Below are 57,465 nucleotides of genomic sequence, written 5' to 3'. Positions count from 1 at the left end.
CGGAGACACCGGAACGAACCTCTATCTGACCGTGGAGTCCGCCTCACAGGCCGTCGACGCCGCCTTCACCGGCCATGAGCCGGCTCTTCCCTCGCTGGCCGAGACCGTGCGCGCGATGGCCCACGGAGCGCTCATCGGGGCCCGCGGGAACTCGGGCACGATCCTGTCGCAGCTGCTGCGGGGCATGGCGCAGGTCATCGGCGGCGACGAGGGCGAGCGGGGCGGGGAGTACGGCGACGGCGACCCGCGAAGTGACGCGGATCACGCCGACGGCCGGACCCTGGAGCGCGCGCTGCGACAGGCCGCCGACGCCGCCTACCAAGCGGTCGCCCACCCGGTCGAGGGCACGGTCCTGACGGTGGCCACCGCGGCGGCCGAGGCGGCCGCCGGTACGGACGGCGACTGCGGGGCCGTGGCCAGGGCCGCGTACGACGGGGCCTGCGCGGCCCTGGAGGCGACACCCGGGCAGCTGGCGGTGCTCGGCCGCGCCGGGGTGGTGGACGCCGGTGGCCGGGGGCTCGTGGCGGTCCTGGGGGCGCTGGTGGGCGCGCTGTCGGGCCGGACCGTCGCCCCCAGGAGCACGGCAGCCGCCCACGCGCGCGTGGAGGCCACCGAGGTGGAGGCCGTCGAGTGTGAGGACCCGCCCGGCGAGGAGAGGGGCGAGGAGGGCGGCCCCGCCTTCGAGGTGATCTACCTCTTGGAGGCGGACGACGCGGCCGTCGCCCGGCTGCGGAACCGGCTCGACCGGCTCGGCGACTCGCTCGTCGTGGTCGGCGGCGACGGCCTGTGGAACGTCCACGTCCATGTCGACGACGCGGGAGCGGCCGTCGAGGCGGGCGTGGAGGCGGGCCGCCCCCACCGCATCCGGATCACCCACTTCGGAGTGGGTGACGCGCACACCACGGCCCAGCCGCCCAGGGAGCGCGCGCAGCGGGCCATCGTCGCCGTCGTACCCGGCGAGGGCCTCGCGAGCCTCTACACCGAAGCCGGGGCGACCACCGTGCCCACGCGCGTGGGGGAGCCGCCCGCCAGCGGCGAACTCGTCGACGCGATCCGCCGGGCCCACGCGCGCGAAGTGGTCCTCCTGCCCAACGACGCGGAGCTGCGGCACACCGCGGCCGCCGCGGCGGCACAGGCGCGCACGGAAGGCGTGCGCGTCGCGCTGATCCCGACCCGCTCCGCGGTCCAGGGCATCGCGGCACTCGCCGTGCACGAGCCGGAGCGCCGCTTCGACGAGGACGTCGTCGCCATGACCTCGGCGGCCGGCGCGACCCGGTACGGCGAACTGGCCGTCGCCGAGCGGCAGTCCTGGACCATGGCGGGCATCTGCCAGGCCGGCGACGTGCTCGGCCTGATCGACGGCGACGTCGCGGTCATCGGCTCCGAAGTGGCCCGCACCGCCGCCTCGGTCCTCGACCGCATGCTGTCGGCGGGCGGCGAGATGGTCACGCTCGTACTCGGCGAATCCGTGCCGGACACCGTCGCGGAGCAACTGGAGAAGCACGTACGCGAGACGTACCTGGCCGTCGACACAGTGGTCTACCGCGGCGGCCGCCAGTCGGCACTGCTGCTGATCGGCGTCGAGTGACCCGGGCCGCACACCGCTGAGCCGCAGTTCGGGGGTACCTGCGCCCCGATGTCAGTGGCGTGGTGTGCAATGGATCTCGTGCCCGCGCTCGAAGAACCCCTGAAGAAAGTGGTCGGTCCCGCCACCGCGAAGGTGATGGCCGAGCACCTCGACCTGCACACGGTCGGCGACCTCCTGCACCACTACCCCCGGCGCTATGCCGAGCGCGGCGAGCTCACCCGGCTCGCCGAGCTTCCGCTGGACGAGCACGTCACGGTGGTCGCCCAGGTCGCGAGCGCACGCATCCTGAAGTTCAACGGCGGCCGGGGCCAGCGCCTCGAGGTCACCATCACCGACGGCAGCGGCCAGGTCCAGCTCGTCTTCTTCGGCCGCGGCATCCATAAACCGCACAAGGACCTGCTCCCCGGCACCCGCGCGATGTTCGCGGGCAAGGTGTCGGTCTTCAACCGCAAGATGCAGCTCGCCCACCCCGCGTACGAACTGCTGCGCGGCGACGGCGACGAGGCGGGCGAGACCGTCGGCTCCTGGGCCGGCGCCCAGCTGCCGATCTATCCCGCCACCGCCAAGCTGGAGTCCTGGAAGATCGCCAAGTCGGTCGACATGGTCCTGCCCAGCGCTCAGGAGGCTGAAGACCCGCTGCCGCCCGCCCTCCGCGACGGCCGGGGTCTCATCCCGCTCCCCGAAGCCCTCCTGAAGATCCACCGCCCGCACTCCAAGGCGGACATCGCCGCCGCCCGCGACCGTCTGAAGTGGGACGAGGCCTTCGTCCTCCAGGTGGCCCTCGCCCGGCGGCGGTACGCGGACGCGCAATTGCCCGCCGTCGCCCGCAGGCCCAAGGCGGGCGGCATCCTCGACGCCTTCGACGCCAAGCTGCCCTTCACGCTCACCGAGGGCCAGGAGAAGGTCTCCAAGGAGATCTTCGACGACCTCGCGACCGAACACCCGATGCACCGCCTGCTCCAGGGAGAGGTCGGCTCCGGGAAGACCATGGTCGCCCTGCGCGCCATGCTCGCCGTGGTGGACGCGGGCGGGCAGGCCGCGATGCTCGCGCCCACCGAAGTCCTCGCCCAGCAGCACCATCGCTCCATCGTGGAGATGATGGGCGAGCTGGCCGAGGGCGGCATGCTGGGCGGATCCGACCAGGCCACCAAGGTCACCCTGCTCACCGGCTCCATGGGAGCTGCGGGCCGCAGGCAGGCCCTGCTCGACCTGGTCACCGGCGAGGCCGGCATCGTCATCGGCACGCACGCCCTGATCGAGGACAAGGTCCAGTTCCACGACCTCGGCCTGGTCGTCGTCGACGAACAGCACCGCTTCGGCGTGGAGCAGCGCGACGCCCTGCGCGGCAAGGGCAAGCAGCCCCCGCACCTCCTGGTCATGACCGCCACGCCCATCCCGCGCACGGTCGCGATGACGGTCTTCGGCGACCTGGAGACGTCCGTCCTCGACCAGCTCCCCGCGGGCCGCTCGCCCATCGCCAGCCATGTCGTCCCCGCCCAGGACAAGCCCCACTTCCTCGCCCGCGCGTGGGAGCGCGTGCGCGAAGAAGTGGAGAACGGCCACCAGGCGTACGTGGTCTGCCCCCGCATCGGCGACGACGCCGACGAGCCCGGTGACGCCAAGAAGGCCAAGAAGAAGGCGGAGGACGAGGCCACCGCCGAGAAGCGGCCCCCGCTCGCCGTCCTCGACGTCGCCGAGCAGCTCGCCCACGGCCCCCTCCAGGGGCTGAAGGTCGAGGTCCTGCACGGCCGCATGCAGCCGGACGACAAGGACGCGGTGATGCGCCGCTTCGCCGCGGGCGAGACCCAGGTCCTGGTCGCGACGACGGTCATCGAAGTCGGGGTGAACGTCCCGAACGCCACCGCCATGGTGATCATGGACGCGGACCGCTTCGGCGTCTCCCAGCTGCACCAGCTCCGCGGCCGCGTCGGCCGCGGCTCGGCCCCCGGCCTCTGCCTCCTGGTCACCGACATGCCCGAGGCCAGCCCCGCCCGCGGCCGCCTCGGCGCCGTCGCCTCCACGCTCGACGGCTTCGAGCTCTCCCGCATCGACCTGGAGCAGCGCCGCGAGGGCGACGTGCTCGGCCAGGCCCAGTCCGGTGTCCGCTCCAGCCTGCGCATGCTCGCCGTCATCGAGGACGAGGAGGTCATCGCCGCAGCCCGCGAGGAGGCGGTCACCGTGGTCGCCGAGGACCCCGAGCTGGAGCGGCTGCCCGCGCTGCGCACCGCCCTGGACGCCCTGCTCGACGCCGAGCGCGAGCAGTACCTCGACAAGGGGTGACGCCGCCGTACGCCATATCGTGGGATGACCACCGTCCAGCCAGAAGGAATCAGATGACCCGCGTGATCGCCGGCACGGCCGGCGGACGCCGCCTGGCCGTCCCGCCGGGCAACGGCACCCGCCCCACGTCCGACCGCGCGCGCGAGGGCCTCTTCTCCACCTGGCAGGCCCTCCAGGGCACGCTCGACGGCGCCCGCGTCCTCGACCTGTACGCGGGCTCCGGTGCCGTCGGCCTGGAGGCGCTGTCCCGCGGCGCCGCGCACACCCTGCTCGTCGAGGCCGACGCCCGGGCGGCCCGCACCATCCGGGAGAACGTGAAGGCGGTGGGCCTGCCCGGCGCCGAGGTGCGGGCGGGCAAAGCCGCCCAGATCGTCGCCGGCGGCGCCCCCACCACCCCGTACGACCTGGTGTTCCTCGACCCTCCGTACGCCGTCACCGATGACGATCTTCGGGAGATCCTCCTCACACTCCGCTCGGAGGGCTGGCTCACGGACGACGCGCTCGTCACCGTTGAACGCAGTACAAGAGGCGGTGTCTTCGGCTGGCCCGAGGGTTTCGAGGCCCTCAGGTCCCGTCGCTACGGCGAAGGGACGTTTTGGTACGGTCGCGCCGCCTCTACGTGCGACGACTCAGTGATCGCGCCATGACCGGACCGGAGAGCGAGGGACTCACGATGCGCCGCGCCGTCTGTCCGGGGTCTTTCGACCCCATCACCAATGGACACCTCGACATCATCGCCCGCGCCTCCAAGCTGTACGACGTGGTGCACGTCGCGGTGATGATCAACCAGTCGAAGAAGGGCCTCTTCGAGATCGAGGAGCGGATCGAACTGATCCGCCAGGTCACCGCCGACTTCGGCAACGTCGAGGTGGAGTCCTTCCACGGCCTCCTCGTCGACTTCTGCAAGCAGCGCGACATCCCCGCCATCGTCAAGGGCCTCCGCGCGGTCAGCGACTTCGACTACGAACTCCAGATGGCCCAGATGAACAACGGCCTCTCGGGAGTCGAGACCCTGTTCGTCCCGACCAACCCCACCTACAGCTTCCTCTCCTCCTCGCTGGTCAAGGAGGTCGCGGCCTGGGGCGGCGACGTGGCGCACCTGCTGCCGCCGATCGTCCACGAGGCCCTGGTCGAACGCCTGGGCAAGAAGTGACCCACCCGCACGAGCGCTGACAGCTCGTCACCCGGTGTCGGGCGGGCGGCCACTGGCCTTACAGTCGTCCCGTCCGTCTCCCAACCAGCTGTAGAGAGTGGCGAGCACACGGTGGACGTGCAGAAGAAGATCGACGAGATCGTCCAGGCGGTCGGCAGCGCCCGGTCCATGCCCATGTCGGCCTCGTGCGTGGTCAACCGCGCCGATCTGCTCTCGATGCTCGAAGAGGTGCGCCAGGCACTGCCGGGCTCCCTCGCCCAGGCCCAGGAGCTCATCGGCGGCCGCGAGCAGCTGGTCGAGCAGGCCCGCCAGGAGGCAGAGCGGATCATCGAGAGCGCCCACGCCGAGCGCGGCTCCCTGATCTCCGACACCGAGGTGGCCCGCCGCTCCCAGGGCGAGGCCGACCGCATCCTCGCCGAGGCCCGCCAGGCCGCCGATGAGGTCCGCGCCGAGGCCGACGACTACGTGGACAGCAAGCTCGCCAACTTCGAGGTCGTCCTCACCAAGACCCTCGGTTCGGTGGGCCGCGGCCGCGAGAAGCTCCTCGGCACCGGACCCGGCCTCGACGAGAACGGCTACGAGGACGAGGACGCCCCCGAGCGCAGCCACGACCCGGAGACGCTGCGCCGCAACGCCGACGCGTACGTCGACGCCAAGCTCGGCGCCTTCGAGGCGGTCCTCGCCAAGACGCTGGAGGCCGTCGGCCGCGGCCGCCAGACCCTGCACGGCCGGGCGCCCGCCGACGAGCTCGGCACCCTGGGCGAGGGCACCGCCACCCAGGGCCACACCACCGACGCGGAGTACCTGGCGGACCTCGCGGGGCCCTCGGCCGCCGCGAAGGCCGTACCGCCGCAGCCCGCCCCGACCCCGCCGGTCCAGGCTCCACCGGTGCAGGCCCCGCCGATCCCGCCCCAGCAGCCCTACGCGCCCCCGCAGCAGCAGCCCGACCCGTACGGCTACCAGCAGCAGGACCAGTACGCGTACCAGCAGCCGTACGGCCAGCAGGATCCGTACGCGTACCAGCAGCACGATCAGCACGGCCAGCACGATCAGTACGGCTATCCGCAGCAGGGCTACGACCAGCAGCCCCGGTACGACGACGCGCCGGCGCAGGCACCCGCCGCGCTCGAAGAGGCCAGCCTCTTCGACACGACCATGATCAGCGCCGAGCAGCTGCGCCAGTACGAACAGGGACGCTAGCGGCCCGGCGGGACCGGATTGGGCCGAGAGCGAAAGGTCAAGTATCCTGGCTCTTCGGTCGCGCATACGTCCGCGACCCAGGCTGCCCACCCGAGCCTCACATGTGCGGCATCAGTGCGGTGGCCCCCTTGAACTCCCCGGATTCGAAAGCAGGAAAAACCCTGAGCACGCGCCTTGACCACCGAAACCCCCTCGTGTTCGACACACACGAGCTGGGTCGGCGTCCTGGTGCCATGCAGCGGGTGACCCGCGAGATCGAGGCGCCCGGTCCGCCGAGCGCCTTCGGTATCGAAGGGGTCATCGGAGTGCCGCAGGGCGCCCCGGTCCAGCTGGAGGTCCGTCTCGAGTCGGTCATGGAAGGGGTGCTTGTCACAGGCACCGCCCGTGCCACGGCCGAGGGGGAGTGCGTAAGGTGTCTGGAGCCGCTCGAGCTGGAGCTCGACGCGGACTTCCAGGAGATGTTCTCGTACCCTGACGCCGACGACCGGGGCCGCAGCGCGGAACCGGCCGACGACGCCGAGGAAGACGAGGACAGGCTCTGTCTCGAGGACGGCATGTTCGACCTCGAGCCTGTGCTGCGTGATGCGGTGGTGCTCGCACTGCCGATGCAGCCGGTGTGCCAGGAAGACTGTCCGGGCCTGTGCTCCCAGTGCGGGGTACGGCTCGCGGACGACCCGGACCACCACCATGACGCCGTCGACATCCGTTGGGCGGCATTGCAGGGACTCGCTGGCACCATCCAGGACGGCGAGAAGGACGAGATGAGCGGCGCCGAAGCGGAAGCGGGCGTCGACGAGAAGCAGGAGAAGTAGCCGTGGCTGTTCCGAAGCGGAAGATGTCGCGCAGCAACACGCGCCACCGCCGGTCGCAGTGGAAGGCTGCGGTCCCCACCCTGGTTTCGTGTGAGCGTTGCCAGGAGCCCAAGCAGCAGCACATCGCGTGCCCGAGCTGCGGCACCTACAACAAGCGCCAGGTCCTCGAGGTCTGAGCGGCTGGTGAGAGGCACCGTGTCTAGCCCCAAGAAGGCGGAAGACGCCAAGAAATTGGCGGAGACAACGGCCTCGTCCCACACGCTTCTGGAAGGGCGGCTCGGGTACAAGCTCGAGTCCGCCCTTCTGGTGCGCGCGCTGACCCACCGTTCGTACGCGTACGAGAACGGCGGCCTGCCGACGAACGAGCGTCTGGAGTTCCTCGGTGACTCCGTGCTCGGCCTCGTCGTCACGGACACGCTGTACCGCACCCACCCCGACCTGCCCGAAGGCCAGCTGGCCAAGTTGCGGGCCGCGGTGGTCAATTCGCGTGCGCTGGCGGAGGTCAGCCGCGGCCTCGAACTCGGCTCCTTCATCCGGCTCGGCCGGGGCGAAGAGGGCACGGGAGGCCGGGACAAGGCATCCATCCTCGCCGACACCCTTGAAGCGGTGATCGGCGCGGTCTATCTGGACCAGGGTCTGGACGCTGCGGGTGAGCTGGTGCACCGGCTCTTCGACCCGCTGATCGAGAAGTCCTCGAACCTGGGCGCGGGCCTGGACTGGAAGACCAGCCTCCAGGAGCTCACCGCGACGGAGAGCCTCGGCGTGCCCGAGTATCTCGTCACGGAGAGCGGCCCCGACCACGAGAAGACCTTCACTGCTGCCGCCCGCGTCGGAGGCGTCTCGTACGGCACCGGCACCGGCCGCAGCAAAAAGGAAGCGGAGCAGCAGGCCGCCGAGTCCGCCTGGCGCGCCATTCGCGCGGCAGCGGACGAGCGTGCCAAGGCGGCTGAGGCCGCGGCGGAAGCGGAGGGGACCGCCGACACCCCCTCGGCTTCGGACGCCGCTCCGGCCTGACACCTTCTTCCCTTGTGTGAGCCCCCGCGGGACCTCGGTCCCGCGGGGGCTCACGCGTAGGTCCCGACGGCGCCGAGGGGGGCGTCCCGGCCGCCGTGGGCCACGCGATACGCTGCCGATTCCCACCCCCGCGCACCCCGTCGAGGAGCCCCGTGCCCGAGCTGCCCGAAGTCGAAGTCGTCCGGCGCGGCCTCGAGCGCTGGGTCAGCGGGCGGGTCGTCTCGGACGTGCAGGTCCTGCATCCGCGTGCGGTCCGGCGGCACGTGGCGGGCGGCACCGACTTCGGCGACCGGCTCGCGGGGCACCGGATCGGGCTCGCGCAGCGGCGCGGCAAGTATCTGTGGCTGCCGCTCGCCGACTCCGCGCAGTCGGTCCTCGCCCACCTGGGCATGAGCGGTCAGCTGCTGGTGCAGCCGCACGACGCCCCCGACGAGAAGCACCTGCGGATCCGCGTCCGCTTCGCCGATGCGCAGGGCACCGAGCTCCGCTTCGTCGACCAGCGCACCTTCGGCGGGCTCTCGCTCCACGACAACACCCCCGACGGCCTCCCGGACGTGATCGCGCACATCGCGCGGGACCCGCTGGACGACGCGTTCGACGACCAGGCCTTCCACGTCGCGCTGCGCCGCCGGCGTACGACGATCAAGCGGGCGCTGCTCGACCAGTCGCTGATCAGCGGCGTCGGCAACATCTACGCGGACGAGGCGCTGTGGCGCGCGAAGCTGCACTACGAACGGCCCACCGGCACCCTCACGCGCCCGCGCACCGCCGAACTCCTGGGTCACGTGCGGGACGTGATGAACGCGGCCCTCGCCGTCGGCGGCACCAGCTTCGACAGCCTCTACGTCAACGTGAACGGCGAATCAGGCTATTTCGACCGGTCCCTGGACGCCTACGGCCGGGAGAACGAGCCGTGCCGCCGCTGCGGCACCCCGATCCGCCGACGCCCCTGGATGAACCGGTCCAGCTACTTCTGCCCGCGCTGTCAGCGGCCGCCGCGCGCCGCGTCGTAGGCCTCCCGGGCCCGCAGCACGTCGTCCTGCCGGCTCTCCACGAAGCGGATCAGGGCCAGCAGGCGCTCGGCGACCTCGCGGCCCAGCGGAGTGAGCCGGTAGTCCACGCGCGGCGGGTTGGTGGGCTGTGCGTCGCGGTGCACGAGACCGTCGCGCTCCAGCGCGTGCAGGGTCTGGGAGAGCATCTTCTCGCTCACGCCGTCGACGCGGCGGCGCAGCTCGTTGAAGCGGAAGGTGCCGTCGTGCAGCGCGCCGAGGGTGAGCGCGCCCCAGCGCCCGGTGACGTGCTCCAGCGTGCCCCGCGACGGACACTGCCGGGAGAACACGTCGTACGCCAGGTCGGTGGATTCCATGCCGACACGATACGCCCGCACAGCGCTTTCGAATAGTTAGCGCTGACTAGCGGGGCGGGCCCAGAAGGGTTGGACTCGGAAGGGTTGGACTCAGAAGGGGTCGGGCTCAGAAGCCGAAGTCCTGCGTCCACCACGGGCCGCCCGGTGCGAAGTGCGCGCCGACGCCCAGGGTCTTGTAGTCGCAGTTGAGGATGTTGGCGCGGTGGCCCTCGCTGTTCATCCAGGCGTCCATCACGGATCGGGCGTCGGCCTGGCCGCGGGCGATGTTCTCGCCGCCCAGGTCCGCTATGCCGGCCTTCTCGGCGCGGTCCCACGGCGTCGCGCCGTCCGGGTCCGTGTGGTCGAAGAAGTCCCGCTCCGCCATGTCCGCGCTGAAGTCGCCGGCCAGCGCCGCGAGCCGGTCGTCGGCCCGCACCGGCCGGCAGCCGACCTTGGCCCGCTCCTGGTTGACCAGCGTGAGCACCGCGGCCTCCGCGGCGCTCTCGCCGGACGACGACTGCGAGCTCGCCGGGGGAGCCTTGGGCTTCTCCTCGGGCGTACGGGACGGGGGCGGCGTCGGCTTCTCGGCGGGAGCAGGCTTCTTGGTGGCCTGCCTCGACGGCTTCTCGGACGGCGTCTTCGAGGGCTTCGGGTCGGCCTTGGAGGGGGTGGGCCTCGGCGTCTCGGAGCGGTGGGTGCCACGGCTCGGCGACGGCTCGGCGCGGTCGGCCTCGGCGCCCGAGCCGCCCTGGGCGTCCACCTCGGTCGGGACGGCCGCCGAACGCACCTCGCCCGGCTCGCCCCCGCCGCCGAGGCGGTAGTTGTCGGTGCCCGGGAGCACGCCCGCGGCGACCGCGACGGCGCCCATCGCGACGGCGGCGGAGACCCCGAGCAGCCCCGTGCGCACCGGGGTGGCGGCGCGGCCCCTGCGGCGGTGCGACACCGTCCCGGGGTGGTCCTCAGGGGTGGCGGCGGCCGGTCCAGCGCCGGAGCGTCGGTGGCGTCCCATCTCCTGGCCTTTCGTTCCTGCGATCAACGTGACTCACTCGTATGAGTGAGGCTCATCGATTCGGGACTGTACGCGATGACGCATGGGGACGAAGTGCTCCCAGAGCAATTGGCCGGTTAGCGTGCACTCATGAACGATGACGTGCGACTCACCGCCTGGGTGCGGGGACGCGTGCAGGCCGTGGGATTCCGCTGGTTCACGCGGGCCAAGGCGCTGGAGATCGGCGGCCTGAGTGGTTTTGCTCTCAATCTGGAGGACGGCCGCGTGCAGGTCGTCGCCGAGGGCCCCCGGATCGGCTGCCAGGAACTGCTCGACTGGCTCCGCGAGGGCGACACACCCGGGCGAGTGGACGGTGTCACCGAGATCTGGGACACACCACGTGGCATATACGAGACCTTCGCCATCCGGTGACCGTGACCCGCGGGAACGCGGTGAGGAGCGAGCGGCACGGCGCCGGGCGTGTGTCCCGGGCAACTGCCTGAGGCAGAAAAAGCCTGGTGGTTGCCAAGAAGGGCTTGCCGTGGCAGGCTCCCCGAGTAAGGATGATCTCCACGCCCCCAGGGCCCCGAAGGAGTAGCAGCGCCGCCCGTTCAGAGGCCGCGCGCCCCCGGGTCGCCCGCCAATACGGGGCGTGATCGTGTTGACCGTCAAACTTTTTGGTGAGACTCTGGAAGCCCCGCGCACCTTAGCTGTTTGGCATGTGAGAACGGCCAGCAAGACCCAGCGAAACAACAAGTGCCAAGCACCGCGGGTGCGAATCCCTCACGACCCACACCGCTTCGGTCGGTCACTCAGTGTGGAGGACCATCCATCATGGCAAAGGCGCTTCTCGGTTACGTCGGCGGCAGCGACCCGCGACTCCTCGCCGAGATGCGACGGCTCCAGCAGCGCGTCCAGGACCTGGAGTCCGAGCTCACTCGGATCCAGGCAGAGAACGACGCGCTGGCGGCTGCCGCTTCTCACGAATCGCTCCTGGAGAGCATCGACGTACCCCAGGCGGAGCCTGCGCTCACCTGATCCCTATCCGATGACGAACATATGGGCCTCGCCTTGTCGTAAAGGCCCGTACTAAGCAAGTGGTCAGGCTGTCGTGTCAGCCGCTTGTCCAGATCTGCAAGGGACGCTTCGGCGTCCCTTCTTTCTTGCCCGGACCCTTGCCCGGACCGGGCCCGGTCCGGCTCTGCTTTGCCCCGGCGTACGCTGCTCTCTTTACCGTCTGATGTGCCCTGCACCTTCATCGGTGAAACTGTCAGCGAAAGGTAGAGTCCGACGGCGTGCATCTCAAGGCCCTGACCCTGCGCGGCTTCAAGTCCTTCGCGTCGGCGACGACGCTGAAGTTCGAACCGGGCATCACCTGTGTCGTCGGACCCAACGGCTCCGGCAAGTCCAACGTCGTGGACGCGCTCAGCTGGGTCATGGGCGAGCAGGGCGCCAAATCCCTGCGCGGCGGCAAGATGGAGGACGTCATCTTCGCCGGCACCACCGGGCGGCCCCCGCTCGGCCGCGCCGAGGTCTCCCTGACCATCGACAACTCCGACGGCGCCCTGCCCATCGAGTACGCCGAGGTCACCATCACGCGGATCATGTTCCGCAACGGCGGCAGCGAGTACCAGATCAACGGCGACACCTGCCGCCTCCTCGACATCCAGGAGCTGCTCTCCGACTCCGGCATCGGCCGCGAGATGCACGTCATCGTCGGGCAGGGGCAGCTCGACGGGGTGCTGCACGCCGACCCGATGGGGCGCCGCGCGTTCATCGAGGAGGCCGCGGGCGTCCTCAAGCACCGCAAGCGCAAGGAGAAGGCCCTGCGCAAGCTCGACGCGATGCAGGCCAACCTCGCGCGCGTGCAGGACCTCACCGACGAGCTGCGGCGCCAGCTCAAACCGCTCGGCCGGCAGGCCGCCGTCGCCCGCAGGGCCGCCGTCATCCAGGCCGACCTGCGCGACGCCCGGCTGCGACTGCTCGCCGACGACCTCGTACGGCTGCGCGAGGCGCTGAACGCCGAGGTCGCCGACGAGGCCGCGCTCAAGGAACGCAAGGACGCCGCCGAGGCCGAGCTGAAGGCCGCCGTGCAGCGCGAGGCCCAGCTGGAGGAAGAGGTGCGGCGCCTCACCCCGCGGCTCCAGCGGGCCCAGCAGACCTGGTACGAGCTGTCCCAGCTGGCCGAGCGCGTGCGCGGCACCGTCTCGCTGGCGGAGGCCCGGGTCAACAGCGCCACCGCCGCGCCCCCCGAGGAGCGGCGCGGCCGCGACCCCGAGGACATGGAGCGCGAGGCCGCCCGGATCCGCGAACAGGAGGCCGAGCTCGAAGCCGCCCTGGAGGCCGCCGAGCACGCCTTGGACGACACGGTCGCCCACCGGGCCGAACTGGAACGGCAGCTGGCGGCCGAGGAGCGCCGCCTCAAGGACGTGGCGCGGGCCATCGCCGACCGGCGCGAGGGCCTCGCACGGCTGACCGGACAGGTCAACGCGGCCCGCTCGCGCGCCGCGTCCGCCCAGGCCGAGATCGACCGGCTCGCCGTGGCGCGGGACGAGGCCGCCGAGCGCGCGGTCGCGGCCCAGGAGGAGTACGAGCAGCTCAAGGCCGAGGTGGACGGGCTCGACGCGGACGACGCGGAGCTCGGCGAGCGGCACGACGCGGCGAAGCGGGAGCTCGCCGAGGCCGAGGCGGCACTCACCGCGGCGCGGGAAGCGGCGACCGGCGCCGAGCGCAGGCGCGCCGCGGTCGCCGCCCGGCACGAGGCGCTCGCGCTCGGCCTGCGCCGCAAGGACGGCACCGGCGCGCTGCTCGCCGCCAAGGACCAGCTCACCGGCCTGCTCGGCCCCGCCGCCACCCTGCTCACCGTCGCCCCCGGCTACGAGGTGCCCGTCGCGGCCGCCCTCGGCGCCGGGGCCGACGCCATCGCCGTGCACGGTCCCGGCACGGCCGCCGACGCCATCCGGCTGCTCCGCAAGCAGGACGCGGGCCGGGCCGCGCTGCTGCTCGGGGGCGCCCCCGAGGACGTACAACCGGAGCGTCCCGGCGGACCGCCGTATGTGGCCGACCTCGTGCGGGGGCCCGACGAGCTGATGCCCGCGGTGCGGCGGCTGCTGCGCGGGATCGTCGCCGTCGGCACGCTGGAGGACGCCGAGGATCTCGTCTACGCGCACCCGGAGCTGACCGCCGTCACCGCCGAAGGGGACCTGCTCGGGGCGCACTTCGCGCAGGGCGGGTCCGCCGGCGCGCCCAGCCTGCTCGAAGTCCAGGCTTCCGTCGACGAGGCCGCCGCCGAGCTGGAGCAACTGGCCGCTCAGTGCGAGGAATTGGCGGAGGCTCAGCGGAGTGCGGGGGAGCGGCGCAAGGAATGTGCCGCGCTCGTCGAGGAGTTGGGGGAGCGGCGCAGGGCCGCCGACCGGGAGAAGTCCTCCGTGGCGCAGCAACTGGGGCGGCTCGCCGGGCAGGCGCGGGGCGCCGCGGGCGAGGCCGAGCGGAGCACCGCGGCCGCGGTCAAGGCCCAGGACGCGCTGGACAAGGCGGTCGAGGAGGCCGAGGAGCTCGCCGAGCGGCTCGCCGTCGCCGAGGAGGCGTCCCCCGCCGGCGCCGAGGAGGAGCCCGACACCTCCGTGCGCGACCGGCTCGCCGCCGACGGTGCCAACGCCCGGCAGACCGAGATGGAGGCCAGGCTCCAGGCCCGTACGCACGAGGAGCGGGTGAAGGCCCTCGCGGGCCGCGCCGACTCCCTGGACCGCGCCGCGCGCGCCGAACGGGAGGCACGCGCGCGTGCCGAGCAGCGCAGGGCGCGGCTGCGCCACGAGGCCGCGGTCGCCGGGGCCGTCGCCTCCGGCGGGCGTCAGCTGCTCGCCCACGTCGAGGTCTCCCTCGTACGCGCGCAGGAGGAGCGGACCGCCGCCGAGCGCGCCAAGGAGGTGCGGGAGCGGGATCTGGTGGCCGAGCGCGCCCGGGGCCGTGATCTCAAGGCCGAACTCGACAAACTCACGGATTACGTTCACCGCGGCGAGGTACTCGGTGCCGAGAAGAGGCTGCGGATCGAGCAGCTGGAGACCAAGGCGCTGGAGGAACTCGGTGTGGAACCGGCGGGACTCGTCGCCGACTACGGCCCCGACCAGCCCGTGCCGCCCTCGCCCCCCGCCGAAGGGGAGGACCTGCCCGACGACCCGCTGCACCCGCGCAACCAGCCGGTGCCGTTCGTCCGCGAGGAGCAGGAGAAGCGGCTCAGGTCAGCCGAACGGGCGTATCAGCAGCTCGGAAAAGTGAATCCGCTGGCCCTTGAGGAGTTCGCGGCGCTGGAGGAGCGCCACAAGTTCCTGAGCGAGCAGCTCGAAGACCTGAAGAAGACACGGACCGACCTCCTCCAGGTGGTGAAGGAGGTCGACGAACGCGTCGAGCAGGTCTTCACGGAGGCCTACTACGACACGGCGCGGGAGTTCGAAGGTGTCTTCTCGCGGCTCTTCCCCGGCGGTGAGGGACGGCTCGTCCTGACCGATCCCGACAACATGCTCACCACGGGCATCGACGTCGAGGCCCGGCCGCCGGGCAAGAAGGTCAAGCGGCTCTCGCTGCTGTCCGGCGGCGAGCGTTCGCTGACGGCCGTGGCGCTGCTCGTCTCGATCTTCAAGGCGCGGCCCAGCCCGTTCTACGTGATGGACGAGGTCGAGGCGGCGCTCGACGACACCAACCTGCAGCGGCTCATCCGCATCATGCAGGAGCTGCAGGAGGCCTCGCAGCTCATCGTGATCACGCACCAGAAGCGCACGATGGAGGTCGCCGACGCGCTGTACGGCGTCTCGATGCAGGGTGACGGCGTCTCCAAGGTCATCAGCCAGCGCCTCCGCTAGCCCTCCCTTCAGGACTTCAAGACTTGAACACAAGCTGCTTCAGAGTGCCCTCAAATTCACAGCAGCCCACCTATTGACTTCGAAACTTGAAGGCATAGTCTCTGCAACGTTGCTTTTACCTTCAGGTGGTGGGCGGCGTGAAGTTGTGCGCCACTTGAAGAGCTCGCCCCCACCCCCGGCAGCGCTGCCGGTGGCCCGAGGAGTACACGTGACCAGCACATCGCAGGCGCCCCAGTCCGGAGCCAGAGAGGCCCACCCGGACCATCTCGGCCATGTCATCTTCATTACGGCGGCGGCCGCGATGGGTGGCTTCCTCTTCGGCTACGACAGTTCGGTGATCAATGGCGCGACCGTCGCCATCCAGCACCGCTTCGACGTCGACGCCAACATGCTCGGCTGGATCATCGCCACCGCGCTGTTGGGCTGTGCCGTGGGTGCCGCGGTCGCCGGACGCATCGCCGACCGCATCGGCCGCATCCGCTGCATGCAGATCGCCGCCGTCCTCTTCGCGGCCAGCGCCGTCGGCTCGGCCCTGCCCTTCGCGGCCTGGGACCTCACGATGTGGCGCCTGATCGGCGGCATCGGCATCGGCATGGCCTCGGTGATCGGCCCGGCGTACATCGCCGAGGTCGCGCCGCCCGCCTACCGCGGCCGGCTCGCCTCGTTCCAGCAGGCGGCCATCGTCATCGGCATCGCCGTCTCCCAGCTGGTCAACTGGGGCATCCTGAACATGGCCGACGGCGACCAGCGCGGCAAGCTGATGGGCCTTGAGGCCTGGCAGTGGATGCTCGGCGTCATGGTCATCCCGGCGCTGCTCTACGGCCTGCTGTCCTTCATCATCCCCGAGTCGCCGCGCTTCCTGGTTTCCGCCGGACGCCACACCGAGGCCAAGAAGGTGCTCGGCGAGGTCGAGGGCCACACCATCGACCTGGACGCCCGCGTCGACGAGATCGAGAAGGGCCTGCACAGGGAGCACAAGCCGTCCTTCAAGGACCTGCTCGGCAAGGTCGGCTTCCTGCCGATCGTGTGGATCGGCATCGGGCTCTCGGTCTTCCAGCAGCTCGTCGGCATCAACGTGATCTTCTACTACTCGAACCAGCTGTGGCAGTCGATCGGCAAGGACCCGTCCAGCTCGTTCCTGTACTCGTTCGAGACGTCGATCGTGAACATCGTCGGCACGGTCATCGCGATGATCTTCGTCGACCGCATCGGCCGCAAGCCCCTCGCGATCATCGGCTCCGCGGGCATGGCGGCGGCGCTCTTCACCATGGCGTGGGCGTTCTCGTACAAGACCGGCTCCGGTGACAACGTCTCGCTGCCGAACGCGCAGGGCCTGACCGCGATCATCGCCGCCAACGCCTTCGTGCTCTTCTTCGCCCTGTCCTGGGGTGTGGTCGTCTGGGTGCTGCTCGGCGAGATCTTCCCGAACCGGATCCGTGCCGCCGCCCTCGGTGTGGCCGCCTCCGCCCAGTGGCTCGCCAACTTCGCGATCACGAAGACCTTCCCGAGCATGTCCGAGTGGTCCCTGACCGGCTCGTACATCATCTACGGCGCCTTCGCCGCGATCTCGATCCCCTTCGTCATGAAGTTCGTCAAGGAGACGAAGGGCAAGGCCCTGGAGGAGATGGGCTAAACCCCCGCTGCCCCCTCCTCTCCAGGAAGCTGCCCCGGTTCAAGGACTCGTGCTCACTTGTCCTTGAGCCGGGGCAGTACGTTTTCGCAGAAGTGGTGCAGGCTGCGCCAGCCCTCGTCGACGGGCATGCCGCCGGAGAGCGGATGCAGGATGAGGCTGTCGGCGCCGCCCTTCGCGTACGCCACGCACTCGTCGGGCGTCAGGATCCGGTAGACGCCCTCGGCGCGCAGCTCCTCCACCGTGGTGGCCGTCGACTTGACCGCCGAGCGGATGTCGCGGGACTGCCAGGAGGCGTAGGTGCGGGCCTCGTGCAGGAAGTGCTCGCCGTGCTTGGCCCAGGCGTCGTCCGGGTCGTCGGCGATGTGCAGGAGATGGGTCTCGGCGGCGGGCATCATCGTCCAGCCCTCGGTGCCGTGCGCCGCGAGCTGTTCGTTGTAGTACGCCTCCAGCTCCGGCAGATGGGCGCTCGGGAAGAACGGCAGGCCGAGCCGGGCCGCCCGCCGGGCCGCCGCCTTCGACGAGCCGCCGACGAGCAGCAGCGGGTGCGGCCGGGTGAAGGGGCGCGGCGTGACGCGCACCGTGCGGCCGCGGAAGGCGAACGGCTCGCCGGTCCACGCCTGGAGCAGGGTCTCCAGCAGCTCGTCCTGGAGCTTGCCGCGGCTCTTCCAGTCGACCCCCGCCTGCTCGTACTCCTCCGGCCGGTAGCCGATGCCCGCCACCGTGACCAGGCGTCCCGCGCTCAGCAGGTCGAGTACGGCGATGTCCTCGGCGAGCCGCAGCGGATCGTGCAGCGGCCCGATGACCGCGGAGACCGTCACCGAGATGCGCCGGGTGGCGCCGAAGACGGCGCCCGCGAACGTGAAGGGCGAGGAGATCCAGTTGTTCTCCGCGCCGTGGTGCTCCTCCGTCTGGACCGTGGAGATGCCGCGGTCGTCGGCGTAGGCGGCCATCTCCAGGGCGGTGCGGTAGCGCTCACTCAGCGAGGCGGGTGTCGCCGCGGGATCGACGAGGTTGAAACGTACGACTGTGGCGGGCATGGAAACGTCCCCCTTCACCGTGCGTGGGCGGCGAAGGGGGACGTTAGCTGACGCGATATCAGATGGATACCCTCGTACGGGGGTTGGATGGGCCCGTCGGGAAGTTGGCGAGGATCAGGCGGAGACCAGCTCGGTGTCGTCGCCGCCCTTGCCGGCCACCGCGTCCCGCTCCACCAGCGGCGACTTCGGCAGGACCGCGTACAGCACGGCCGCGACGATGATCGTGATGAGCCAGCCCAGGCCGTGCCGGCCGAGCCAGGACGTGGCGAGCGGGCCGCTGAACCAGTCGACCTTGGTGAAGAGCAGGCCCACCACCAGGGCGATCGCCCACGCCGTCATGGCCTGCCAGGCGAAGCCGGCCTTGTACCAGTAGGCGCTGGTGCGCTTGGTGTCCATCAGGGCCTCGCCGTCGTACGTCTTGCGGCGCAGCATGTCGATGCCGAAGACGCCGATCCAGGCGGAGAACGCGACCGCGAGGAGGGTGAGGAAGGAGATGAAGGAGCCCATGAAGCTCGTCGCCACGTTCATCAGGATGTAGCCGAAGATCAGGCTGATGATCGCGTTCACACTGACGGCCCAGGCGCGCGGGACCTTGATGCCGAGCGTCATGGCGGTGAAGCCCGCGGAGTACATCGACATCGAGTTGATCAGCAGCATGCCGACCAGGGCCATGATCAGGTACGGCACCGCGATCCACGTCGGGAGCAGCGAGCCGAGGAAGGAGACCGGGTCCTGCGCGGTGGAGAGCTTCGGCGCGGAGACCGCCATGACGGCGCCCATCAGGACCATCGGGACGACGACGATGGCGGCGCCGCCGACCGCGTGGCCGACCAGCGGCTTGTTCGAGGCGTTGCGCGGGATGTAGCGGGTGAAGTCGGGGCCGGTGGGCACCCAGCTGATGCCGCCGGCGGCGATCGTGCCGACGCCCGCGACCATCATCGCCGTGGAGCCCGCGGGCTTGTCGAAGACGGCGGACCAGTCGGTCTCGGCGAGGAGGTAGATGAGCACGAGCACGCTGAACGCGCCGAAGGCGTACGTCGACCAGGTGCTGCAGATGTGCAGGATCTTCCGGCCGAGGCCGCTGATCAGGAACGTGCAGGTGACGAAGGCGACGAGCGTGACCACGGTCAGCCAGGTGCTCGACTTCACACCGAAGCAGATGTCCAGGACCGTGATGATCGCGTACGCGCCGGTGACCGCGTTGATCGTCTCCCAGCCCCAGCGGGCGACCCAGATCAGCGCGCCCGGGAAGAGGTTGCCGCGCTGGCCGAAGACCGCGCGCGAGAGCGTCATGCCCGGCGAGCCGCCGCGCTTGCCGGCGACGGAGATCAGGCCGACCATGCCGTAGCTCAGCAGGGGCGAGACGAGCGCCACGACCAGGACCTGCCAGAAGTTCAGGCCGTTGGACACGATCAGACCGGCGCCCATGGTGAGCAGCAGGACGCTGATGTTGGCCGCGACCCAGGTGGGGAACAGTTCGCGGGTCTTGCCCGTGCGCTCGGCGTCCGGGACGGGCTCAAGGCCGCGCGTCTCGAGGGCGCCTTCGGATTCGGCGGTGGTGCTCATGGGGGTGGGTCCGTGCCTCTCGCTCGGCTCGCATCATCGCGATCCGTCGGTGGGGGTTGATCGCGATGGACTCTACGCGCGTTGATGCAGAGAGCTCCATCGTACTTTAATCCGAGTAGTGCCTTCCCGGGGCATATGTTCTTTGGAGGAAAACACAATCTGGGCCTCTCCGGGGGCCATGGCCGATACTGGACGGGTTATGGAAATCGTCATCCTTGCTGTAGTCATCGCCGTGGTCGTGATCGGCGCGCTCGGCGGGCTCGTGATCGGCAGCCGTAAGAAGAAGCAGCTGCCCCCGCAGGCCCCGCCCTCCGCGCCCACCATCACCGCCCCTCCCGCCGAACCGAAGGTCGGCGACGAGGCCGAGACGCCGCGCGACGAACCGCGCCGCACGATCGAGGAGGTGGAACTCCCGCTCGTCGAGCCGTCGGCCACCGCGCCGGTCGTGGTCGAGGAGCCGGTCGTCGAAGAACCGGCCGCGCCGGAGATCGAGACCCCCGAGCCCACCGCAGGACGTCTGGTCCGGCTCCGCGCCCGGCTCTCCCGCTCGCAGAACGCGCTCGGCAAGGGACTGCTCACGCTGCTGTCCCGTGAGCACCTCGACGAGGACACCTGGGAGGAGATCGAGGACACCCTGCTCACCGCGGACGTCGGTGTCGCGCCCACCCAGGAGCTCGTGGAGCGGCTGCGCGAGCGCGTCCGCGTGCTCGGCACCCGCACCCCGGACGAGCTGCGCACCCTGCTGCGCGAGGAGCTCATCACGCTCCTCGGCACGGGCGCGGGCACGGACTTCGACCGCACCGTGAAGACCGAGTCCGGCCTGGAGACGCCGGGCATCGTGATGGTCGTCGGGGTCAACGGCACCGGCAAGACCACCACCACCGGCAAGCTCGCGCGCGTCCTCGTCGCCGACGGCCGCTCGGTCGTCCTCGGCGCCGCCGACACCTTCCGCGCCGCCGCCGCCGACCAGCTGCAGACCTGGGGCGAGCGCGTCGGCGCCCGCACGGTCCGCGGCCCCGAGGGCGGCGACCCCGCCTCCATCGCCTTCGACGCGGTCAAAGAGGGCATCGCCGAGGGAGCGGACGTCGTCCTCATCGACACCGCGGGCCGGCTGCACACCAAGACCGGCCTCATGGACGAGCTCGGCAAGGTCAAGCGCGTCGTCGAGAAGCACGCCCCGCTCGACGAGGTGCTGCTCGTCCTCGACGCCACGACCGGGCAGAACGGCCTGGTGCAGGCGCGGGTCTTCGCCGAGGTCGTCGACATCACGGGCATCGTCCTCACCAAGCTGGACGGCACGGCCAAGGGCGGCATCGTCGTCGCCGTGCAGCGCGAACTGGGCGTGCCGGTCAAGCTGATCGGCCTCGGCGAGGGCGCGGACGACCTGGCGCCGTTCGAGCCGGAGGCGTTCGTGGACGCCCTCATCGGGGACTGAGGCTCCCGAACTCTCGTACGCAGGTGAAGGGCCCCCTCGCACGGTGCAGATGCGAGGGGGCCCTTCCGTCGTGGGGCGCTACGCGGGAGAGCGGTGTGCCACGTACGCCAGGGTGCCGAGGAGGAGCCGCGCCTCGGGCGGGTTCGTCGCCGTGTCGAGGGCCGGGGAGCGGAGCCAGCGGACCGGGCCGAGGCCGCCGCGGTCGGACGGTGGCGCGGTGATGTGGTCGCCCCGGCCGAGGCCGTGCAGGTCCAGGTCGGCGCCGTCCCAGCCCATGCGGTAGAGCAGCTGGGAAAGTCCGGCCGCGGCGCCGGGGGCGACGAAGAACTGCGCCCGGCCGTCCGGCGTGACCGCCACCGGCCCGAGGGGGAGCCCCATCCGCTCCAGCCGGACCAGGGCGCGCCGCCCCGCGGTCTCCGCCACCTCGATCACGTCGAAGGCGCGGCCCACCGGCAGCAGCACGGCGGCGCCGGGGAACTCCGCCCAGGCGTCCGCCACTTCGTCGAGGGTGGCCCCGGCCGGGACCTCGGGCGCGAAGCCCAGCGGGTGGGCGCCGGGGGCCGGGCAGGAGGTGGCTCCGCACGAACAGGTGCCGTCCACGGCCCGCGCGCCGGGCACCGCGGCCCAGCCCCACAGGCCGGTGTACTCCGCCACCGCGGTGCAGTCCGCCGTGCGGCCGCGCCGCCGTGATCCGGTCCGGGGCCTGTCGGTTCCCCGGATGCCGCCGATCGTGAAGCCCATGCCCCCTCCAACGTGTCGCGCGTGCAGCGGTTACGAGACGGAATCGGTTCGTGACCGGCTGTCCTTGAGGCGGCGCTCGAAGCATTCGCGGTGGTGCGCCGGTCGTTGTGCGCCCCTGTGCACTCCGCTCCGCCCACTTTCCGTCGACCTATGTCAAGTGAATCGCTTGTCGCCGCAAGGGAGTTCATTCGAAGGGGTGGCGAATGGTGGCGTTTCCGCAATCGCCCTCGCCGGACCCGTGATCGTAGGATTACTTTCGGTACATGGCCCTGGGAGTTCGAGCACTCGCGGGTATGCCGGAGGCAAGTCGGTTTCCTGTTCGACGGGTGACATTCTCCGGACGGGCGGCCGCAAGGCGCGGCATTCTGTTAGGGCTTGGCGTGGACAGCGTGCAAGTGGCATGAGGGATGGGGGCGTTCCAGTGAGCGGCAACGGTGGAGGCGGCACGCACGCCACAAGCACCGAGAAGCGCCCCAACGAGATGCTCACGTCCTGGTTCGTGCGCAGCGGCTGGTCGAAGGGCGAGCTGGCCCGCCAAGTGAACCGCAGGGCGCGGCAGTTGGGTGCTCATCATATTTCCACCGACACCTCACGGGTGCGCCGCTGGCTGGACGGCGAGAATCCGCGCGAGCCGATTCCCCGCATCCTTTCCGAACTGTTCTCCGAGCGGTTCGGCTGCGTCGTCGCCGTCGAGGACCTGGGTCTGCGAGCGGCCCACCGCACGCCCGCCTCCTCCGGGGTCGACCTGCCCTGGACCGGTCCGCAGACGGTCGCCCTCATCAGTGAGTTCTCGCGCAGCGACCTGATGCTCGCCCGCCGTGGCTTCCTCGGCACCTCGCTCGCGCTCTCCGCGGGCCCCGCCCTCATCGAGCCCATGCAGCGCTGGCTCGTGCCCTCGCCCTCGTCCCCGCGACAGGACCCCGAGCCCGCCGCGTCGCGCCGCCCGGCGCGGCTCTCCAAGCCGGAGCTGGACCTCCTGGAGTCCACGACGGTGATGTTCCGCCAGTGGGACGCCCAATGCGGGGGAGGGCTCCGGCGCAAGGCCGTCGTCGGACAGCTGCACGAAGTGACGGACCTGCTGCAGGAGCCCCAGCCCGAAGCCACCTCCAAGCGCCTCTTCAAGGTCGCGGGCGAGCTCGCCGAGCTGGCGGGCTGGATGAGCTACGACGTGGGACTCCAGCCCACCGCCCAGAAGTACTTCGTCCTCGCCCTGCACGCCGCCAAAGAAGCGGGCGAGAAGCCCCTCGGGTCGTACATCCTCTCCAGCATGAGCCGCCAGATGATCCACCTCGGCCGCCCGGAGGACGCACTCGAACTCATCCACCTCGCGCAGTACGGCAGCCGGGACTGCGCCGGACCGCGCACCCAGGCCATGCTGTATGCGATGGAGGCCCGGGCCTACGCCAGCATGGGGCAGCCCGGCAAGTGCAAGCGGGCCGTGCGGATGGCCGAGGACACCTTCGCCGACGCCGAGGACTTCACCGAGCCCGAGCCGGACTGGATCCGCTTCTTCTCCGAGGCCGAACTGAACGGGGAGAACGCCCACTCGTACCGCGACCTGGCCTACGTGGCAGGCCGCAGCCCCACCTACGCCTCGCTCGCCGAGCCCGTCATGGACCGCGCGGTGGAGCTCTTCGAGGCGGACCCCGAGCACCAGCGTTCGTATGCGCTGAACCTCATCGGCAAAGCCACCGTCCACCTGCTCCAACGCGAGCCCGAGCAGAGCACCCTCCTCGCCGGACAGGCCCTCGACATCGCCAAGAAGGTCCGCTCCGAGCGGGTCAACACCCGCCTGCGCAAGACCGTCGACACGGCCGTCCGCGACTTCGGAGACGTCGCCGAGGTCGTGCAGCTCACCGAGCGGCTCGCCATCGAGATGCCGGAGACCGCGGAGGCGGTCTGACCCCCGGCACGACCGGCCCCGGCCGCGGCCGGACCATCCCTTACAGCCCGACTCGGCTCCCCCCATGCCAGGTCAGCCGGATGGCCGCCGCGGCCGGTTCTCACGCTCCGCGCAGGGCAGGAAACCGCACCCCGCGCGACCCGCCAGTTCATGGACGCGTAACACGTACGACGTCTTCGTCACTGCGGCGAAACACCGAGGCGCCCCCGCCGAAACCGCGCTGCGCCAATGTCTGGCGCACAACCGGCCCCACAGCGAGGAGACGCCGATGCCCCCAGGCATCACGATCGCCGCAGACGCCCCCGAGCTGTCTGCCGCCAACACCGGATTCATGCTCATCTGCTCCGCCCTGGTGATGCTCATGACGCCGGGACTCGCCTTCTTCTACGGAGGCATGGTCCGCGTCAAGAGCACCCTGAACATGCTGATGATGAGCTTCATCAGCCTGGGGATCGTCACCATCCTCTGGGTGCTGTACGGCTTCTCCGTCGCGTTCGGCACCGACCACGGCAGCCTCTTCGGCTGGGAGAGCGACTACGTCGGGCTCAGCGGCCTCGGCGTCAACCAGCTCTGGGACGGCTACACCATCCCGGTCTACGTCTTCGCCGTCTTCCAGCTGATGTTCGCGATCATCACGCCGGCGCTGATCAGCGGCGCCCTCGCGGACCGCGTCAAGTTCACGGCCTGGGCGCTCTTCGTCGCCCTCTGGGCCACCATCGTGTACTTCCCCGTCGCGCACTGGGTGTGGGGCACCGGCGGCTGGGCCTTCGAGCTCGGCGTCATCGACTTCGCGGGCGGCACGGCCGTGCACATCAACGCCGGAGCCGCGGCGCTCGGCGTGATCCTCGTCATCGGCAAGCGCGTCGGCTTCAAGAAGGACCCGATGCGGCCCCACTCGCTGCCGCTCGTGATGCTCGGCGCGGCCCTGCTGTGGTTCGGTTGGTTCGGCTTCAACGCGGGCTCATGGCTCGGCAACGACGACGGCGTCGGCGCGCTCATGTTCGTCAACACACAGGTCGCCACCGCCGCCGCGATGCTCGCCTGGCTCGTCTACGAGAAGATCCGGCACGGCGCGTTCACCACGCTGGGCGCCGCGTCGGGCGCCGTCGCCGGCCTCGTCGCCATCACCCCCTCCGGCGGCTCCTGCTCGCCGCTCGGCGCCATCGCCATCGGCGCCATCGCCGGTCTGCTCTGCGCCATGGCCGTCGGACTCAAGTTCAAGTTCGGCTACGACGACTCCCTCGACGTCGTCGGCGTCCACCTGGTCGGCGGCGTCGCCGGCTCGGTCCTCGTCGGCTTCTTCGCCACCGGCGGCGGCCAGTCGGAAGCGAAGGGCCTGTTCTACGGAGGCGGCCTCGAACAGCTGTGGAAGCAGCTCGCGGGCGTCGGGGCGGTCTTCGCGTACTCCCTGGTCACCTCCGCCGTGCTCGCCCTCCTCATCGACAAGACGATCGGCATGCGGGTCAGCGAGGACGACGAGGTCGGGGGCATCGACCAGGTCGAACACGCCGAGACCGCGTACGACTTCAGCGGGGCGGGCGGGGGTACGGCTCCGCGTACGCCCGTCCCCGGACCGGTCCCGGGCACGGCGGCAGCGCAGGCTCAGAAGAACAAGAAGGTGGACGCATGAAGCTCATCACCGCGGTCGTCAAGCCGCACCGGCTCGACGAGATCAAGGAAGCGCTGCAGGCCTTCGGTGTGCAGGGCCTGACCGTCACCGAGGCCAGCGGCTACGGACGGCAGCGCGGCCACACCGAGGTCTACCGGGGCGCCGAGTACACGGTCGACCTCGTGCCGAAGATCCGCATCGAGGTGCTCGTGGAGGACGACGACGCCGAAGAGCTCGTGGAGGTCGTCGTGAAGGCCGCCCGCACCGGCAAGATCGGGGACGGCAAGGTCTGGAGCGTGCCGGTCGACACGGCTGTCCGGGTGCGGACCGGGGAGCGGGGGCCCGACGCGCTGTGAGGCGCGGGGCCGGAGAACTGACGGGGCGGGACGGAACGGAACTGTGCGGGACTGAGCGGGACTGAACAGGAGCTGCTGGGTGACGAGTGTGGACGTAGGTACCGAATCGAAACCGGAAGACTCCGGACCCAGCGGCTACGCGGCGGCCCGGCTGCGACTCCTCCATGAGGAGTCGCGGTCCGGGCCGCCGCGCCGTTCCGCCCTCGCCGAGCTGACGGACGACTGGCTGGCCGGGCTCTTCCAGGCCGGGGGCCGCGGCGGGGGCCGTACGGGAGGTCGTGCCGGGGACCGCGGCGGGGACGGGACCGCGGGAGTGCCGCGGGGCGCAGCCCTCGTCGCGGTGGGCGGTTACGGCCGCGGTGAGCTGTCGCCGCGCAGCGACCTCGACCTCCTGCTCCTGCACGACGGGAGCGCGGACCCGGCCGAGGTGGCCGCGCTCGCCGACCGCCTCTGGTACCCCGTCTGGGACCTCGGGCTCGCCCTCGACCACTCCGTGCGCACACCCGCGGAGGCCAGGAAGACCGCCGGCGAGGACCTCAAGGTGCACCTCGGCCTGCTCGACGCGCGGCATGTCGCCGGAGACCTCGGACTGACCGCCGCGCTCCGCACGGCCGTGCTCGCCGACTGGCGCAACCAGGCGCCGAAACGACTGCCCGAGCTGCGCGCACTCTGCGAAGAACGCGCCGAGCGGCAGGGCGAGTTGGGCCACCTGCTCGAACCCGACCTGAAGGAGGCCAGGGGCGGGCTCCGCGACGTGACCGCGCTGCGTGCCGTCGCCGCGTCGTGGCTGGCGGACGCGCCCCGCGAGGGACTCGCCGACGCCCGGCGGCGCCTCCTCGACGTACGCGACGCGCTGCACCTGACGACGGGCCGCGCCACCGACCGGCTCGCCCTCCAGGAACAGGACCAGGTCGCCGCCGAGCTGGGCCTGCTGGACGCGGACACCCTGCTGCGGCAGGTGTACGAGGCCGCGCGCGTCGTCTCGTACGCAGGCGACGTCACCTGGCGCGAGGTGGGGCGCGTCCTGCGGGCGCGGTCCGGGCGGCCCCGGCTGCGGGCGATGCTCGGGGGCCGGGGAGCCGGCCGCGGGGGCGGACGCGGGGACGGCCGGGGGACCGCGGCCGAGCGGTCGCCGCTCGCCGAGGGGGTCGTGGAGCACGACGGAGAGGCCGTGCTCGCGCTCGCCGCCCGGCCCGAACGGGACCCCGTGCTGCCGCTGCGCGCCGCGGCGGCAGCCGCCCAGGCGGGGCTGCCGCTGTCCCTGCACGCCGTGCGGCGACTGGCCGCCACGGCGGGGAACCTGCCCACGCCGTGGCCCGCCGAGGCGCGCGAGCAGCTCGTGACGCTGCTCGGCGCGGGACGGCCGACGGTCCCCGTGTGGGAGGCACTGGAAGCGGAGGGGCTCATCACCCGGCTCCTGCCGGACTGGGAGAGGGTGCGGTGCCGGCCGCAGCGCAACGCCGTCCACACGTGGACGGTCGACCGGCATCTCGTCGAGACGGCGGTGCGCGCGTCCGAGCTCACCCGGCGGGTGGGGCGGCCCGACCTGCTGCTCGTCGCCGCGCTGCTGCACGACATCGGGAAGGGCTGGCCCGGGGACCACTCGGTGGCCGGGGAGATCATCGCCCGGGACGTCGCGGCACGGATCGGCTTCGACCCGGGGGACGTGGCGGTCGTCGCGTGCCTGGTCCGCCACCACCTGCTGCTCGTCGAGACGGCCACGCGGCGCGACCTCGACGATCCGGCGACGGTGCGGGGCGTCGCCGAGGCGGTGGGGTCCGCGGGGACGCTCGAACTGCTGCACGCGCTGACCGAGGCGGACGCGCTGGCCACCGGGCCCGCCGCCTGGTCGGCGTGGCGGGGGGCGTTGGTCGCCGACCTCGTGAAGCGGGTGGGTGCGGTGCTCGCCGGGGACGAGCCCCCGGACCCCGAGGCAGCGGCGCCCACGGCCGAGCAGGAGCGGCTCGCCGTGGAGGCGTTCCGTACGGGCGGTCCTGTGCTGGCCCTGCGGGCGCGGGCGGAGGGGGAGCCGCCGGCCGAGGCGGCTGAGGCGGAGCCGCTGGGGGTGGAGCAGCCGGGAGTGGAGCAGCTGGGAGTAGAACTGATGGTCGCCGTGCCGGAGCAGCCGGGGGTGCTGGCTGCGGTGGCGGGGGTGCTCGCGCTGCACCGGCTCGCGGTGCGGACCGCGGAGCTGCGGGAGGCGGGGCCGCCGGTGGGTGTCGAGGGCGTGGCGGGCGTCGAGGGTTCTGTGCTCCTCCTGAACTGGCGGGTCGCGGCGGAGTACGGGTCCCTGCCGCAGGCCACGCGGCTCCGCGCCGATCTGGTGCGCGCGCTCGACGGGTCCCTGGACATCGCGGGGCGCCTCGCCGAGCGGGACGCCGCGTATCCCCGTCGGCGGGGGACGGTCGCGCCGCCGCCCCGGGTGACGGTCGCCCCGGCGGGTTCGCGCCTCGCGACGGTCATCGAAGTCCGCGCCCAGGACGCCCCCGGCCTCCTCCACCGGATCGGCCGGGCGCTGGAGGAGGCGGGGGTGGTGGTGCGGAGTGCGCATGTGTCGACGCTGGGGGCGAATGCGGTGGACGCGTTCTATGTGACGGGTCCGGAGGGGGCTCCGTTGCCGGGGGAGCGGGCGGCGGGGGTGGCTCGGGGGGTGGAGGAGGCACTGCGCGGGTAGCCCACCTTGGGCGGGCCGTCTCGCTATTGGTACGTCGGCGGGGCGGGTTCTGGCGGGGGCGCCTTGGGCGGGGGTCGCCTTTGCTTCGTCTGTGGGGCGGGCGGGTTCTGGCGTCGTTCGCCTGTGTGCGGGTCGCCTTTGCTTCGTTTGTGGGGCGGGGCCGCGGGGGTATGTGCGTACTCGCCATCCCTGCGCCGCGCCTCAAGTCCAAAGACGCCAGAGTGTGCTCGGTGCTCCGTTCGCACATACCCCCACGTCCCCTCGGGCGCGTGTGCGCCTGCGGCCCGGTGGGGCTTCCCCGCCTTCGCTCCCCTGCGCGGCAGCTGCGGCCCGGCGGGGGTACGCCGCCTTTTGCCCCCCTGCGCGGCAGCTGCGTCCCGGGGCAATCCCCACCCACCCGCCCCAACCCCCGCAGGACACCACGGGGCAAACTCACCCTCCCGCCCCAACCCCCGCAGGACGCCACGGGGCAAACCCACCCACCGGCCCCAACCCCCGCAGGACGCCACGGGGCAAACTCACCCTCCCGCCCCAACCCCCGCAGGACGCCACGGGCCAGACCCACCCACCCGCCGCTACTCCCGCAGGACGCCACGGGGCAGACCCACCCACCCGCCGCTACTCCCGCAGGACGCCACGGGGCAGACCCACCCACCCGCCCCAACCCCCGCAGGACACCACGGGCCAGACCCACCCACTCGCCCCTACTCCCGCTGGGCGTCGCGGGGCAAACGGGTGGGTGGGTGGGAGACATCCGCCGCGGAGCGGCGGGCTCGGTGCTCCTACCCGAGCGGGACGTCGCAGGTCAAGAAAGGGCCCCCGTGCCGCGCGCGGGGACGGAGGCGGGAGGGGCGGGGCGGAGAGGGAAGCCGACGGTGCGAGCCGGGGAAGTCGCGACCGGCGCCCCAGCTACCCGCACTCGCCAGATACTCTGGAAGGCGACCTGTCCCCCTTCCCCCGACCCGAGGATTCGCGACCGCCGTGTTCGATACTCTCTCCGACCGCCTCGCAGCGACATTCAAGAACCTCCGGGGCAAGGGCCGCCTGTCCGAGGCGGACATCGACGCCACGGCGCGCGAGATCCGCATCGCCCTGCTCGAAGCGGACGTGGCCCTGCCCGTCGTCCGCGCGTTCATCAAGCAGGTCAAGGAGCGCGCGGCCGGTGCCGAGGTCTCCCAGGCCCTCAACCCCGCCCAGCAGGTCATCAAGATCGTCAACGAGGAGCTCATCGGCATCCTCGGTGGCGAGACGCGCCGCCTGCGGTTCGCGAAGACCGCCCCGACGGTCATCATGCTCGCGGGTCTGCAGGGTGCCGGTAAGACGACCCTCGCGGGAAAGCTCGGTCTCTGGCTGAAGGGGCAGGGCCACTCGCCGCTCCTCGTCGCGTGTGACCTGCAGCGTCCCAACGCCGTCAACCAGCTGAGCGTGGTCGCCGAGCGCGCGGGCGTCGGTGTGTACGCCCCCCAGCCGGGCAACGGCGTCGGTGACCCCGTGCAGGTCGCCAAGGACTCCATCGAGTTCGCGCGGACGAAGCAGTACGACGTCGTCATCGTCGACACCGCCGGCCGCCTGGGCATCGACCAGGAGCTCATGCAGCAGGCCGCCGACATCCGGGACGCGGTCAGCCCGGACGAGGTCCTCTTCGTCGTCGACGCCATGATCGGTCAGGACGCCGTCAACACGGCGGAGGCCTTCCGTGACGGCGTCGGCTTCGACGGCGTCGTGCTGTCGAAGCTCGACGGTGACGCCCGTGGTGGTGCCGCCCTGTCGATCGCGCAGGTCACAGGACGCCAGATCATGTTCGCGTCGAACGGCGAGAAGCTGGACGACTTCGACGCGTTCCACCCGGACCGCATGGCGTCCCGCATCCTCGGCATGGGCGACATGCTCACGCTGATCGAGAAGGCCGAGCAGACCTTCTCGCAGCAAGAGGCCGAGAAGATGGCCTCGAAGCTGGCCTCCAAGAAGGGCCAGGACTTCACGCTCGACGACTTCCTGGCCCAGATGGAGCAGGTCAGGAAGATGGGCAGCATCAGCAAGCTGCTCGGGATGATGCCCGGCATGGGGCAGATCAAGGACCAGATCAACAATCTGGACGAGCGCGACGTCGACCGCACCGCCGCCATCATCAAGTCGATGACGCCCCTGGAGCGTCAGGAGCCGACGATCATCAACGGCTCGCGGCGGGCCCGTATCGCCAAGGGCTCCGGCGTCGACGTCAGCGCCGTGAAGAACCTCGTCGAGCGGTTCTTCGAGGCCCGCAAGATGATGTCCCGCATGGCCCAGGGCGGCGGCATGCCGGGCATGCCCGGGCTGCCGGGCATGGGCGGCGGCCCCGGCAAGCAGAAGAAGAAGCAGAAGCAGGCCAAGGGCAAGCGGAAGTCGGGCAACCCGATGAAGCGCAAGCAGGAGGAGCAGGAGGCCGCCGCGCGCCGCGAGGCCGCGAACCAGGCGGGTTCCGCCTTCGGGATGCCGGGTGCGCAGCCGGGCAAGGACTTCGAGCTGCCGGACGAGTTCAAGAAGTTCATGGGCTAGCTCGGACGTGTCGTACGCCGCTTGGGGCGCCCCTCTGGTGAGGGGCGCCCCAAGCGTTTTCCAGGCGGCGCTCTCCAGGGAGAGAGCGGGTGCCGGTGGCCGAGTTGTGTCGTAACGTCCCGGTATGAGCAACCCCGTGCCGCCGGACCGGGCGCCCGACAAGCCGTGGCGCTCCGAGGGCGCGCCCTCGCCCGGTCCCACACCGCCGCCGAGGAAGAAGATGCCCGGCGGCTGGGGCGGCCTGATCGTGACGGCCCTGGTCGTCTTCGTCATCGCCAACCTCGTGCTGTCCTTCTTCAGCGACGGCGACGAGCCGACGATCTCGTACACGGAGTTCAGCAAGCAGGTCGACTCCGGCAACGTCACGAAGATCTACTCCAAGGGCGACGCGATCCAGGGCCAGCTCAAGAAGGAGCAGCCCAAGCCCGGCAAGGACAAGGGGAACTACACCAAGTTCACGACGCAGCGGCCCGCCTTCGCCGACGACAAGCTCTGGGACGACCTCACCAAGCACGACGTGACGGTCACCGCCGAGCCCGTCGTGCAGGAGCGCAGCTTCCTCTCGAACCTGCTCATCTCCCTCGCCCCGATGCTGCTGCTCGTCGTTCTGTGGATCTTCATCGCCCGGCGCATGAGCGCCGGGATGGGCGGCGGTGGCGGCATGCTCGGGCGCAAGACGCCGCCCAAGCCGGTCGAGCTGGAGCCCGGTGCGAAGCGGACCACGTTCGAGGACGTGGCGGGCATCGACGAGGTCGAGGGCGAGCTCAACGACGTCGTCGACTTCCTCAAGAACCCGGACGCCTATCGGGCGATGGGCGCCAAGATGCCGCGCGGTGTGCTCCTCGCGGGGCCGCCCGGCACCGGCAAGACGCTGCTCGCGCGCGCCGTCGCCGGCGAGGCGGGCGTCCCCTTCTTCTCGGCCTCCGCCTCGGGGTTCATCGAGATGATCGTGGGCGTGGGCGCCTCGCGCGTACGGGAGCTCTTCGCCGAGGCCCGCAAGGTCGCCCCGTCGATCATCTTCATCGACGAGATCGACACCATCGGACGCGCCCGCGGCGGCGGCAGCGGGATGGGCGGGCACGACGAACGCGAGCAGACGCTGAACCAGATCCTCACCGAGATGGATGGTTTCTCGGGCGCCGAGGGAGTCATCGTGCTCGCCGCCACCAACCGCGCCGACGTCCTCGACCCCGCCCTCACCAGGCCGGGCCGGTTCGACCGGGTCGTCAACGTCTCCCCGCCCGACCGGGGAGGACGCGAGGCCATCCTCAAGATCCACACGAGGCCCATCCCGCTGGCCGACGACGTCGACCTCGCCCAGGTCGCCCGTACGACACCGGGCATGACCGGCGCCGAACTGGCCAACCTCGCCAACGAAGCCGCCCTCATCGCCGTCAAGCGCAAGCAGAAGACGGTCACGCAGTCCGACCTCTCCGAAGCCATGGAGAAGGTGCAGCTCGGCGCCGAACGGCCCTTGGTGATGCCGGAGGACGAGCGCCGGCGCACGGCCTACCACGAGAGCGGACACGCCCTGCTCGGCATGCTCCAGCCCGGCGCCGACCCGGTCCGCAAGATCACGATCGTGCCGCGCGGCCGTGCGCTGGGCGTGACGCTCTCGACCCCGGACTCCGACAAGTACGCCTACACCGAGGAATACCTCCGGGGCCGCATCATCGGTGCCCTGGGAGGCATGGCAGCCGAACACGTCGTCTACGAAGTCATCACCACCGGCGCCGAGAACGACCTGGAGCAGGTCACCAACATCGCGCGCGGCATGGTCGGCCGGTGGGGCATGAGCGCCCGGGTGGGCCGCCTCTCCGCCCTGCCCAACGACGCCCAGCAGGCCTACGGACTCGCGGCGGCCCCCCACACCCTCGACACGATCGACGGCGAGATGCGGCGGATCGTCGACGAGTGCTACGAGAGCGCCTGCCGGCAACTGCGCGAGCACCGGGACCAACTGGACGCGCTCGCCGCGGCCCTGCTGGAGAACGAGACGCTGGAGGAGGCGGCGGCGTACCGGATCGCGGGCATCACACGGATGGCCAAGGAGAGCTGACACAAGGCGCTACTACGGAGAGGGCCGATACCTCTTACGGGGTGAGCGCGATCAAGTACCGGAAGACGTTCGGCATCCACACCGTGCCGTCCCCGCGCCGATGCTGATGCAGTGCCTCCGTCAGCTCCTTGTCCACCTGCACCTGGTCCGTCGCCCGCGCCGCCGCGTCGAACAGCCCCGTCGAGAGCAGCCCGCGTGTGGCGCTCTCCACGTCCGCGTACCCGAAGGGGCACGCGACCCGGCCCGACCCGTCCGGCTTGAGCCCCGCCCGGTGGGCGACCTCCTCCAGGTCGTCCCGGAGCGCGGGACGCCAACTCCCCGTGGACCGCAGCGGGTCGGCGAGTTTCGTCGCCACCCGCAGCACGGAAGAGGTCGCACAGCGCTCCGGAGGACCCCAGCCGACGAGCACCACCGGAGTGCCGCGCCCGGCGAGCGGAGCCGCCGCCTCCAGGAGCCCAGAAAGCCCTTCGGAGTCACCCGCCATGCAGCCGATCGGCTGAAAGGCGGTGACGAGGTTGTACGCCGGCAGGTCCGGGTCCGCCGCGTCCGCGGGCCCGCCCTCGATGAGCCGGGTGCCGGTACGCGCGCGTGCCTCGCCCGCGGCGTCCGGCAGGAGGCGTTCTCGCGCGAGAGCGAGCCGTTCGGGCTGCGACGGGTCCACGCCGGTGACCACGGCCCCCCGCGAGGCCGCCATCAGCAGAGCGAGTCCGGAACCGCAGCCGAGCCCCAGGAGCCGGGTGGCGCCACCCACTTCGAGCCGTTCGTACACCGCTTCGTAGAGCGGAACCAGCATCCGTTCCTGGATCTCCGCCCAGTCACGCGCGCGTGCACACCGGTCCACGCGGGGCGTTGCGCCCGCGGGGGAGCGGTGCGACTGCACGAGTGTTGGTGTCATCGAATGCGCCCCAATCAGCCGAGAGTTAGTGCCGTGCCGTAATCCAACGGTTCGTCCGCCCCCGTGCAGTGCGCTCGCACTCCCCCCGTATGCCAGAGAACTCCGCATCCGTCGTGGAGTCCAGAGGTTGTGGGCCAATGCTTGTGTTCCACCGTCGTGCGCCCCCTGGGCGATAAAAACGCGCACTCTCCGGAGGCCCGCCCCTACCATGCGCGCCATGGCCAAGACACCTGTGCTCACGCCCCAGGCGGACGACTTTCCGCGCTGGTACCAGGACCTGATCAACAAGGCCGAGCTGGCCGACAACGGCCCGGTGCGCGGCACCATGGTGATCCGACCGTACGGCTACGGCCTGTGGGAGCGGATGCAGCAGGACATGGACGCCCGCATCAAGGCGACAGGCACCCAGAACGCCTACTTCCCCCTCCTCATCCCGCAGTCGTACCTGACCAGGGAGGCGGAGCACGTCGAAGGCTTCGCTCCGGAGCTCGCCGTCGTCACCCACGGCGGCGGCAAGGAGCTGGAGGAGCCGGCCGTCGTCCGTCCCACGTCGGAGACGATCGTCAACGAGTACTTCTCCAAGTGGGTGCAGAGCTACCGCGACCTCCCGCTGCTGATCAACCAGTGGGCGAACGTCGTCCGCTGGGAGATGCGCCCGCGGCTGTTCCTGCGCACGTCGGAGTTCCTCTGGCAGGAGGGCCACACGGCTCACGCGACGTACGAAGAGGCCCGCGACTTCGCCGCCCACATCCACCGCCACGTCTACGGAGACTTCATGCGCGAGGTCCTCGCCATGGACTTCGTGCTCGGCCGCAAGACCGCCAAGGAGCGCTTCGCCGGCGCCATCAACACCCTCACCCTCGAAGGGATGATGGGCGACGGCAAGGCCCTCCAGCTCGGCACCAGCCACGAACTCGGACAGAACTTCGCCAAGGCCTTCCACACCCGGTACCTGTCCAAGGACGGCAACCAGGAACTGGTCTGGCAGACCTCCTGGGGCAGCACGACACGGCTGATCGGCGCCCTGGTGATGATGCACGGCGACGACAGCGGCCTGCGCGTGCCGCCCCGCCTCGCCCCCGTCCAGGCCGTCGTCCTCGCCATCAAGGGCGACGACGCCGTCCTGGCCAAGGTCCGTGAGATCGGCGAGACCCTGAAGGCCGCGGGCGTCCGCGTTCAGGTCGACGACCGCACGGACACCCCCTTCGGGCGGCGCGCGGTGGACTGGGAGCTCAAGGGCGTGCCGGTGCGCGTCGAGGTCGGCCCGCGCGACCTGGAGAACGGCACCGCGATGCTGGCCCGCCGTCTCAGGGGAGGCAAGGAGCCGGTCGCGATCGACGCCCTCGCCGCCCTGCTGCCCACCGTCCTCGAAGAGGACCAGGCGCTGCTCCTGAGCCAGGCCCGCGAGCGCCGCGAGTCCCGCACCTCGGACGTCCGCACGGTCGACGAGGCCGTGGAGGCCACCGCCGCGGGGGGCTGGGCGCGCGTCCCGTGGGCCGTGCTCGGCGAAGAAGGCGAGGCCAGGCTGGCGGAGCACGCCGTGTCCGTACGCTGTCTGGTCGCCGAGGACGGGGCGGTGCCGGACGCCGATGAGACCCCGGGTAACGTCGCTCTTGTGGCCCGCGCCTACTGAGGAGCGCGGCTCCGGTACCGGCGCACCGTTCCCGGCTCGCGCGCGGCCCCGCACACCACGAGCCCCGGCGCGAGGGGTAGTTCTACGCGCTGGGGCGTACGCGCCACTACGTACCGGCTTGGTGCGAGCTGTGAGGCTTCTCCGCAGATCAGCGCACCCGCCCTCGTCCGGACGCATCAACGGCAACTGACGGGTACGTGCAAATTATTTGGGATGCCCCGGAATGGAACCCCCGGGGCACTCGGCTCGTTGTCACGACGTGAGCACGACACCACCTGTTCTCGCCGCAGAGCTGGCACAGGCGTGGGCCGACATTCAGCGGCACCACCCCGAGCTGCCCGACCTTGCCGCGCCCGAATCCCTGATCGGAGAGTCGTCGTCCGCCTGCGGCGCCGAGCTCTCCTTCGAGCGACTGCTTCACGAGGCAGTCCATGGCATCGCCGCCTCGCGCGGCGTACGCGACACTTCACGCGCCGGCCGCTATCACAACCGCAGATTCCTCGCGATCGCCGAGGAGCTGGGCCTGGACCATCCCGAGGAGCCACATCCCAGCAGCGGCTTCTCGCTGGTCACGCTCAACCCCGAGGCCAAGAAGCGCTACCGCCCGACGATCGACCGGCTGCACCGCGCCCTGAAGGCGCACAGCGCGGCGACGACGGCGGACACCGCGCGCAGCTTCCGTGGACCGGCCGCCCGGCACGGCTCCTCCGGAGGAGGCGTGCGAGTGAAGGCCGTCTGCGACTGCGGGCGCAATGTCCGCGTCGTGCCCTCCGTGCTCGCCCAGGCGCCCATCATGTGCGGCGGCTGCGGAAAGCCCTTCCGGATCCCGGAAGTGGTCGGAGTGGGCGTGGGCTGAGCCGGTGCGGGGCGCCCGGACCGCGTTCGGGTGCCCCGGCGGCGTATGGCACAATGGCTAGCTGTACTCGACAGTCGCATAGGACCCCTCTCTCCTCCGGCTGACGCGTCCATCGGGCACTCGAGTACCGCAACCCCACGCGGCATCACCGTTGTGCCCACCCACGTCAAGACCAGGAGACACCACTCCCGTGGCAGTCAAGATCAAGCTGAAGCGTCTGGGCAAGATCCGTTCGCCTCACTACCGCATCGTCGTCGCCGACTCCCGTACCCGCCGTGACGGCCGGGCCATCGAGGAGATCGGCCTGTACCACCCGGTGCAGAACCCGTCGCGCATCGAGGTCGACTCGGAGCGCGCCCAGTACTGGCTGTCCGTCGGCGCCCAGCCGACCGAGCCGGTCATGGCCATCCTGAAGCTCACCGGTGACTGGCAGAAGCACAAGGGTCTGCCCGCCCCGGCGCCACTGAAGGTCGCCGAGCCCAAGGACAAGCGCGCTGCGTTCGAGGCCTTCACCAAGGGCCTCGAGGGCGACGACGCCAAGGGTGAGGCCATCACTCAGAAGGCCAAGAAGTCGGACAAGAAGGCGGACGAGGCCGAAGCCACGTCCACCGAGACCACCGAGGCCTGAGCATGCTCGAGGAGGCTCTCGAGCACCTCGTGAAGGGCATCGTCGACAACCCCGACGACGTGCAGGTGGCCTCGCGCACCCTGCGCCGTGGACGCGTTCTCGAGGTCCGGGTCCACCCCGATGACCTCGGCAAGGTGATCGGCCGCAACGGCCGCACCGCACGCGCTCTGCGCACGGTCGTGGGCGCCATCGGCGGCCGCGGTGTCCGCGTCGACCTCGTCGACGTGGACCAGGTTCGCTGAACCGGGTTCTCAGAACCACAGCAGCACCGGCTCGGGCCGGGGAGGGCTTCAGGGCCTTCCCCGGCCCGTAGTCGTGAACGAGGAGAAAAGCAGTGCAGTTGGTAGTCGCCCGCATCGGCCGTGCGCACGGCATCAAAGGTGAGGTCACCGTCGAGGTCCGCACCGACGAGCCGGAGCTGCGGCTCGGCCCCGGCGCCGTCCTCGCCACGGACCCCGCATCCACCGGCCCGCTGACCATCGAGACCGGCCGGGTGCACAGCGGCCGCCTCCTGCTGCGCTTCGAGGGCGTGCGCGACCGCACGGCCGCCGAGGCCCTGCGCAACACCCTCCTGATCGCCGAGGTGGACCCCGAAGAGCTCCCCGAGGAAGAGGACGAGTTCTACGACCACCAGCTCATGGACCTCGACGTCGTCCTCGAGGACGGCACGGAGGTCGGCCGCATCACCGAGATCTCGCACCTGCCCTCCCAGGACCTGTTCATCGTGGAGCGGCCCGACGGCAGCGAGGTGATGATCCCCTTCGTCGAGGAGATCGTCGTCGAGATCGACCTGGAGGAGCAGCGCGCGATCATCGACCCGCCCCCCGGCCTCATCGACGACCGCGCCGAGATCGCCTCCGCGCGGGACGCGGCGGAGGCGGAGGACAAGGCGGCTCCGGAGGGCACGGCGTAATGCGGCTCGACGTCGTCACGATCTTTCCCGAGTACCTGGAACCGCTCAACGTCTCCCTCGTGGGCAAGGCACGCGCGCGTGGACAGCTCGACGTCCAAGTGCACGACCTGAGGGAGTGGACGTACGACCGGCACAACACGGTCGACGACACTCCCTACGGCGGCGGCCCCGGCATGGTCATGAAGACCGAGCCCTGGGGCGCGGCCCTCGACGACGTGCTCGCGGACGGGTACGAGGCAGGGGCCCACGGGCCCGTCCTGGTCGTCCCCACGCCCAGCGGCCGCCCCTTCACGCAGGAACTCGCCGTGGAGCTCTCCGAGCGCCCCTGGCTGGTCTTCACGCCCGCGCGCTACGAAGGCATCGACCGCCGCGTCACGGACGAGTACGCGACCCGCATGCCGGTCTACGAGGTCTCCATCGGCGACTACGTCCTCGCCGGCGGGGAAGCCGCCGTCCTGGTCGTCACCGAGGCGGTGGCCCGGCTCCTGCCCGGCGTCCTGGGCAACGCCGAGTCCCACCAGGACGACTCCTTCGCCCCCGGAGCCATGGCCAACCTCCTGGAAGGCCCGGTGTACACCAAGCCTCCCCAGTGGCGCGGGCACGGCATCCCCGACGTCCTGCTCAGCGGCCACCACGGCAAGATCGCGCGCTGGCGGCGGGACGAGGCGCTCCGGCGCACCACCCGCAACCGGCCCGATCTCATCGAGCGCTGCGACCCCGCGGCCTTCGACAAGAAGGACCGCGAGATGCTCTCGATCCTGGGGTGGCGCCCGGGGCCCGACGGCCGATTTGGGCGAGACCCCGAGGCCGTGGAAGAATAGGCCGCTGCTGTACGTCCAGCGTGCGCCCCTGCCACAGGGGGAATGACGCCCGCCCGACGCGATCAGCTACCGAATCCTCATCACCACGTTCCGCTGATGACCTGTGGCATCAGTGAAGAAAGCAGACGATCATGGCTAACCTGCTCGACTCCGTCGACAGCGCGTCGCTGCGCAGCGACATCCCGGCCTTCCGCCCGGGTGACACCGTCAACGTCCACGTCCGCGTCATCGAGGGCAACCGCTCCCGTGTGCAGCAGTTCAAGGGCGTAGTCATCCGTCGCCAGGGTGCGGGCGTCCGCGAGACCTTCACGGTCCGCAAGGTCTCCTTCTCCGTGGGCGTCGAGCGCACCTTCCCGGTGCACACCCCGATCGTCGAGAAGATCGAGCTCGTCACCCGCGGTGACGTGCGTCGCGCGAAGCTGTACTACCTCCGTGACCTGCGCGGCAAGGCCGCGAAGATCAAGGAGAAGCGCGAGAGCTGAGCTCCCGCGCGGGTCCACAGCCGGGCCGGATAGCATCTGGCCCCGATGGACACCGAAGCACAGCACACGGAGCGCGACCGCTCCTCCACACCCTCCGATTCCGGAGACGTTCCACACGTCTCCGAAGCATCCGAGGAGACGGAGGACCGGTCGCGCTCCGTTTTCGCGTCGGCCGTCGAGCGGCTGCCGGGCGGCCGGCTCACGCTGACGTTCCTGCTGGGCGTGGGAGCCCTCCTCCTGGTCAGCGCCTTCGTCGTGCAGCCCTTCCAGATCCCGAGCGGCTCCATGCAGCCCGCGTTCCGCTCCGGGGACCGGGTGCTCGTCAACAAGTTGGCGTACCGTTTCGGTTCCGAGCCGCAGCGAGGTGACGCGGTCGTCTTCGACGGCAGCGGCTACTTCGGAGACGCCGACTACATCAAGCGGGTCGTGGGCACCGGGGGAGACCGGGTGGTCTGCTGCGACAAGCGGGGGAGGATCAAGGTGAACGGCGAGCCCGTCGACGAGCCTTTTCTGTACCCGGGGGACGCGGCCTCCAAGGTGCCCTTCGACGTCGTCGTCCCCGAGGGCAGCCTCTTCCTCCTCGGCGACCACCGCAGCGACTCCCGCGACTCCCGCGACCATCTGGGGCAGCCCGGCGGCGGCATGATCCCCGTCGACGAGGTCATCGGCAGGGCCGACTGGATCGCCTGGCCCATCGGCCGCTGGACGTCCCTGAAGCGCCCCGACAGCTACGCGCGCGTGCCCGCACCCGGCGGCGCCCATGGGTAGCCGCGGGCGGACACGCGCCGCCGGTCACCACGCCGACACCAGGCTCCCCACCGGGTCCCGGCCGACCGACGGTCCCGTACTGCCGGGCCGGGCGGACCGGCGCAAGCTCGCGAAGAAGGTCAAGCGCCGCAGGCGGCGTTCGGCCATCAAGGAGATACCCCTCCTCATAGGCGTGGCGCTGCTGATAGCCCTCGTCCTGAAGACGTTCCTGGTGCAGGCCTTCGTGATCCCGTCGGGCTCCATGGAGCAGACGATCCGGATCGGTGACCGGGTCCTTGTCGACAAACTCACCCCCTGGTTCGGATCGAAGCCGGAGCGCGGCGAGGTCGTCGTCTTCAAGGACCCCGGCAACTGGCTGGAAGAGGAACAGGGCAAGAAGAAGGACGACCCGGTGGTCGTCAAGCAGGTCAAGGAAGGGCTGACCCAGATCGGCCTGCTGCCCTCCGACAGCGAGCGGGACCTGATCAAGCGAGTGGTCGGCGTCGGCGGCGACACCGTGAAGTGCTGTGACAAGAACGACAAGGTCACGGTCAACGGAGTGCCGTTGGACGAGCCCTACATCCACCCCGGGGACAAGCCATCGGCGTTCGAATTCGAGGTGAAGGTCCCCGAAGGACGGCTCTTCATGATGGGCGACCACCGGAGCGACTCCGCCGACTCCCGGTTCCACCGCTCCGAGAAGTTCAGCGGCACCATCTCGGAGGACGAGGTGGTCGGACGTGCCATCGTCATCGGCTGGCCCTTCGGTCACTGGCGCAAACTGGAGAAGCCGGAGACATATGCGTCGGTACCCGACGCGCGTGCGGGATCGGACAGGGCCACAGGAGCGTCGCATAGGGTGGCCCCCGGCGATCGATACGGATTGATCCGGCTCCCGACCCCTGCGGAACTCCCGCTCGTTATGGGAGTGGTGGGCCTGCATCGCATCTGGGGCAGGCGGCGGCACGGACTGAGGAGTGGATGTGGGGGATTTGGCGGTCGGCGCACGATCCGGACACGAGGGGCCCGAAGAGCGGCCGGGACGATCCGACGAGCCGGGCGTCGATGCCGTCGCGGACGGTGCGGCCCCCGGGACTGAAGCCGTCGACGGCGGCGGTGACGGCGGTGACGGGGCGACGAGCGGGCAGGGTGCCAAGCAGCCGAAGAAGCCCCGCTCCTTCTGGAAGGAGCTCCCGCTCCTCATCGGCATCGCCCTGGTCCTGGCACTGCTCATCAAGACCTTCCTGGTCCAGGCGTTCTCGATCCCTTCGGACTCGATGCAGAACACGCTGCAGCAGGGCGACCGCGTCCTCGTCGACAAGCTGACGCCGTGGTTCGGCTCGGAGCCCGAGCGCGGCGAGGTCGTCGTCTTCAGGGACCCCGGCCACTGGCTGGACGGCGAGCCCACCCCCGACCCGAACGCGATCCAGCGGGTCCTCGGCTGGGTCGGCCTGATGCCCTCCGCCGACGAGAAGGACCTCATCAAGCGCGTCATCGCGGTCGGCGGCGACACCGTGGAGTGCAAGGGCACAGGACCGGTGAAGGTCAACGGCAAGGCGCTGAACGAGCCGTACGTCTTCGCGGGCAACACCCCGTGCAGCGTCGACGACCAGGGCGGCCAGTTCAAGAAGACCGTACCCAAGGGCAAAATCTGGGTCATGGGTGACCACCGGCAGAACTCGCTGGATTCCCGCTACCACCAGAACCAGCCCGGCGGCGGCGCCGTCCCCGTGGACAACGTCGTGGGCCGTGCCATCGTCATCGCCTGGCCGCCCACCCGCTGGGCGACGCTGCCCAAGCCCGACACCTTCGACCAGCCGGGCATCAACGCGCTCGCCGGCGCGGCGCCGAGCGCCCTCGGACTCGCGGGTGCCGTGCCGCTCGTGCTGTGGCGCCGACGCCGGCTCACGGTGGCCGCGGCCCGGGCCGCGAGGGTTTCTGGCGGCAGTACCGCCGGGTAGGGTGCCGTCCCAGATCGCTGATCTTCCGCCGTCCGTGCGTACGGACGGCGGGGTCGTCTCCGAGACGGGGGAGCACTGGGATGAGCAGGACGCGACGTACGGACGAGGGCCGCGGACGGCTCGGCAGCACGCTGTCGAGCATCGCCGTGGCCCTCGGCTGTGTGCTCTTCCTCGGCGGATTCGTCTGGGGCGCCGTCCTGTACCAGCCGTACACCGTCCCCACCGGGTCCATGGCGCCGACGATCGGCTCGGGTGACCGCGTGCTCGCCCAGCGCATCGACGGCGACGAGGTGCGCCGCGGTGACGTCGTCGTCTTCAAGCAGAAGACCTGGGGCGACCTACCGATGGTCAAGCGCGTCGTCGGCATAGGCGGCGACCGGATCGCCTGCTGCGAGGACGGCAAGCTGACCGTGAACGGCAAGGAGATCGCAGAACCGTATCTGCCCAAGGACAAGTTCGCCGTGTCCGGCATCCCCACCACGACGGTCCCCAAGGGCCGCCTGTTCCTGCTCGGCGACGAGCGCAGCGGCTCCCTGGACTCCACCGTGCACCTGGACGACGGGCAGAACGGATCGGTGCCGCGCGACGCCGTGCGGGCGCGGGTCGACGCGGTGGCCTGGCCGACGGACAGGCTCGGCATGCTGGAACGGCCCGAGGGCTTCGCGGACCTGCCGGGCGGCATCTCGACCCCCGGACCGCTGCGCATGCTGGTGATCGCCGTCGTGGCGGGCATGGTCCTCGTCCTGGGCGGCGGGGCGTACGGCCCGGTGGCCAAGCGCATGGGCCGCCGACGCGGGAGCGGCAGCGCGCGGGAGGCCGCGAGTGTCGGCTGAGCCGGAGTCCCTTTCGGGGCGCCCGCTGCGCCGGGTGGCGCGGGTGGTCCTGCTCGATCCGGACGACCGCATCCTGCTGCTGCACGGCCATGAGCCGGGAGACCCGGCGGACGACTGGTGGTTCACGCCGGGCGGCGGGGTCGAGGGTAACGAGACGCGGGAGCAGGCGGCGCTGCGTGAGCTGCGGGAGGAGACCGGCATCACCGCCGTCGAGCTCGGCCCGGTGCTGTGGCGGCGCCTGTGCTCGTTCCCGTTCGCCGGGCGGCGCTGGGACCAGGACGAGTGGTACTACCTGGCGCGTACGTCGCAGACGGCGACCGTCGCCGAGGGCTTCACGGAGCTGGAAAGGCGCAGTGTCGCCGGAGCACGTTGGTGGACGTGCCGTGAACTGACCGAGGCGCATGAGACGGTGTACCCGACCAGACTCGCCGGGCTGTTTCGCAGACTGCTCGACGAGGGGCCCCCGGACAGGCCCGAGATCCTCGACACGGAAATCGTGTAGGGGCTCGCGGGGCTGACGCACAATAGGGGGACGCACGGCTGAAGGGGAACATGCCATGAGCGCCGAGGACCTCGAGAAGTACGAGACCGAGATGGAGCTGAAGCTCTACCGGGAGTACCGCGACGTCGTCGGTCTGTTCAAATACGTGATCGAGACCGAGCGGCGTTTCTACCTCACCAATGACTACGAGATGCAGGTGCACTCGGTCCAGGGCGAGGTCTTCTTCGAGGTGTCCATGGCGGACGCCTGGGTGTGGGACATGTACCGGCCGGCTCGGTTCGTGAAGCAGGTACGGGTCCTCACGTTCAAGGACGTGAACATCGAGGAGCTCAACAAGAGCGATCTCGAACTACCGGGCAGCTGAGGCGCCACGGCCGGTGCGGCGGGGTTCACTCGCGGGGGTGGCGGAGTTTTCCACAATCGCCGAGTTGTGCACCAAGATCCAATAGGTGCGGCCTGATCCGTGACTGTGGGTGCCGGAGGTGGTGCCGACATGAACGCACGGGGAGCACTCGGCAGGTACGGCGAAGATCTGGCCGCGCGGCGGCTGGTCGAGTCGGGGATGACGGTTCTTGAGCGCAATTGGCGCGCGGGCAGGACCGGTGAGATCGACATCGTGGCCATGGACGGCGATGCCCTCGTCGTCTGCGAGGTCAAGACGCGCAGGGCGGGCCGGCCCGGCTCCACGCCGTTCGAGCATCCGATGGCGGCCGTGGACAGGATCAAGGCGGAGCGGCTGCGGAGGCTGGCCGAGCGCTGGATCGAGGAGCGCGGCGGCCCACCGCCCGGCGGAGTCCGCATCGATCTGGTCGGTGTGCTGATTCCGCAGCGCGGCGTTCCCGTGGTCGAGCACGCGCGAGGGGTGGCCTGATGGGCTTCGCGCGTACGTGTTCGGTGGCGCTGGTCGGCGTCGAGGGCGTGGTCGTTGAGGTGCAGGCCGATCTGGAGCCGGGGGTCGCGGCGTTCACGCTGGTGGGCCTCCCGGACAAGAGCCTCACCGAAAGCCGTGACCGGGTCAGGGCGGCCGTCGTCAACTCGGGCGGTGAGTGGCCCCAGAAGAAGCTCACCGTCGGACTGAGCCCGGCGTCGGTGCCGAAGGGCGGCAGCGGATTCGACTTGGCTGTCGCCTGTGCGGTCCTCGGGGCGGCCGAGCGGATCGACCCGAGGGTTCTCGCCGACATCGTGATGATCGGGGAGCTCGGCCTCGACGGCCGGGTGCGACCGGTCCTCGGGGTGCTGCCCGCGGTCCTCGCCGCGGCCGACGCGGGGTACGAGCAGGTGGTCGTGCCGGAGTGCACAGCAGCCGAGGCCTCGCTGGTCCCGGGTGTCTCGGTCCTCGGGGTGCGCAGCCTGCGGCAGCTCATCGCGGTGCTGACCGACGAGCCTGTGCCGGAGGAGGAGCCGGACGAGCCGGGGCGGCTCGACCCGATGCTCGCCGGGCTCTGTGTGCCCGGCACCGGCGTCGGCACGGGCCTCGGCGGCGCCCTGGACGACACCCACGGGCTGGACCTGGCCGATGTCGTCGGGCAGGCGTCGGCGAGAACCGCGGTCGAGGTGGCCGCGGCGGGAGCGCACCACCTCTTCCTGCAAGGGCCGCCGGGCGCCGGGAAGACCATGCTCGCGGAGCGGCTGCCCGCCATCCTGCCCCGGCTGACCAGGGAGGAGTCCCTGGAGGTCACAGCGGTCCACTCGGTGGCGGGCATGCTGCCCCCGGGCAGGCCACTGGTGGACATCGCGCCGTACTGCGCGCCCCACCACTCCGCGACCATGCAGTCCCTCGTGGGCGGCGGCAAGGGCATCGCCCGGCCGGGCGCGGTGTCGCTCGCCCACCGCGGGGTCCTCTTTCTCGACGAGGCACCGGAGTTCAGCAGCCAGACACTGGACTCCCTGCGCCAGCCCCTCGAATCGGGGCATGTGGTGATCGCCCGCAGCGCGGGGGTGGTGCGGCTCCCTGCGAGGTTCCTGATGGTGCTCGCGGCCAACCCCTGTCCCTGCGGTCGGCACACCTTGCTGGGCGACGGCTGCGAATGCCCGGCGTCCGTCATCCGCCGCTATCAGGGCCGCCTCTCGGGCCCGCTGCTCGACCGGGTCGATCTGAAGGTCCAGGTGGAACCCGTCACCCGGTCCGAACTGGCCGGGTACGGCGCGCGAGGAGAGTCCACGCAGACCGTCGCCGACCGGGTGCTCACTGCACGGGAGAGAGCAGCCGCCAGGTTGGCCGGCACGGGGTGGCGCACCAACAGCGAAGTCCCCGGGCACGCGCTGCGCACCCGCTGGCCCGCGGCCCTCGGCGCGCTGGACGCGGCCGAAGTGGACCTGGAGCGCGGCTTCCTGACCGCCCGCGGCCTGGACCGTGTCCTGCGCGTGGCCTGGACCGTCGCGGACCTGGCGGGCCACGACCGGCCCGACGCACAGGACGTCGCCCTGGCGCTGCAATTGCGCACGGGCATCTCCCGCGGCGTGCCGATGACGATCGGGGCGCCGACATGACGGCCGACCCGCCGCCGGACGAGGAGCGGCTCGCCAGGGTGGCCCTGACCCGGGTGCTGGAGCCGGGGGACGTCGTCGGAGGGCGGTGGTTGCGCGAGGTCGGGGCCGGTGAGGTGCTGCGGCGGCTCGGCGGAGGGGAGGAGCAGGAGCGCCTGCCGGGGGTGACCGCGCGGCGGTGGGAGGGGCTGCGGGCGCGGGCGGCCACGGTGCGGCCGGAGCGGGATCTGGAGGACGTGCGGAAGGCCGGGGGCAGGTTCGTGTGTCCGGGCGACGCGGAGTGGCCGGTGACGCTGGACGACCTGGGGGACGCGCGCCCGCTCGGGCTCTGGGTGCGGGGGCGGCCTTCCTTGCGGATATGGGCGCTGCGGTCGGTGGCGGTGGTCGGCGCGCGGGCCTGCACGGAGTACGGCGCGCACATGGCGGCCGGTCTCGCCGCGGGGCTCGCGGAGCGCGGGTGGGTCGTGATCTCCGGAGGGGCGTACGGCGTGGACGGTGCCGCGCACCGAGGGGCGCTCGGGGCCGGCGGTGCAACCGTGGCCGTGCTCGCCTGCGGGGTCGACCGGCCCTATCCACGCGGGCACGCCGAGCTGATCGGTCGGATCGCGGAACAGGGTCTCGTCGTCGGCGAGTTGCCGCCGGGGGATCACCCGACGCCGAGCCGGTTCATTCTGCGGAACAGGGTGATCGCGGCGCTGACCCGGGGGACCGTGGTGGTCGAGGCCGCCTACCGCAGCGGAGCGCTGGCCACGGCCCGCAGCGCCCAGGAGCTGGGGCGCTTCACCATGGGAGTGCCCGGGCCCGCGACCAGCGGTCTCTCGGCCGGTGTGCACGAACTGCTGAGGGGTGACGGAGTCCTCGTCACCGATGCCGCCGAAGTCGTCGAACTGGTCGGCGACATGGGGGAGCTCGCGCCGGCCCGCCGGGGCCCCGTCGTGCCGCGTGACCTGCTCGCTTCCGGGGTGCGGCGCGTCCTGGCCGCGCTGCCCGCGCGGGGGTGCGTCGGGGCCCGGGACGTCGCGGTCGGCGCCGGGACGACCGAGGACGACGCGATCGGGCGACTGTACGAGCTTCAGTCGTTGGGGTTCGTCGAACGACACGGCGACGGCTGGCAGTTGACACGCCAGGCGTTTCCGGCAGTCGTCCCCGATGGAGGTGAATCGTGACCGAGCGTGTTCCGCCGGACGGATGACCCCCGAAGGCCTTGAGAAATCGCGGAGTTGGCGCATTCGCGCCGTCACTCAGTGCGACGGCACTGACTCTCGAAGGGGGTCAGCGGAACGTATCTGCGCACGCGCGATCCCATACTCTTCGCTCACTGCGACACTTCAGTCACGCTACGCTCACAAGGATTCCGACACGGACAGGCAACCAGACGGACGAACTCATTCATTCCACGCACGCTCTCCAACGCTCCGGCGCGAGCGCCACCGGTGACTCCACCGGCTCGCGCGACCTCCCCGACGCACGCGGCCTCCCCGGCTCGCGCGACCTCACCAGTTCACGGCAGAACGGCTCAAGGCGACGAATGCCCCAGCACACCTCAGGGTCCGACCGGGCAGCGGTTCCCCCCGCCGCTCGTAGCGGCGAGCGGGAGCGGCCCCCCGCGCCCTCGTCGCTGGACGAGTTGTGGCGGTCGTACAAGGAGACGGGCGACGGACGGCTGCGGGAGCAGCTGATCCTGCACTACTCGCCGCTGGTGAAGTACGTCGCGGGCCGGGTGAGCGTGGGCCTGCCGCCCAACGTCGAGCAGGCCGACTTCGTCTCGTCCGGGGTCTTCGGGCTCATCGACGCGATCGAGAAGTTCGACATCGAGCGGTCCATCAAGTTCGAGACATACGCCATCACACGCATCCGCGGGGCGATGATCGACGAACTGCGGGCGCTCGACTGGATCCCCCGGTCGGTGCGGCAGAAGGCGCGCAACGTCGAGCGGGCCTACGCCACGCTGGAGGCGCAGCTGCGGCGCACCCCCTCGGAGGGTGAGGTCGCCGCCGAGATGGGGATCGCGCTGGAGGAACTGCACGCGGTTTTCAGCCAGTTGTCCCTGGCGAACGTGGTGGCGCTCGAAGAGCTGCTGCACGTGGGAGGCGACGGCGGCGACCGGCTCAGCCTGATGGACACCCTTGAGGACCACGCGGCCGACAACCCCGTGGAGGTCGCGGAGGACCGAGAGCTGCGCAGGCTGCTTGCGCGGGCGATCAACACGCTGCCGGAGCGCGAGAAGACCGTCGTCACGCTCTACTACTACGAGGGCCTCACGCTGGCCGAGATCGGCAACGTGCTCGGTGTGACCGAGAGCCGCGTGAGCCAGATCCACACGAAGTCCGTGCTGCAGCTGCGGGCGAAGCTGGCGAGTTTTGGCCGCTGAGAGCGCTGAATCGTCCCTGCCCGGCGGCGCGAGCGCAGTAGCAGCTCCCGCGTGCGGCCTCCCGTCCGTAAAGTGGAGCCGTGCCAAGGATTCGAGCGGCCTCAGTGGCCGAGCACCGGTCGATGCAGCGCGGCGCCCTGCTGGACGCCGCGCGGTCCCTGCTGTCCGAAGGCGGTACGGAGGCGCTGACCTTCCCCGCCCTCGCCGAGCGCACCGGGCTCGCCCGGTCCTCCGTGTACGAGTACTTCCGGTCGCGGGCGGCCGTGGTGGAAGAGCTGTGCGAGGTCGACTTCCCCGTCTGGGCGGCCGAGGTCTCGGCGGCCATGGAGGGCGCGGAGTCCGCCGAGGGCAAGGTCGAGGCGTATGTGCGGCGGCAGCTGGCCCTGGTGGGTGACCGGCGGCACCGGGCCGTGGTCGCCATCTCCGCGAGCGAGCTCGACGCCGGGGCACGCGAGAAGATCCGCGCCGCGCACGGCGGTCTCATCGCGATGATCGTCGAGGCGCTCGACGAGCTGGGCCACGAGCAGCCCCGGATGGCGGCGATGCTGCTGCAGGGCATCGTGGACGCCGCGGTGCGGCGCATCGAGCTCGGGGCGGCCGAGCGGCCCGACGCCATCACCGAAGCGGCCGTGGCCATGGCGCTGCGAGGGGTCCGGGGCTGACCCCTGGTCCGTACGGGCCCGTCGGTGGCGGCCACGACCGGAGCGGTCCGTGCACGGGGAGCAGCCGCGCGGGGCTCCGGCGCAGCAGCCACGGCGGGAGCAGGGCCATGGGGTTCAGATAGGTCTCGGCTCTGCGCAGGCCCCAGTGCAGGCAGCTCGCCGGACAGTGCCCGGTCGAGGGCTCCACGAAGCCGAGCGGATCGCCCGCCGCGACCTTGTCGCCCTTCTTCAGCGTCGCCCGCACCGGTTCGTACGTCGTGCGCAGGGGCGGGTCCCCGGTGCCGGCAAGCTCCACCGAGACCACGCCGCGTCCCGCCACCCGGCCCGCGAACGAGACACGGCCCTCGGCCACCGACCGCACCGCGGAGCCCACGGGGGCGGCGAGATCCACACCCCGGTGCCCCGCGCCGTAATCGGTGGCCGGAGGGTCCCAGCCGCGCACGACCGGCGGGCGGGCGCCGACCGGCCAGGTCGTCGCCGCCGCGGGGACGGGAGCGGGAGCAGGGGTGAAGGACGGGGGCAGGACGGTCGCGAGCAGGGCCGCCAGGGTCGGCAGCAGCAGTTCCAGGCGCAGGTGAGACATGTGAGAACCGTCCCGTGCCGGGCGGATCCGCGGGGATCATGGCCCGGATCTGTGGACGACCTGCCGGTTGTGGACAGCGCCGTCACCCGGTCGAGTTCAGGGCCGTCACCCGGTCGAGGCCGGCGGCCTCGCCGGTCAGGGGCGGTGGCGTCACCTGCCGCCCCGCGGGTCCCGTACACTTCTTGTGGCGATCCGGGTCACCGGGTCGACTTCGCACGCCCCGACACCAGGTCCTGAAAAAGCCGGTGTCAGCGCCCCTCGGTCCCTCGCGGGCAAGGCGCACAGCGGGCGTCAGGCGCGAGTGCCGTCCGGCACACGCGGCACAACCGAGAATCTCAAGGAGAACGGCCATGGCCGTCGTCACGATGCGGGAGCTGCTGGAAAGCGGCGTCCACTTCGGTCACCAGACCCGTCGCTGGAACCCGAAGATGAAGCGCTTCATCTTCACCGAGCGCAACGGCATCTACATCATCGACCTGCTCCAGTCGCTGTCGTACATCGACCGCGCCTACGAGTTCGTCAAGGAGACCGTCGCCCACGGCGGCACGGTCATGTTCGTCGGCACGAAGAAGCAGGCGCAGGAGGCCATCGCGGAGCAGGCCACCCGCGTCGGCATGCCCTATGTGAACCAGCGCTGGCTGGGCGGCATGCTCACCAACTTCTCGACCGTCTACAAGCGTCTGCAGCGCCTCAAGGAGCTCGAGCAGATCGACTTCGAGGACGTCGCCGCTTCGGGCCTCACCAAGAAGGAGCTTCTCGTGCTCTCGCGCGAGAAGGCCAAGCTGGAGAAGACCCTCGGTGGTATCCGCGAGATGCAGAAGGTGCCCAGCGCCGTCTGGATCGTGGACACCAAGAAGGAGCACATCGCGGTCGGCGAGGCCCGGAAGCTCAACATCCCGGTCGTCGCCATCCTCGACACCAACTGTGACCCCGACGAGGTCGACTACAAGATCCCGGGCAACGACGACGCGATCCGCTCCGTCACCCTGCTCACCCGCGTGATCGCCGACGCCGTCGCCGAGGGCCTCATCGCCCGCTCCGGCGTCGCCACGGGCGACCAGAAGCCGGGCGAGAAGGCCGCCGGCGAGCCGCTCGCCGAGTGGGAGCGCGACCTGCTCGAGGGCGAGAAGAAGGCTGACTCCGAGGAGGCCGCCGAGGCCCCCAAGGCCGAGGAGAAGCCGGCTGAGGCCGCCGCCGAGGCTCCGGCCGCCGACGCCCCGGCCGCCGAGGCGCCCGCCGCGGACGCCCCGGCCGCGGACGCCGAGCAGGCCTGACCTCACAGGTTCGGTAGTTGACGGCGGGGGCCCGATCGGCCCCCGCCGTTCACCCGTAGACCTCCGTAGATCTTTCAGACTTCGAGAGAGAATTTTCGATCATGGCGAACTACACCGCCGCCGACGTCAAGAAGCTCCGTGAGCTCACGGGCGCCGGCATGATGGACTGCAAGAAGGCGCTCGACGAGGCCGAGGGCGACGTCGACAAGGCCGTCGAGGCGCTCCGCATCAAGGGCCAGAAGGGCGTCGCCAAGCGCGAGGGCCGCTCCGCCGAGAACGGCGCCGTGGTCTCCCTCATCGCCGACGACAACACCTCCGGTGTCATCGTCGAGCTGAAGTGCGAGACGGACTTCGTCGCCAAGGGTGACAAGTTCCAGGCCGTGGCGAACAATCTCGCCGCCCACATCGCCAAGACCTCCCCGGCCGACATCGAGGCGCTGCTCGCGTCCGAGATCGAGGCCGGCAAGACCGTCCAGGCGTACGTCGACGAGGCCAACGCCAACCTCGGCGAGAAGATCGTCCTGGACCGCTTCGCGCAGTTCTCGGGCGCCTACGTCTCCGCGTACATGCACCGCACGATGCCCGACCTGCCCCCGCAGATCGGTGTCCTCGTCGAGCTGGACAAGGCCGACGCCGACGTCGCCAAGGGCATCGCCCAGCACATCGCCGCCTTCGCGCCGAAGTACCTCTCCCGCGAGGACGTCCCGGCCGAGGTCGTCGAGACCGAGCGTCGCGTCGCCGAGGAGACCACCCGCGCCGAGGGCAAGCCCGAGGCCGCCCTCCCGAAGATCGTCGAGGGTCGCGTCAACGGCTTCTTCAAGGAGGCCACCCTCCTCGGCCAGCCGTACGCGCTGGACAACAAGAAGTCGGTCGAGAAGGTTCTCGCCGAGGCCGGTGTCACCCTGAAGCGCTTCTCGCGCATCAAGGTCGGCATCTGAGTCCGTACCGCGATCGACGGTAGACCCCGCTAGGGTCGACAGCGGTCGCCCGCGCACGGTCCTCGTGCGCGACGTACGACCGCAGGATCTGACGAGGAGGCCACTGCCGAGCATGGGATGCGAACAACACCCCACCGGCAGTGGCCTTCTTCGTATGTGTGCCTAGTAAGAGAAGCGAGAACCACATGACCACCAAGGCCGACTCGAAGAGTGATGACGGCAAAGTCGCCGGACGCTTCCTGCTGAAGCTCTCCGGCGAGGCGTTCGCCGGTGGGGGCGGCCTCGGTGTCGACCCCGACGTGGTGCACGCCATCGCCCGTGAGATCGCGGCCGTCGTCCGTGACGGTGCCCAGATCGCCATCGTCATCGGCGGCGGCAACTTCTTCCGCGGCGCGGAGCTGCAGCAGCGTGGCATGGACCGGGCCCGCTCCGACTACATGGGCATGCTCGGTACCGTCATGAACTGTCTCGCGCTGCAGGACTTCCTGGAGAAGGAAGGCATCGACTGCCGCGTCCAGACCGCCATCACCATGGGGCAGGTCGCGGAGCCGTACATCCCGCTGCGGGCCGTGCGCCACCTGGAGAAGGGCCGTGTGGTCATCTTCGGTGCGGGCATGGGCATGCCGTACTTCTCCACCGACACCACCGCCGCGCAGCGCGCCCTGGAGATCGACGCCGAGGCGCTGCTCATGGGGAAGAACGGCGTGGACGGGGTCTACGACTCCGACCCGAAGACCAACCCCGACGCGGTGAAGTTCGACTCCCTCGGCTACGGCGAGGTCATCACGGCCGACCTGAAGGTCGCCGACATGACGGCGATCACGCTGTGCCGGGACAACAAGCTGCCCATCCTGGTCTTCGAGCTGCTCTCCGAGGGCAATATCGCCCGTGCCGTCAAGGGTGAGAAGATCGGCACACTCGTGGGCGACCAGGGAAACCGGGCCTGACCCGAGGGACCTGGGCCAGTCTCAAGCGACGCACGCGAGACGTCACTTGAGAGGGATGGACAAAGCCCTGCCGGTCGGACACCGTGCAGGAAAGAGACGCGACGCAGCCGGCCGCCCCGTGCTAGCCGGGCCACTCAAAGACACGCAGGAGCAAGTGGTGATCGAAGAGACCCTCCTCGAGGCCGAGGAGAAGATGGAGAAGGCCGTCGTGGTCGCCAAGGAGGACTTCGCCGCGATCCGCACCGGCCGTGCGCACCCGGCGATGTTCAACAAGATCGTGGCTGACTACTACGGCGCGCTGACGCCGATCAACCAGCTGGCCTCGTTCTCGGTGCCCGAGCCGCGGATGGCCGTGGTGACGCCGTTCGACAAGTCCGCGCTGCGCAACATCGAGCAGGCGATCCGGGACTCGGACCTCGGCGTCAACCCGAGCAACGACGGCAACATCATTCGGGTGACCTTCCCGGAGCTCACCCAGGACCGCCGCAAGGAGTTCATCAAGGTCGCCAAGACCAAGGCCGAGGACTCCAAGATCTCGATCCGGTCGATCCGTCGCAAGGCCAAGGAGGCCTTCGACAAGGCGATCAAGGACGGCGACATCGGTGAGGACGAGGGCCGTCGTGCCGAGAAGGACCTCGACGACCTCACGTCGAAGTACGCCACCCAGGTGGACGAGCTGCTCAAGCACAAGGAAGCCGAGCTGCTCGAAGTCTGAGTCGAGGCTCGAGTCCGAGGAATCAGGAAACCGATCCGTGAACGACTCTTCCTGGGAGGCGCCGCCCAGAGCCGGGTATTGGGGGCCGCCCGATCAGGGGCCTGGTCAGGGGGCGACCCCGCCAGGTCCCGCGTACGATGCGCAGGACGCGCTGTTTCCGTCTGAGACGCAGCCCATGCCCATCGTGCCCGACGTACCCGTGAACGGCGGAGACCAGGACGACGACCGGGGGGCCACTCGGATGGGCGGCCCCCTGTTCCGTGACGAGCCTCCGCAGGAGCCCATGCCCAGCGCACCACAGCCGCAGCCCGCCCCGGCAGCACCGCAGAAGAAGAGCGCGGGCCGGGATCTCGGGGCGGCCATAGGGGTGGGTGTGGGCCTCGGCGCGGTGATCGTCGCGTCGCTGTTCATCGTGAAGGCCGTCTTCATCGGTGTCATAGCGGTCGCCGTCGTGGTGGGCCTCTGGGAGCTGACCTCCCGTCTGGCGGAGCGCAAGGACATCAAGGCGCCGCTCGTGCCGCTCGCGGTGGGCGGCGCGGCGATGGTCGTCGCCGGGTACGTGCGCGGGCCCGAGGGCGCGTGGGTCGCGATGGCGCTCACCGCGCTCGCCGTGCTCGTCTGGCGGATGACAGAGCCGCCCGACGGCTATCTGAAGGACGTCACGGCGGGCGTCTTCGCCGCCTTCTACGTGCCTTTCCTCGCCACGTTCGTGGCGCTGATGCTGGCCGCGGACGACGGCCCGCAGCGGGTGCTCACCTTCCTGCTCCTGACGGTGGTCAGCGACACCGGTGCGTACGCGATCGGCTGGCGCTTCGGCAAGCACAAGCTGGCGCCGCGCATCAGCCCCGGCAAGACCCGCGAGGGACTGGTCGGCGCGGTCACCTTCGCGATGGCCGCGGGCGCGCTGTGCATGGAGTTCCTGATCGACGGCGGGACGTGGTGGCAGGGCCTCCTGATCGGCCTCGCGGTCGCGGCGAGCGCCACGCTCGGCGACCTCGGCGAGTCGATGATCAAGCGGGACCTCGGCATCAAGGACATGGGCACGCTGCTGCCCGGCCACGGGGGCATCATGGACCGCCTGGACTCCCTGCTGCCGACGGCGCCGGTGGTCTGGCTGCTGCTCGTGGTCTTCGTCGGCTCTGGGTGACACCGGGGCTGACCTGCGTAGATGTGCGTGAGGGGTTCGTTGTCCACAGGGCGGCGAGCCCCTTGTCGTATGTCTGCGACACTGGAAGGACCATGCCTGTACCCGGAGAACTCACTTTCGTCGCGCCCCGCGGTGCCAAGAAGCCCCCGCGGCATCTCGCCGACCTCACGCCCGCCGAGCGCAAGGAAGCCGTCGCCGCCATCGGCGAGAAGCCGTTCCGTGCCAAGCAGCTGTCGCAGCACTACTTCGCGCGGTACGCGCACGACCCGGCCGAGTGGACCGACATCCCCGCCGGTGCGCGCGACAAGCTCCGCGAGGCGCTGCTTCCCGACCTGATGTCCGTCGTGCGGCACATCAGCTGTGACGACGACACGACCCGCAAGACGCTGTGGCGGCTCTTCGACGGGACGCTCGTCGAGTCGGTCCTGATGCGGTACCCGGACCGGGTCACCATGTGCATCAGCTCGCAGGCCGGCTGCGGCATGAACTGCCCGTTCTGCGCCACCGGACAGGCCGGCCTCGACCGGAACCTGTCGACGGGCGAGATCGTGCACCAGATCGTGGACGGCATGCGCGCCCTGCGCGACGGTGAGATTCCGGGCGGGCCCGCCCGGCTCTCGAACATCGTCTTCATGGGCATGGGCGAGCCGCTCGCCAACTACAAGCGCGTGACCGGCGCCATCCGCCGCCTCACCGACCCGGAGCCGGACGGCCTCGGGCTCTCGCAGCGCGGCATCACGGTGTCGACGGTGGGGCTCGTGCCCGCCATCCACCGGTTCTCGGACGAGGGCTTCAAGTGCCGCCTCGCGATCTCGCTGCACGCGCCGGACGACGAGCTGCGCGACACCCTCGTGCCCGTCAACACGCGGTGGAAGGTGCGGGAGGTCCTCGACGCGGGCTGGGAGTACGCCGCGAAGTCCGGCCGTCGCCTCTCCATCGAGTACGCGCTGATCCGGGACATCAACGACCAGGCATGGCGCGGTGACCGGCTCGGCCGGCTGCTCAAGGGCAAGCCGGTCCACGTGAACCTGATTCCGCTGAACCCGACGCCGGGCTCCAAGTGGACGGCGTCGCGGCCCGAGGACGAGAAGGCGTTCGTGGAGGCCATCGCCGCCCATGGTGTGCCGGTCACGATTCGGGACACCCGGGGTCAGGAGATCGACGGAGCGTGCGGCCAGCTCGCCGCGGCCGAGAGGTAGTCTGACGGGCGTACTCCCTCGTAGGAGGGCGTGCACACATCTGCATATTCCGACAGGGGAGCGCCACAGCGCTGAGAGTGCGGCACCTTGGACAGGTGGGCCGCAGACCCTCTGAACCTCGCCCAGGTCATTCTGGGTAGGAAGTTCGGGCATCACTCAAGCTGTAGCGCCCTGCCCGCGTGCCACCGGCCGCGGGCGGGGCCGCGTCTCTTCCTGGTCACCCAGGAGGAAATCCAGTGAGCACCAGGGGCACCACCAAGAAGGTTTCGTTCACCGCCGTGGCGGTGGGCGTCGGGCTCGTCGCGGTCTCCGCGTGCGGCGGCTCCGACAGCGGTTCCGGAGGATCCGACTCCAAGAGCGTGACGCTCGTCAGCCACGACTCCTTCAACGTCTCCAAGGACGTACTGAAGGACTTCGAGAAGCGGTCCGGCTACCGGGTCAAGGTCCTCAAGGACGGTGACGCGGGCGCCGCCGTGAACAAGGCGATCCTCTCCAAGGACAACCCGCAGGGCGATGTCTTCTTCGGCGTCGACAACACCCTCCTCTCGCGGGCGCTCGACAACGGGCTCTTCCAGTCGTACGAGGCCAAGGGCGCGGAGAAGATCAAGCCGGAGTTCCGGGTCGACCAGGACAAGCACCGGGTGACGCCCGTCGACAGCGGCGACATCTGCGTGAACTACGACAAGAAGTACTTCGCCGACAAGAAGCTGGCGCCGCCGAAGTCCTTCGACGACCTGCTCAAGCCGCAGTACAAGAACCTGCTGGTCACCGAGAACGCCTCGACCTCGTCGCCCGGGCTCGGCTTCCTGCTCGGCACCGCCGCGAAGTACGGCGACAAGGGCTGGGAGAGCTACTGGAAGGAGCTCAGGGCCAACGGCGTGAAGGTCGTCGACGGCTGGGAGCAGGCCTACAACGAGGAGTTCTCCGGGTCCGCCGGCGGCAAGAAGGCCAAGGGCGACCGGCCGCTCGTCGTCTCCTACGCCTCCTCGCCGCCCGTCGAGGTGCTCTACGGCGAGCCGCGGCCGAAGCAGACGCCGACCGGCGTCGCGACCGGCACCTGCTTCCGCCAGGTCGAGTACGCGGGCCTGCTGAGCGGCGCGAAGAACGAGAAGGGCGGCAAGGCGCTCCTCGACTTCCTCGCGGGCAAGGAGTTCCAGGAGGACATGCCGCTCAACATGTTCGTGAACCCGGTGCGTGAGGGCACCGAGCTGCCCGAGCTGTTCACGGAGCACGGCGTGACCGTCGACAAGCCGCAGACCATGGACCCGAAGAAGATCGCCGACAACCGCGAGCCGTGGATCAAGTCGTGGACCTCGCTCGTACTGAAGTGAAGGGGCGCTCGCGCGGAAACGCGGCGCGGCTCGGCCTGCTGGCCCTGCCCGTCGCGTTCTTCGCGCTCTTCTTCGCCTACCCGGTCTCGGCGATCGTCGCGCGCGGGCTGCACGTCGACGGCGCCTGGCAGTTCGGGCGGATCACGGACGTGCTCGGGCAGTCCGACATCCGGCAGGTGCTCTGGTTCACCACCTGGCAGGCGCTCGCGTCGACCGCGCTCACGCTGCTGATCGCGCTCCCCGGCGCGTACGTCTTCGCGCGCTTCGACTTCCCCGGCAAGGGGTTGCTGCGGGCCGTCGTCACCGTGCCGTTCGTGCTGCCGACCGTCGTCGTCGGGACGGCCTTCCTCGCGCTGATCGGGCGGGGCGGGCTCTTCGACGAGCTGTGGGGCGTACGCCTCGACACCACCGTCTGGGCGATCCTGCTCGCCCACGTCTTCTTCAACTACGCGGTCGTCGTACGGACCGTCGGCGGGCTCTGGTCGCAGCTCGACCCGCGGCAGGAGGAGGCCGCGCGGATGCTCGGCGCATCGCGCTGGACGGCCTGGCGGACCGTGACGCTGCCGGCGCTCGGCCCGGCCGTGGCCGCCGCCGCGCTCATGGTCTTCCTCTTCACCTTCACCTCCTTCGGCATCGTGCAGATCCTCGGCGGACCCGCGTACTCCACGCTCGAAGTGGAGGTCTACCGGCAGACCGCGCAACTGCTCGACCTGCCCACGGCCGCGGTCCTGACCCTCGTGCAGTTCGCCGCGGTCG

The 57,465-nt window shown here is 70.8% G+C and carries 53 protein-coding genes (2 of these 53 running past the window's edge); 46 read left to right on the top strand and 7 right to left on the bottom strand.

Annotation, left to right across the window (positions count from 1 at the left end; genetic code table 11):
* From ACZ7LU_RS11515 to mutM, 9 genes are all read left to right on the top strand, one after another.
* Positions 1–1,588, top strand: the 3' portion of a protein-coding gene (locus tag ACZ7LU_RS11515) for a DAK2 domain-containing protein (protein ID WP_471118143.1). It extends 140 nt beyond the left edge of the window; only the last 1,588 of its 1,728 coding nucleotides appear in the window; the start codon falls outside the window, past its left edge; its stop codon occupies positions 1,586–1,588.
* A 69-nt stretch (positions 1,589–1,657) separates the two neighbouring features.
* Positions 1,658–3,868 carry an ATP-dependent DNA helicase RecG gene (recG, locus tag ACZ7LU_RS11510; protein WP_468718050.1) on the top strand — a complete coding sequence of 737 codons (2,211 nt, stop codon included), beginning with the start codon at positions 1,658–1,660 and terminating at the stop codon, positions 3,866–3,868.
* 53 nt (positions 3,869–3,921) lie between these two features.
* Positions 3,922–4,515 carry a 16S rRNA (guanine(966)-N(2))-methyltransferase RsmD gene (rsmD, locus tag ACZ7LU_RS11505; RefSeq protein WP_468562344.1) on the top strand — a complete coding sequence of 198 codons (594 nt, stop codon included), beginning with the start codon at positions 3,922–3,924 and terminating at the stop codon, positions 4,513–4,515.
* Between the two features lie 26 nt (positions 4,516–4,541).
* A complete protein-coding gene (coaD, locus tag ACZ7LU_RS11500; RefSeq protein ID WP_398309013.1) occupies positions 4,542–5,021 on the top strand; it encodes a pantetheine-phosphate adenylyltransferase in 480 nt (159 codons plus the stop codon).
* A gap of 111 nt (positions 5,022–5,132) precedes the next feature.
* Positions 5,133–6,221, top strand: a complete 1,089-nt coding sequence (locus tag ACZ7LU_RS11495) for a cell division initiation protein (protein ID WP_398308722.1) — start codon at positions 5,133–5,135, stop codon at positions 6,219–6,221.
* Between the two features lie 101 nt (positions 6,222–6,322).
* Positions 6,323–7,033 (top strand): YceD family protein, encoded by a 711-nt coding sequence (locus ACZ7LU_RS11490; RefSeq protein WP_398308720.1) that lies wholly within the window; start codon positions 6,323–6,325, stop codon positions 7,031–7,033.
* Positions 7,034–7,035: 2 nt separating this feature from the next.
* Entirely contained in the window at positions 7,036–7,209 is a 174-nt protein-coding gene (rpmF, locus tag ACZ7LU_RS11485) for a 50S ribosomal protein L32 (protein ID WP_026165248.1), read from the top strand.
* A gap of 7 nt (positions 7,210–7,216) precedes the next feature.
* Entirely contained in the window at positions 7,217–8,047 is an 831-nt protein-coding gene (gene rnc, locus ACZ7LU_RS11480; protein WP_362998121.1) for a ribonuclease III, read from the top strand.
* A 152-nt stretch (positions 8,048–8,199) separates the two neighbouring features.
* The gene (mutM, locus tag ACZ7LU_RS11475) at positions 8,200–9,060 is read left to right on the top strand and encodes a bifunctional DNA-formamidopyrimidine glycosylase/DNA-(apurinic or apyrimidinic site) lyase (RefSeq protein WP_471916601.1); all 861 of its coding nucleotides are present in this window, start codon (positions 8,200–8,202) and stop codon (positions 9,058–9,060) included.
* Here mutM and ACZ7LU_RS11470 read toward each other — a convergent pair.
* Positions 9,033–9,413 carry a winged helix-turn-helix transcriptional regulator gene (locus ACZ7LU_RS11470; RefSeq protein ID WP_398308715.1) on the bottom strand — a complete coding sequence of 127 codons (381 nt, stop codon included), beginning with the start codon at positions 9,411–9,413 and terminating at the stop codon, positions 9,033–9,035. The genes mutM and ACZ7LU_RS11470 overlap by 28 nt on opposite strands.
* A 106-nt stretch (positions 9,414–9,519) precedes the next feature.
* Positions 9,520–10,401: a CAP domain-containing protein gene (locus ACZ7LU_RS11465; RefSeq protein ID WP_471916600.1), complete on the bottom strand. Its 882-nt coding sequence runs from the start codon at positions 10,399–10,401 to the stop codon at positions 9,520–9,522.
* 129 nt (positions 10,402–10,530) lie between these two features.
* Here ACZ7LU_RS11465 and ACZ7LU_RS11460 point away from each other — a divergent pair, with 129 nt between their 5' ends.
* The 4 genes from ACZ7LU_RS11460 to ACZ7LU_RS11445 all read left to right on the top strand — a co-directional run bounded on the left by ACZ7LU_RS11460 (position 10,531) and on the right by ACZ7LU_RS11445 (position 16,869).
* On the top strand, positions 10,531–10,812 hold the full coding sequence (locus ACZ7LU_RS11460) for an acylphosphatase (RefSeq protein WP_468089377.1): 282 nt from the start codon (positions 10,531–10,533) through the stop codon (positions 10,810–10,812).
* Between the two features lie 402 nt (positions 10,813–11,214).
* Complete coding sequence (locus ACZ7LU_RS11455; protein WP_362998111.1) at positions 11,215–11,418, top strand: hypothetical protein; 204 nt, start codon at positions 11,215–11,217, stop codon at positions 11,416–11,418.
* Between the two features lie 257 nt (positions 11,419–11,675).
* Positions 11,676–15,236 carry a chromosome segregation protein SMC gene (gene smc / locus ACZ7LU_RS11450; RefSeq protein WP_471916599.1) on the top strand — a complete coding sequence of 1,187 codons (3,561 nt, stop codon included), beginning with the start codon at positions 11,676–11,678 and terminating at the stop codon, positions 15,234–15,236.
* Between the two features lie 208 nt (positions 15,237–15,444).
* On the top strand, positions 15,445–16,869 hold the full coding sequence (locus ACZ7LU_RS11445; protein WP_468718056.1) for a sugar porter family MFS transporter: 1,425 nt from the start codon (positions 15,445–15,447) through the stop codon (positions 16,867–16,869).
* Between the two features lie 53 nt (positions 16,870–16,922).
* Here ACZ7LU_RS11445 and ACZ7LU_RS11440 read toward each other — a convergent pair whose 3' ends face one another.
* Positions 16,923–17,906, bottom strand: coding sequence for an LLM class flavin-dependent oxidoreductase (locus ACZ7LU_RS11440; RefSeq protein WP_398308705.1), 984 nt, complete (start codon positions 17,904–17,906; stop codon positions 16,923–16,925).
* Between the two features lie 114 nt (positions 17,907–18,020).
* Positions 18,021–19,472 carry a purine-cytosine permease family protein gene (locus ACZ7LU_RS11435; RefSeq protein WP_398308703.1) on the bottom strand — a complete coding sequence of 484 codons (1,452 nt, stop codon included), beginning with the start codon at positions 19,470–19,472 and terminating at the stop codon, positions 18,021–18,023.
* 199 nt (positions 19,473–19,671) lie between these two features.
* On the opposite strand from ACZ7LU_RS11435, the gene ftsY reads away from it, so the two are divergent.
* Entirely contained in the window at positions 19,672–20,907 is a 1,236-nt protein-coding gene (ftsY, locus tag ACZ7LU_RS11430; protein WP_398308701.1) for a signal recognition particle-docking protein FtsY, read from the top strand.
* 78 nt (positions 20,908–20,985) lie between these two features.
* Here ftsY and ACZ7LU_RS11425 read toward each other — a convergent pair whose 3' ends face one another.
* Positions 20,986–21,648 carry a bifunctional DNA primase/polymerase gene (locus tag ACZ7LU_RS11425; protein WP_471916598.1) on the bottom strand — a complete coding sequence of 221 codons (663 nt, stop codon included), beginning with the start codon at positions 21,646–21,648 and terminating at the stop codon, positions 20,986–20,988.
* A gap of 421 nt (positions 21,649–22,069) precedes the next feature.
* Between ACZ7LU_RS11425 and nsdA the strand changes: the two genes are divergently transcribed.
* From nsdA to ftsH, 6 genes are all read left to right on the top strand, one after another.
* Positions 22,070–23,551, top strand: a complete 1,482-nt coding sequence (gene nsdA / locus ACZ7LU_RS11420) for a transcriptional repressor NsdA (protein ID WP_398308697.1) — start codon at positions 22,070–22,072, stop codon at positions 23,549–23,551.
* Between the two features lie 268 nt (positions 23,552–23,819).
* Positions 23,820–25,181 (top strand): ammonium transporter, encoded by a 1,362-nt coding sequence (locus ACZ7LU_RS11415; protein ID WP_471916597.1) that lies wholly within the window; start codon positions 23,820–23,822, stop codon positions 25,179–25,181.
* Positions 25,178–25,516, top strand: coding sequence for a P-II family nitrogen regulator (locus ACZ7LU_RS11410; RefSeq protein WP_398308693.1), 339 nt, complete (start codon positions 25,178–25,180; stop codon positions 25,514–25,516). The genes ACZ7LU_RS11415 and ACZ7LU_RS11410 overlap by 4 nt, the downstream gene beginning before the upstream one ends.
* Before the next feature lie 79 nt (positions 25,517–25,595).
* Positions 25,596–28,190 (top strand): [protein-PII] uridylyltransferase, encoded by a 2,595-nt coding sequence (locus tag ACZ7LU_RS11405; protein ID WP_471916596.1) that lies wholly within the window; start codon positions 25,596–25,598, stop codon positions 28,188–28,190.
* Between the two features lie 981 nt (positions 28,191–29,171).
* Positions 29,172–30,725 carry a signal recognition particle protein gene (gene ffh / locus ACZ7LU_RS11400; protein WP_398308689.1) on the top strand — a complete coding sequence of 518 codons (1,554 nt, stop codon included), beginning with the start codon at positions 29,172–29,174 and terminating at the stop codon, positions 30,723–30,725.
* Positions 30,726–30,849: 124 nt separating this feature from the next.
* The gene (ftsH, locus tag ACZ7LU_RS11395) at positions 30,850–32,784 is read left to right on the top strand and encodes an ATP-dependent zinc metalloprotease FtsH (protein WP_471916595.1); all 1,935 of its coding nucleotides are present in this window, start codon (positions 30,850–30,852) and stop codon (positions 32,782–32,784) included.
* A gap of 34 nt (positions 32,785–32,818) precedes the next feature.
* On the opposite strand, the gene ACZ7LU_RS11390 is transcribed toward ftsH, so the two are convergent.
* Positions 32,819–33,679, bottom strand: coding sequence for an SAM-dependent methyltransferase (locus ACZ7LU_RS11390; protein ID WP_398308685.1), 861 nt, complete (start codon positions 33,677–33,679; stop codon positions 32,819–32,821).
* A gap of 217 nt (positions 33,680–33,896) precedes the next feature.
* Here ACZ7LU_RS11390 and proS point away from each other — a divergent pair, with 217 nt between their 5' ends.
* From proS to ACZ7LU_RS11300, 18 genes are all read left to right on the top strand, one after another.
* Positions 33,897–35,312 (top strand): proline--tRNA ligase, encoded by a 1,416-nt coding sequence (proS, locus tag ACZ7LU_RS11385; protein ID WP_468562332.1) that lies wholly within the window; start codon positions 33,897–33,899, stop codon positions 35,310–35,312.
* 259 nt (positions 35,313–35,571) lie between these two features.
* Positions 35,572–36,168 (top strand): hypothetical protein, encoded by a 597-nt coding sequence (locus ACZ7LU_RS11380; RefSeq protein WP_362994255.1) that lies wholly within the window; start codon positions 35,572–35,574, stop codon positions 36,166–36,168.
* A 190-nt stretch (positions 36,169–36,358) separates the two neighbouring features.
* Positions 36,359–36,796 (top strand): 30S ribosomal protein S16, encoded by a 438-nt coding sequence (gene rpsP / locus ACZ7LU_RS11375; protein ID WP_398308681.1) that lies wholly within the window; start codon positions 36,359–36,361, stop codon positions 36,794–36,796.
* Between the two features lie 2 nt (positions 36,797–36,798).
* Positions 36,799–37,038: an RNA-binding protein gene (locus ACZ7LU_RS11370; RefSeq protein ID WP_327353152.1), complete on the top strand. Its 240-nt coding sequence runs from the start codon at positions 36,799–36,801 to the stop codon at positions 37,036–37,038.
* A gap of 92 nt (positions 37,039–37,130) precedes the next feature.
* Positions 37,131–37,709 carry a ribosome maturation factor RimM gene (gene rimM, locus ACZ7LU_RS11365; RefSeq protein ID WP_471916594.1) on the top strand — a complete coding sequence of 193 codons (579 nt, stop codon included), beginning with the start codon at positions 37,131–37,133 and terminating at the stop codon, positions 37,707–37,709.
* The gene (trmD, locus tag ACZ7LU_RS11360; RefSeq protein ID WP_398308676.1) at positions 37,709–38,530 is read left to right on the top strand and encodes a tRNA (guanosine(37)-N1)-methyltransferase TrmD; all 822 of its coding nucleotides are present in this window, start codon (positions 37,709–37,711) and stop codon (positions 38,528–38,530) included. Before rimM ends, trmD begins: the two co-directional genes overlap by 1 nt.
* A gap of 131 nt (positions 38,531–38,661) precedes the next feature.
* The gene (gene rplS / locus ACZ7LU_RS11355) at positions 38,662–39,012 is read left to right on the top strand and encodes a 50S ribosomal protein L19 (protein ID WP_055569038.1); all 351 of its coding nucleotides are present in this window, start codon (positions 38,662–38,664) and stop codon (positions 39,010–39,012) included.
* A gap of 45 nt (positions 39,013–39,057) precedes the next feature.
* Positions 39,058–39,780: a signal peptidase I gene (gene lepB, locus ACZ7LU_RS11350; RefSeq protein ID WP_471916593.1), complete on the top strand. Its 723-nt coding sequence runs from the start codon at positions 39,058–39,060 to the stop codon at positions 39,778–39,780.
* Positions 39,773–40,858: a signal peptidase I gene (lepB, locus tag ACZ7LU_RS11345; protein ID WP_398308672.1), complete on the top strand. Its 1,086-nt coding sequence runs from the start codon at positions 39,773–39,775 to the stop codon at positions 40,856–40,858. The genes lepB (ACZ7LU_RS11350) and lepB (ACZ7LU_RS11345) overlap by 8 nt, the downstream gene beginning before the upstream one ends.
* A complete protein-coding gene (gene lepB / locus ACZ7LU_RS11340) occupies positions 40,743–41,720 on the top strand; it encodes a signal peptidase I (RefSeq protein ID WP_398308670.1) in 978 nt (325 codons plus the stop codon). Before lepB (ACZ7LU_RS11345) ends, lepB (ACZ7LU_RS11340) begins: the two co-directional genes overlap by 116 nt.
* Before the next feature lie 80 nt (positions 41,721–41,800).
* On the top strand, positions 41,801–42,553 hold the full coding sequence (gene lepB, locus ACZ7LU_RS11335; protein WP_471916592.1) for a signal peptidase I: 753 nt from the start codon (positions 41,801–41,803) through the stop codon (positions 42,551–42,553).
* On the top strand, positions 42,543–43,055 hold the full coding sequence (locus tag ACZ7LU_RS11330) for an NUDIX hydrolase (RefSeq protein ID WP_471916591.1): 513 nt from the start codon (positions 42,543–42,545) through the stop codon (positions 43,053–43,055). Before lepB (ACZ7LU_RS11335) ends, ACZ7LU_RS11330 begins: the two co-directional genes overlap by 11 nt.
* 55 nt (positions 43,056–43,110) lie before the next feature.
* Complete coding sequence (locus ACZ7LU_RS11325) at positions 43,111–43,419, top strand: DUF2469 domain-containing protein (RefSeq protein ID WP_005311352.1); 309 nt, start codon at positions 43,111–43,113, stop codon at positions 43,417–43,419.
* A 99-nt stretch (positions 43,420–43,518) separates the two neighbouring features.
* Complete coding sequence (locus ACZ7LU_RS11320) at positions 43,519–43,926, top strand: YraN family protein (RefSeq protein WP_398308665.1); 408 nt, start codon at positions 43,519–43,521, stop codon at positions 43,924–43,926.
* Positions 43,926–45,545, top strand: a complete 1,620-nt coding sequence (locus ACZ7LU_RS11315) for a YifB family Mg chelatase-like AAA ATPase (protein ID WP_471916590.1) — start codon at positions 43,926–43,928, stop codon at positions 45,543–45,545. Before ACZ7LU_RS11320 ends, ACZ7LU_RS11315 begins: the two co-directional genes overlap by 1 nt.
* A complete protein-coding gene (dprA, locus tag ACZ7LU_RS11310; protein ID WP_471916589.1) occupies positions 45,542–46,708 on the top strand; it encodes a DNA-processing protein DprA in 1,167 nt (388 codons plus the stop codon). Before ACZ7LU_RS11315 ends, dprA begins: the two co-directional genes overlap by 4 nt.
* Before the next feature lie 362 nt (positions 46,709–47,070).
* On the top strand, positions 47,071–47,913 hold the full coding sequence (gene whiG, locus ACZ7LU_RS11305) for an RNA polymerase sigma factor WhiG (RefSeq protein WP_362339986.1): 843 nt from the start codon (positions 47,071–47,073) through the stop codon (positions 47,911–47,913).
* A 104-nt stretch (positions 47,914–48,017) separates the two neighbouring features.
* The gene (locus ACZ7LU_RS11300; RefSeq protein ID WP_362994267.1) at positions 48,018–48,575 is read left to right on the top strand and encodes a TetR/AcrR family transcriptional regulator; all 558 of its coding nucleotides are present in this window, start codon (positions 48,018–48,020) and stop codon (positions 48,573–48,575) included.
* Here the strand turns inward: ACZ7LU_RS11300 and ACZ7LU_RS11295 are convergent.
* Entirely contained in the window at positions 48,529–49,158 is a 630-nt protein-coding gene (locus ACZ7LU_RS11295) for a M23 family metallopeptidase (RefSeq protein ID WP_471916588.1), read from the bottom strand. The genes ACZ7LU_RS11300 and ACZ7LU_RS11295 overlap by 47 nt on opposite strands.
* 350 nt (positions 49,159–49,508) lie before the next feature.
* Here ACZ7LU_RS11295 and rpsB point away from each other — a divergent pair, with 350 nt between their 5' ends.
* The 8 genes from rpsB to ACZ7LU_RS11255 form a co-directional block, all read left to right on the top strand.
* Positions 49,509–50,432, top strand: coding sequence for a 30S ribosomal protein S2 (rpsB, locus tag ACZ7LU_RS11290; protein WP_398308656.1), 924 nt, complete (start codon positions 49,509–49,511; stop codon positions 50,430–50,432).
* Positions 50,433–50,533: 101 nt separating this feature from the next.
* The gene (gene tsf / locus ACZ7LU_RS11285; protein ID WP_150172735.1) at positions 50,534–51,370 is read left to right on the top strand and encodes a translation elongation factor Ts; all 837 of its coding nucleotides are present in this window, start codon (positions 50,534–50,536) and stop codon (positions 51,368–51,370) included.
* Between the two features lie 185 nt (positions 51,371–51,555).
* On the top strand, positions 51,556–52,317 hold the full coding sequence (gene pyrH, locus ACZ7LU_RS11280; protein WP_362994202.1) for a UMP kinase: 762 nt from the start codon (positions 51,556–51,558) through the stop codon (positions 52,315–52,317).
* Between the two features lie 157 nt (positions 52,318–52,474).
* Positions 52,475–53,032, top strand: coding sequence for a ribosome recycling factor (frr, locus tag ACZ7LU_RS11275; RefSeq protein ID WP_398308653.1), 558 nt, complete (start codon positions 52,475–52,477; stop codon positions 53,030–53,032).
* A 37-nt stretch (positions 53,033–53,069) separates the two neighbouring features.
* A complete protein-coding gene (locus ACZ7LU_RS11270) occupies positions 53,070–54,179 on the top strand; it encodes a phosphatidate cytidylyltransferase (RefSeq protein ID WP_398308651.1) in 1,110 nt (369 codons plus the stop codon).
* Positions 54,180–54,271: 92 nt separating this feature from the next.
* Positions 54,272–55,378 carry a dual-specificity RNA methyltransferase RlmN gene (rlmN, locus tag ACZ7LU_RS11265; RefSeq protein ID WP_365364085.1) on the top strand — a complete coding sequence of 369 codons (1,107 nt, stop codon included), beginning with the start codon at positions 54,272–54,274 and terminating at the stop codon, positions 55,376–55,378.
* 236 nt (positions 55,379–55,614) lie between these two features.
* On the top strand, positions 55,615–56,709 hold the full coding sequence (locus ACZ7LU_RS11260) for a thiamine ABC transporter substrate-binding protein (RefSeq protein ID WP_471916587.1): 1,095 nt from the start codon (positions 55,615–55,617) through the stop codon (positions 56,707–56,709).
* On the top strand, positions 56,685–57,465 hold the 5' portion of the coding sequence (locus tag ACZ7LU_RS11255; RefSeq protein WP_471917057.1) for an ABC transporter permease. It continues 893 nt past the right edge of the window; only the first 781 of its 1,674 coding nucleotides appear in the window; its start codon is at positions 56,685–56,687; its stop codon lies beyond the right edge, outside the window. The genes ACZ7LU_RS11260 and ACZ7LU_RS11255 overlap by 25 nt, the downstream gene beginning before the upstream one ends.

It is taken from the genome of Streptomyces sp. NPDC039462, assembly GCF_055639375.1.
This window is presented reverse-complemented; position numbering and strand designations above follow the sequence as displayed.

Bases quoted from the DNA above. Each gene is read 5' to 3' on its own strand.
- dprA (WP_471916589.1), top strand. From the start codon at position 45,542: ATGACGGCCGACCCGCCGCCGGACGAGGAGCGGCTCGCCAGGGTGGCC.
- ACZ7LU_RS11315 (WP_471916590.1), top strand. From the start codon at position 43,926: ATGGGCTTCGCGCGTACGTGTTCGGTGGCGCTGGTCGGCGTCGAGGGC.
- lepB (WP_398308672.1), top strand. From the start codon at position 39,773: ATGGGTAGCCGCGGGCGGACACGCGCCGCCGGTCACCACGCCGACACC.
- ACZ7LU_RS11325 (WP_005311352.1), top strand. From the start codon at position 43,111: ATGAGCGCCGAGGACCTCGAGAAGTACGAGACCGAGATGGAGCTGAAG.
- ACZ7LU_RS11470 (WP_398308715.1), bottom strand. From the start codon at position 9,413: ATGGAATCCACCGACCTGGCGTACGACGTGTTCTCCCGGCAGTGTCCG.
- ACZ7LU_RS11425 (WP_471916598.1), bottom strand. From the start codon at position 21,648: ATGGGCTTCACGATCGGCGGCATCCGGGGAACCGACAGGCCCCGGACC.
- lepB (WP_471916592.1), top strand. From the start codon at position 41,801: ATGAGCAGGACGCGACGTACGGACGAGGGCCGCGGACGGCTCGGCAGC.
- pyrH (WP_362994202.1), top strand. From the start codon at position 51,556: ATGACCACCAAGGCCGACTCGAAGAGTGATGACGGCAAAGTCGCCGGA.
- ACZ7LU_RS11440 (WP_398308705.1), bottom strand. From the start codon at position 17,906: ATGCCCGCCACAGTCGTACGTTTCAACCTCGTCGATCCCGCGGCGACA.
- ACZ7LU_RS11460 (WP_468089377.1), top strand. From the start codon at position 10,531: ATGAACGATGACGTGCGACTCACCGCCTGGGTGCGGGGACGCGTGCAG.
- rsmD (WP_468562344.1), top strand. From the start codon at position 3,922: ATGACCCGCGTGATCGCCGGCACGGCCGGCGGACGCCGCCTGGCCGTC.
- ACZ7LU_RS11465 (WP_471916600.1), bottom strand. From the start codon at position 10,401: ATGGGACGCCACCGACGCTCCGGCGCTGGACCGGCCGCCGCCACCCCT.
- coaD (WP_398309013.1), top strand. From the start codon at position 4,542: ATGCGCCGCGCCGTCTGTCCGGGGTCTTTCGACCCCATCACCAATGGA.
- recG (WP_468718050.1), top strand. From the start codon at position 1,658: ATGGATCTCGTGCCCGCGCTCGAAGAACCCCTGAAGAAAGTGGTCGGT.
- rplS (WP_055569038.1), top strand. From the start codon at position 38,662: ATGGCTAACCTGCTCGACTCCGTCGACAGCGCGTCGCTGCGCAGCGAC.
- rlmN (WP_365364085.1), top strand. From the start codon at position 54,272: ATGCCTGTACCCGGAGAACTCACTTTCGTCGCGCCCCGCGGTGCCAAG.
- ACZ7LU_RS11370 (WP_327353152.1), top strand. From the start codon at position 36,799: ATGCTCGAGGAGGCTCTCGAGCACCTCGTGAAGGGCATCGTCGACAAC.
- ftsH (WP_471916595.1), top strand. From the start codon at position 30,850: ATGAGCAACCCCGTGCCGCCGGACCGGGCGCCCGACAAGCCGTGGCGC.
- ACZ7LU_RS11410 (WP_398308693.1), top strand. From the start codon at position 25,178: ATGAAGCTCATCACCGCGGTCGTCAAGCCGCACCGGCTCGACGAGATC.
- ftsY (WP_398308701.1), top strand. From the start codon at position 19,672: ATGGAAATCGTCATCCTTGCTGTAGTCATCGCCGTGGTCGTGATCGGC.
- ACZ7LU_RS11435 (WP_398308703.1), bottom strand. From the start codon at position 19,472: ATGAGCACCACCGCCGAATCCGAAGGCGCCCTCGAGACGCGCGGCCTT.
- ACZ7LU_RS11490 (WP_398308720.1), top strand. From the start codon at position 6,323: ATGTGCGGCATCAGTGCGGTGGCCCCCTTGAACTCCCCGGATTCGAAA.
- ACZ7LU_RS11415 (WP_471916597.1), top strand. From the start codon at position 23,820: ATGCCCCCAGGCATCACGATCGCCGCAGACGCCCCCGAGCTGTCTGCC.
- ACZ7LU_RS11455 (WP_362998111.1), top strand. From the start codon at position 11,215: ATGGCAAAGGCGCTTCTCGGTTACGTCGGCGGCAGCGACCCGCGACTC.
- lepB (WP_471916593.1), top strand. From the start codon at position 39,058: ATGGACACCGAAGCACAGCACACGGAGCGCGACCGCTCCTCCACACCC.
- ACZ7LU_RS11295 (WP_471916588.1), bottom strand. From the start codon at position 49,158: ATGTCTCACCTGCGCCTGGAACTGCTGCTGCCGACCCTGGCGGCCCTG.
- whiG (WP_362339986.1), top strand. From the start codon at position 47,071: ATGCCCCAGCACACCTCAGGGTCCGACCGGGCAGCGGTTCCCCCCGCC.
- trmD (WP_398308676.1), top strand. From the start codon at position 37,709: ATGCGGCTCGACGTCGTCACGATCTTTCCCGAGTACCTGGAACCGCTC.
- rpsB (WP_398308656.1), top strand. From the start codon at position 49,509: ATGGCCGTCGTCACGATGCGGGAGCTGCTGGAAAGCGGCGTCCACTTC.
- tsf (WP_150172735.1), top strand. From the start codon at position 50,534: ATGGCGAACTACACCGCCGCCGACGTCAAGAAGCTCCGTGAGCTCACG.
- proS (WP_468562332.1), top strand. From the start codon at position 33,897: ATGGCCAAGACACCTGTGCTCACGCCCCAGGCGGACGACTTTCCGCGC.
- ACZ7LU_RS11390 (WP_398308685.1), bottom strand. From the start codon at position 33,679: ATGACACCAACACTCGTGCAGTCGCACCGCTCCCCCGCGGGCGCAACG.